This is a genomic window from Streptomyces sp. NPDC005752 (assembly GCF_040630715.1).
Classification (GTDB): Bacteria; Actinomycetota; Actinomycetes; order Streptomycetales; family Streptomycetaceae; genus Streptomyces.
The window spans coordinates 57,672-114,469 of sequence record NZ_JBEXYB010000018.1; the positions used below are offsets into that span (position 1 = coordinate 57,672).

Annotated in this window: 54 protein-coding genes (2 of these 54 cut by a window edge); 37 read left to right on the forward strand and 17 right to left on the reverse strand. The window is 70.5% G+C overall.

Annotated elements, in window-relative coordinates:
• The 4 genes from uvrB to ABZ441_RS17010 all read left to right on the forward strand — a co-directional run.
• A protein-coding gene (gene uvrB / locus ABZ441_RS16995; protein WP_358974047.1) for an excinuclease ABC subunit UvrB crosses the window boundary here: on the forward strand, positions 1-726 show its end. 1,395 nt of this gene lie to the left of the window's left edge; the window shows 726 of its 2,121 coding nt (coding positions 1,396-2,121); its start codon lies off the left edge, out of view; its stop codon occupies positions 724-726.
• A 131-nt stretch (positions 727-857) separates the two neighbouring features.
• Complete coding sequence (locus ABZ441_RS17000; RefSeq protein WP_358974050.1) at positions 858-1,436, forward strand: TerD family protein; 579 nt, start codon at positions 858-860, stop codon at positions 1,434-1,436.
• Positions 1,437-1,564: 128 nt separating this feature from the next.
• Positions 1,565-3,541 carry a TerD family protein gene (locus ABZ441_RS17005; RefSeq protein WP_358974273.1) on the forward strand — a complete coding sequence of 659 codons (1,977 nt, stop codon included), beginning with the start codon at positions 1,565-1,567 and terminating at the stop codon, positions 3,539-3,541.
• Positions 3,542-3,807: 266 nt separating this feature from the next.
• Positions 3,808-4,803, forward strand: a complete 996-nt coding sequence (locus tag ABZ441_RS17010) for a TerC family protein (RefSeq protein WP_358974053.1) — start codon at positions 3,808-3,810, stop codon at positions 4,801-4,803.
• A 66-nt stretch (positions 4,804-4,869) separates the two neighbouring features.
• On the opposite strand, the gene ABZ441_RS17015 is transcribed toward ABZ441_RS17010, so the two are convergent.
• Complete coding sequence (locus tag ABZ441_RS17015) at positions 4,870-5,526, reverse strand: MBL fold metallo-hydrolase (RefSeq protein ID WP_358974057.1); 657 nt, start codon at positions 5,524-5,526, stop codon at positions 4,870-4,872.
• Positions 5,527-5,536: 10 nt separating this feature from the next.
• Entirely contained in the window at positions 5,537-6,226 is a 690-nt protein-coding gene (locus tag ABZ441_RS17020) for a maleylpyruvate isomerase family mycothiol-dependent enzyme (protein ID WP_358974060.1), read from the reverse strand.
• Positions 6,227-6,401: 175 nt separating this feature from the next.
• Here ABZ441_RS17020 and uvrA point away from each other — a divergent pair, with 175 nt between their 5' ends.
• From uvrA to ABZ441_RS17090, 14 genes are all read left to right on the forward strand, one after another.
• Entirely contained in the window at positions 6,402-9,419 is a 3,018-nt protein-coding gene (uvrA, locus tag ABZ441_RS17025; protein ID WP_358974063.1) for an excinuclease ABC subunit UvrA, read from the forward strand.
• Between the two features lie 238 nt (positions 9,420-9,657).
• On the forward strand, positions 9,658-10,086 hold the full coding sequence (locus tag ABZ441_RS17030) for a Rieske (2Fe-2S) protein (protein WP_205019504.1): 429 nt from the start codon (positions 9,658-9,660) through the stop codon (positions 10,084-10,086).
• A gap of 78 nt (positions 10,087-10,164) precedes the next feature.
• Positions 10,165-12,444 carry an excinuclease ABC subunit UvrC gene (uvrC, locus tag ABZ441_RS17035; protein WP_358974067.1) on the forward strand — a complete coding sequence of 760 codons (2,280 nt, stop codon included), beginning with the start codon at positions 10,165-10,167 and terminating at the stop codon, positions 12,442-12,444.
• A complete protein-coding gene (gene rapZ, locus ABZ441_RS17040; RefSeq protein ID WP_358974070.1) occupies positions 12,441-13,406 on the forward strand; it encodes an RNase adapter RapZ in 966 nt (321 codons plus the stop codon). The genes uvrC and rapZ overlap by 4 nt, the downstream gene beginning before the upstream one ends.
• A complete protein-coding gene (gene yvcK, locus ABZ441_RS17045; protein ID WP_358974073.1) occupies positions 13,403-14,437 on the forward strand; it encodes a uridine diphosphate-N-acetylglucosamine-binding protein YvcK in 1,035 nt (344 codons plus the stop codon). The genes rapZ and yvcK overlap by 4 nt, the downstream gene beginning before the upstream one ends.
• Positions 14,428-15,417 carry a DNA-binding protein WhiA gene (whiA, locus tag ABZ441_RS17050; RefSeq protein WP_033303128.1) on the forward strand — a complete coding sequence of 330 codons (990 nt, stop codon included), beginning with the start codon at positions 14,428-14,430 and terminating at the stop codon, positions 15,415-15,417. The genes yvcK and whiA overlap by 10 nt, the downstream gene beginning before the upstream one ends.
• Before the next feature lie 648 nt (positions 15,418-16,065).
• Positions 16,066-17,076, forward strand: coding sequence for a type I glyceraldehyde-3-phosphate dehydrogenase (gene gap / locus ABZ441_RS17055; RefSeq protein ID WP_358974077.1), 1,011 nt, complete (start codon positions 16,066-16,068; stop codon positions 17,074-17,076).
• Between the two features lie 112 nt (positions 17,077-17,188).
• Positions 17,189-18,400: a phosphoglycerate kinase gene (locus ABZ441_RS17060; protein ID WP_358974079.1), complete on the forward strand. Its 1,212-nt coding sequence runs from the start codon at positions 17,189-17,191 to the stop codon at positions 18,398-18,400.
• Positions 18,401-18,406: 6 nt separating this feature from the next.
• Positions 18,407-19,183 carry a triose-phosphate isomerase gene (gene tpiA / locus ABZ441_RS17065; protein WP_358974081.1) on the forward strand — a complete coding sequence of 259 codons (777 nt, stop codon included), beginning with the start codon at positions 18,407-18,409 and terminating at the stop codon, positions 19,181-19,183.
• A 138-nt stretch (positions 19,184-19,321) separates the two neighbouring features.
• The gene (secG, locus tag ABZ441_RS17070) at positions 19,322-19,558 is read left to right on the forward strand and encodes a preprotein translocase subunit SecG (RefSeq protein ID WP_205019497.1); all 237 of its coding nucleotides are present in this window, start codon (positions 19,322-19,324) and stop codon (positions 19,556-19,558) included.
• A 109-nt stretch (positions 19,559-19,667) separates the two neighbouring features.
• A complete protein-coding gene (locus ABZ441_RS17075; protein WP_358974085.1) occupies positions 19,668-20,003 on the forward strand; it encodes an RNA polymerase-binding protein RbpA in 336 nt (111 codons plus the stop codon).
• Positions 20,004-20,159: 156 nt separating this feature from the next.
• Positions 20,160-21,812, forward strand: a complete 1,653-nt coding sequence (gene pgi / locus ABZ441_RS17080; protein ID WP_358974088.1) for a glucose-6-phosphate isomerase — start codon at positions 20,160-20,162, stop codon at positions 21,810-21,812.
• Between the two features lie 3 nt (positions 21,813-21,815).
• Positions 21,816-22,319 carry a PH domain-containing protein gene (locus ABZ441_RS17085; protein ID WP_358974090.1) on the forward strand — a complete coding sequence of 168 codons (504 nt, stop codon included), beginning with the start codon at positions 21,816-21,818 and terminating at the stop codon, positions 22,317-22,319.
• Positions 22,316-23,824 carry a PH domain-containing protein gene (locus ABZ441_RS17090; protein ID WP_358974093.1) on the forward strand — a complete coding sequence of 503 codons (1,509 nt, stop codon included), beginning with the start codon at positions 22,316-22,318 and terminating at the stop codon, positions 23,822-23,824. The genes ABZ441_RS17085 and ABZ441_RS17090 overlap by 4 nt, the downstream gene beginning before the upstream one ends.
• Before the next feature lie 89 nt (positions 23,825-23,913).
• Here ABZ441_RS17090 and pgl read toward each other — a convergent pair whose 3' ends face one another.
• From pgl to tkt, 5 genes are read right to left on the reverse strand one after another with little or no spacing between them, the layout of a single operon-like run.
• Complete coding sequence (gene pgl, locus ABZ441_RS17095) at positions 23,914-24,696, reverse strand: 6-phosphogluconolactonase (RefSeq protein ID WP_358974096.1); 783 nt, start codon at positions 24,694-24,696, stop codon at positions 23,914-23,916.
• Positions 24,693-25,724, reverse strand: a complete 1,032-nt coding sequence (gene opcA, locus ABZ441_RS17100; protein WP_358974098.1) for a glucose-6-phosphate dehydrogenase assembly protein OpcA — start codon at positions 25,722-25,724, stop codon at positions 24,693-24,695. Before opcA ends, pgl begins: the two co-directional genes overlap by 4 nt.
• Entirely contained in the window at positions 25,721-27,253 is a 1,533-nt protein-coding gene (gene zwf / locus ABZ441_RS17105) for a glucose-6-phosphate dehydrogenase (protein ID WP_358974101.1), read from the reverse strand. Before zwf ends, opcA begins: the two co-directional genes overlap by 4 nt.
• Positions 27,254-27,258: 5 nt before the next feature.
• Positions 27,259-28,377, reverse strand: a complete 1,119-nt coding sequence (gene tal, locus ABZ441_RS17110) for a transaldolase (protein ID WP_205019490.1) — start codon at positions 28,375-28,377, stop codon at positions 27,259-27,261.
• 34 nt (positions 28,378-28,411) lie between these two features.
• Positions 28,412-30,499, reverse strand: a complete 2,088-nt coding sequence (gene tkt / locus ABZ441_RS17115; protein ID WP_358974104.1) for a transketolase — start codon at positions 30,497-30,499, stop codon at positions 28,412-28,414.
• Positions 30,500-30,785: 286 nt separating this feature from the next.
• On the opposite strand from tkt, the gene ABZ441_RS17120 reads away from it, so the two are divergent.
• Together ABZ441_RS17120 and ABZ441_RS17125 are read left to right on the forward strand one after the other, a co-directional pair.
• Positions 30,786-31,739: a heme o synthase gene (locus tag ABZ441_RS17120; RefSeq protein WP_358974106.1), complete on the forward strand. Its 954-nt coding sequence runs from the start codon at positions 30,786-30,788 to the stop codon at positions 31,737-31,739.
• 100 nt (positions 31,740-31,839) lie between these two features.
• Positions 31,840-32,208, forward strand: coding sequence for a hypothetical protein (locus ABZ441_RS17125; protein WP_358974108.1), 369 nt, complete (start codon positions 31,840-31,842; stop codon positions 32,206-32,208).
• Between the two features lie 5 nt (positions 32,209-32,213).
• On the opposite strand, the gene ABZ441_RS17130 is transcribed toward ABZ441_RS17125, so the two are convergent.
• The 4 genes from ABZ441_RS17130 to ABZ441_RS17145 form a co-directional block, all read right to left on the reverse strand.
• Positions 32,214-32,714 (reverse strand): hypothetical protein, encoded by a 501-nt coding sequence (locus ABZ441_RS17130; protein WP_358974111.1) that lies wholly within the window; start codon positions 32,712-32,714, stop codon positions 32,214-32,216.
• 133 nt (positions 32,715-32,847) lie between these two features.
• Positions 32,848-33,828 (reverse strand): COX15/CtaA family protein, encoded by a 981-nt coding sequence (locus ABZ441_RS17135; RefSeq protein ID WP_358974276.1) that lies wholly within the window; start codon positions 33,826-33,828, stop codon positions 32,848-32,850.
• A gap of 79 nt (positions 33,829-33,907) precedes the next feature.
• Positions 33,908-34,675, reverse strand: a complete 768-nt coding sequence (locus tag ABZ441_RS17140) for an ABC transporter permease (RefSeq protein ID WP_358974113.1) — start codon at positions 34,673-34,675, stop codon at positions 33,908-33,910.
• A complete protein-coding gene (locus ABZ441_RS17145; RefSeq protein WP_358974116.1) occupies positions 34,672-35,598 on the reverse strand; it encodes an ABC transporter ATP-binding protein in 927 nt (308 codons plus the stop codon). Before ABZ441_RS17145 ends, ABZ441_RS17140 begins: the two co-directional genes overlap by 4 nt.
• A 245-nt stretch (positions 35,599-35,843) precedes the next feature.
• Between ABZ441_RS17145 and ABZ441_RS17150 the strand changes: the two genes are divergently transcribed.
• The 8 genes from ABZ441_RS17150 to ABZ441_RS17185 all read left to right on the forward strand — a co-directional run bounded on the left by ABZ441_RS17150 (position 35,844) and on the right by ABZ441_RS17185 (position 42,452).
• On the forward strand, positions 35,844-36,593 hold the full coding sequence (locus tag ABZ441_RS17150; protein WP_358974118.1) for a metalloregulator ArsR/SmtB family transcription factor: 750 nt from the start codon (positions 35,844-35,846) through the stop codon (positions 36,591-36,593).
• Positions 36,590-38,011: a Fe-S cluster assembly protein SufB gene (gene sufB / locus ABZ441_RS17155; RefSeq protein WP_358974121.1), complete on the forward strand. Its 1,422-nt coding sequence runs from the start codon at positions 36,590-36,592 to the stop codon at positions 38,009-38,011. Before ABZ441_RS17150 ends, sufB begins: the two co-directional genes overlap by 4 nt.
• 69 nt (positions 38,012-38,080) lie before the next feature.
• The gene (gene sufD, locus ABZ441_RS17160; protein ID WP_358974123.1) at positions 38,081-39,262 is read left to right on the forward strand and encodes a Fe-S cluster assembly protein SufD; all 1,182 of its coding nucleotides are present in this window, start codon (positions 38,081-38,083) and stop codon (positions 39,260-39,262) included.
• A 1-nt stretch (position 39,263) separates the two neighbouring features.
• A complete protein-coding gene (locus tag ABZ441_RS17165) occupies positions 39,264-39,581 on the forward strand; it encodes a bifunctional 3-phenylpropionate/cinnamic acid dioxygenase ferredoxin subunit (RefSeq protein ID WP_358974125.1) in 318 nt (105 codons plus the stop codon).
• A gap of 7 nt (positions 39,582-39,588) precedes the next feature.
• Positions 39,589-40,380 carry a Fe-S cluster assembly ATPase SufC gene (gene sufC, locus ABZ441_RS17170; protein WP_358974128.1) on the forward strand — a complete coding sequence of 264 codons (792 nt, stop codon included), beginning with the start codon at positions 39,589-39,591 and terminating at the stop codon, positions 40,378-40,380.
• Positions 40,377-41,645 (forward strand): cysteine desulfurase, encoded by a 1,269-nt coding sequence (locus ABZ441_RS17175; protein ID WP_358974130.1) that lies wholly within the window; start codon positions 40,377-40,379, stop codon positions 41,643-41,645. Before sufC ends, ABZ441_RS17175 begins: the two co-directional genes overlap by 4 nt.
• A 16-nt stretch (positions 41,646-41,661) precedes the next feature.
• Positions 41,662-42,117, forward strand: a complete 456-nt coding sequence (gene sufU, locus ABZ441_RS17180; RefSeq protein ID WP_358974133.1) for a Fe-S cluster assembly sulfur transfer protein SufU — start codon at positions 41,662-41,664, stop codon at positions 42,115-42,117.
• A complete protein-coding gene (locus tag ABZ441_RS17185) occupies positions 42,114-42,452 on the forward strand; it encodes a metal-sulfur cluster assembly factor (RefSeq protein ID WP_056783575.1) in 339 nt (112 codons plus the stop codon). The genes sufU and ABZ441_RS17185 overlap by 4 nt, the downstream gene beginning before the upstream one ends.
• Before the next feature lie 121 nt (positions 42,453-42,573).
• Here the strand turns inward: ABZ441_RS17185 and ABZ441_RS17190 are convergent, their stop codons facing one another.
• The gene (locus ABZ441_RS17190) at positions 42,574-43,740 is read right to left on the reverse strand and encodes a hypothetical protein (protein ID WP_358974138.1); all 1,167 of its coding nucleotides are present in this window, start codon (positions 43,738-43,740) and stop codon (positions 42,574-42,576) included.
• A gap of 155 nt (positions 43,741-43,895) precedes the next feature.
• On the opposite strand from ABZ441_RS17190, the gene ABZ441_RS17195 reads away from it, so the two are divergent.
• The 3 genes from ABZ441_RS17195 to dapD are packed head-to-tail and all read left to right on the forward strand — an operon-like array spanning position 43,896 to position 45,869.
• The gene (locus tag ABZ441_RS17195; protein WP_358974140.1) at positions 43,896-44,216 is read left to right on the forward strand and encodes a multidrug efflux SMR transporter; all 321 of its coding nucleotides are present in this window, start codon (positions 43,896-43,898) and stop codon (positions 44,214-44,216) included.
• Positions 44,216-44,827, forward strand: a complete 612-nt coding sequence (locus tag ABZ441_RS17200) for a TetR family transcriptional regulator (protein WP_358974143.1) — start codon at positions 44,216-44,218, stop codon at positions 44,825-44,827. Before ABZ441_RS17195 ends, ABZ441_RS17200 begins: the two co-directional genes overlap by 1 nt.
• Before the next feature lie 43 nt (positions 44,828-44,870).
• Positions 44,871-45,869, forward strand: coding sequence for a 2,3,4,5-tetrahydropyridine-2,6-dicarboxylate N-succinyltransferase (gene dapD, locus ABZ441_RS17205; RefSeq protein WP_358974146.1), 999 nt, complete (start codon positions 44,871-44,873; stop codon positions 45,867-45,869).
• Here dapD and dapA read toward each other — a convergent pair.
• Positions 45,866-46,753: a 4-hydroxy-tetrahydrodipicolinate synthase gene (gene dapA, locus ABZ441_RS17210; RefSeq protein WP_358974148.1), complete on the reverse strand. Its 888-nt coding sequence runs from the start codon at positions 46,751-46,753 to the stop codon at positions 45,866-45,868. The genes dapD and dapA overlap by 4 nt on opposite strands.
• Before the next feature lie 512 nt (positions 46,754-47,265).
• On the opposite strand from dapA, the gene ABZ441_RS17215 reads away from it, so the two are divergent.
• From ABZ441_RS17215 to ABZ441_RS17225, 3 genes are all read left to right on the forward strand, one after another.
• The gene (locus ABZ441_RS17215) at positions 47,266-48,744 is read left to right on the forward strand and encodes a hypothetical protein (RefSeq protein WP_358974150.1); all 1,479 of its coding nucleotides are present in this window, start codon (positions 47,266-47,268) and stop codon (positions 48,742-48,744) included.
• Between the two features lie 268 nt (positions 48,745-49,012).
• A complete protein-coding gene (locus ABZ441_RS17220) occupies positions 49,013-50,482 on the forward strand; it encodes an alkaline phosphatase PhoX (protein WP_358974281.1) in 1,470 nt (489 codons plus the stop codon).
• A gap of 240 nt (positions 50,483-50,722) precedes the next feature.
• Positions 50,723-50,953: a hypothetical protein gene (locus ABZ441_RS17225; RefSeq protein ID WP_014156926.1), complete on the forward strand. Its 231-nt coding sequence runs from the start codon at positions 50,723-50,725 to the stop codon at positions 50,951-50,953.
• Positions 50,954-51,063: 110 nt separating this feature from the next.
• Here the strand turns inward: ABZ441_RS17225 and ABZ441_RS17230 are convergent, their stop codons facing one another.
• Together ABZ441_RS17230 and ABZ441_RS17235 are read right to left on the reverse strand one after the other, a co-directional pair.
• Positions 51,064-52,296, reverse strand: coding sequence for a TerD family protein (locus tag ABZ441_RS17230; protein WP_358974155.1), 1,233 nt, complete (start codon positions 52,294-52,296; stop codon positions 51,064-51,066).
• 64 nt (positions 52,297-52,360) lie between these two features.
• Positions 52,361-52,594: a hypothetical protein gene (locus ABZ441_RS17235; RefSeq protein WP_358974157.1), complete on the reverse strand. Its 234-nt coding sequence runs from the start codon at positions 52,592-52,594 to the stop codon at positions 52,361-52,363.
• A gap of 244 nt (positions 52,595-52,838) precedes the next feature.
• Here ABZ441_RS17235 and ABZ441_RS17240 point away from each other — a divergent pair, with 244 nt between their 5' ends.
• Positions 52,839-53,564 carry a VOC family protein gene (locus tag ABZ441_RS17240; RefSeq protein WP_358974160.1) on the forward strand — a complete coding sequence of 242 codons (726 nt, stop codon included), beginning with the start codon at positions 52,839-52,841 and terminating at the stop codon, positions 53,562-53,564.
• A 310-nt stretch (positions 53,565-53,874) separates the two neighbouring features.
• Here ABZ441_RS17240 and ABZ441_RS17245 read toward each other — a convergent pair whose 3' ends face one another.
• Together ABZ441_RS17245 and ABZ441_RS17250 are read right to left on the reverse strand one after the other, a co-directional pair.
• Positions 53,875-54,399 carry an O-acetyl-ADP-ribose deacetylase gene (locus ABZ441_RS17245; protein WP_358974163.1) on the reverse strand — a complete coding sequence of 175 codons (525 nt, stop codon included), beginning with the start codon at positions 54,397-54,399 and terminating at the stop codon, positions 53,875-53,877.
• A gap of 129 nt (positions 54,400-54,528) precedes the next feature.
• Positions 54,529-55,338 carry an NAD(P)-dependent oxidoreductase gene (locus ABZ441_RS17250; RefSeq protein WP_358974166.1) on the reverse strand — a complete coding sequence of 270 codons (810 nt, stop codon included), beginning with the start codon at positions 55,336-55,338 and terminating at the stop codon, positions 54,529-54,531.
• A 344-nt stretch (positions 55,339-55,682) separates the two neighbouring features.
• Here ABZ441_RS17250 and ABZ441_RS17255 point away from each other — a divergent pair, with 344 nt between their 5' ends.
• Together ABZ441_RS17255 and ABZ441_RS17260 are read left to right on the forward strand one after the other, a co-directional pair.
• Positions 55,683-56,639, forward strand: coding sequence for a 5-dehydro-4-deoxyglucarate dehydratase (locus ABZ441_RS17255; protein ID WP_358974169.1), 957 nt, complete (start codon positions 55,683-55,685; stop codon positions 56,637-56,639).
• A protein-coding gene (locus ABZ441_RS17260) for a hypothetical protein (RefSeq protein WP_358974172.1) crosses the window boundary here: on the forward strand, positions 56,636-56,798 show its 5' end (the start). Its footprint extends 1,019 nt past the window's final position; the window shows 163 of its 1,182 coding nt (coding positions 1-163); it begins with the start codon at positions 56,636-56,638; its stop codon lies beyond the right edge, outside the window. The genes ABZ441_RS17255 and ABZ441_RS17260 overlap by 4 nt, the downstream gene beginning before the upstream one ends.

Here is a 56,798-nt window from a genome sequence, read left to right on the forward strand (position 1 = left end):
TCCGAGGACCTCACGGACTACTTCCTGGAGCTGGGCATCCAGGTCCGCTACCTCCACAGCGACGTCGACACCCTGCGCCGCATCGAACTGCTGCGCGAGCTGCGCTCCGGTGAGTACGACGTCCTGGTCGGAATCAACCTCCTGCGCGAGGGCCTCGACCTGCCCGAGGTGTCGCTGGTCGCCATCCTCGACGCGGACAAGCAGGGCTTCCTGCGGTCCGGCACGTCGCTGATCCAGACCATCGGACGTGCCGCCCGTAACGTCTCGGGCCAGGTCCACATGTACGCCGACAAGATCACCCCCGCCATGGCGCAGGCCATCGACGAGACCAACCGGCGTCGTGAGAAGCAGATCGCCTACAACACCGAGCGCGGGGTGGACCCGCAGCCGCTCCGCAAGAAGATCAACGACATCGTCGCGTCCATCGCCCGCGAGGAGGTCGACACCGAGCAGCTCCTCGGAACCGGTTACCGGCAGGCCAAGGACACCAAGGCCCCGGTCCCCTCGCTCGGGGGCAAGGCCGCTGCGGGAGGCAAGGCGAAGAAGGACGGCGCGGTGGTCACCGACCGGCCCGCCGCGGAGCTCGCGGGGATCATCGAGGAGATGACGGACCGCATGCGGGCGGCGGCCGCCGACCTGCAGTTCGAGGTGGCCGCCCGGCTGCGCGACGAGGTGGGGGAGCTCAAGAAGGAGCTGCGCCAGATGAGGGAGGCGGGGCTGGCCTGACCGGTGGGGCCCGCAGTGTTGCAGGACCGACACAAAAACGGCCTACCACTGCTTCTCGCCCCCGCGTACTGCGTAGGGTGCGGGGACACCGCACACCGATGGTTGCGGGGCAAGCGGAGAGGGGACAGCGCGTGACGGTCAACATGACCAAGGGCCAGGCCATCAGCCTGCAGAAGAGCGACGGGGGGACCCTGACCGCGGTACGGATGGGGCTCGGCTGGCAGGCGGCGCCGCGCCGCGGACTGTTCGGTTCGCGCACCCGGGAGATCGACCTGGACGCCTCCGCGGTGCTCTTCGCCGACAAGCAGCCCGTGGACGTCGTGTTCTTCCGTCACCTCGTCAGCGACGACGGCTCGGTCAAGCACACCGGTGACAACCTCGTCGGCGGTGCCGGCTCGGGCGGCGACGACGAGGCGATCCTGGTCGACCTGCAGCGGATTCCGGTCCACATCGACCAGATCGTCTTCACGGTGAACTCGTTCACCGGCCAGACGTTCCAGGAGGTTCAGAACGCCTTCTGTCGCATCGTCGACGAGACCAACGGCCAGGAGCTCGCCCGTTACACGCTGGACGGCGGCGGCCAGTACACGGCGCAGATCATGGCGAAGGTGCACCGCGCGGGCAGCGGCTGGCAGATGACCGCCCTCGGCAACCCGGCCAACGGCCGGACGTTCCAGGACCTGATGCCGGCGATCCTGCCGCACCTGTAGGCACGACGGGGGGCACGGGGGCGACACCCGGCCCACGGATCCGTACGAGCAGCTCCCGGAGGCACCCGCCGCCGGGAGCTGCGCCCATGGCAGGGCACCACACACCGAACGTCGAGGGGACAAGGGCGATGACGGCCGAGCTGGTCCGGGGGCAGAACCACACCTTGCCCCAGACCCGTCTGGAGATCAGGGTGTCGGCGGGCTCACCCGTCGTGGCCGGTGCCACGCTCGGGGACGAGCGGGGGACGGTCCGGGGTGCCGAGTGGATCGCCCACCCCGCGTCACCCCGGGTGCCCGGACTGGAAGTGTCCAGGCAGGCCGCGGCCGACCACCGGCTGGCCGTGGACCTGGACGCCCTGCCCGACGCGGTGCACCGCGTCACCGTGCTTCTCGCCCTGCCCGTGGGAGCCGGACGGCCGGGCAGTTTCGGTGAGGTCGCCGCACCGTTCGTCGCCGTCACCGGACTGGACGGCACCGAGATAGCCACCTTCACCCTCACCGGCCTGGACACCGAGTCCGCCGTGTCGGCCCTGGAGCTCTACCGGCGCCAAGGCGTCTGGAAGGTCCGCGCCGTCGGCCAGGGGTACGCCGCGGGGCTCGCGGAGATGCTTGCCGACCAGGGGGTGGCAGGGGCGGCGGAGCTGGCCGCATCCATCCAGGACGCCGTCGCCTCCGGCCTTGCCCGCGCCGTCACGCCGTCGCCCCGCGCCCCCGAGGGGGAACGCGTGAGCCACTCCGCGGGGCCCGCCTCCCCCGCAGGCGGCGGAGGCACCGGAGCCCCGCCCGCCCCGATGCAGCCCCCCGCCCCGCCGGCACCGGAGCCGGCGCACGCCTCCCAGTCCCTGAGCGACTCCACGACCCCGCACGCGGGCACTCCGGGCGGCCCCATCGACTACGCGCACCCACGGCGTCAGACCTCGGCGCCGCCCCCGCCACCCCCGACGGCCCCGCCCGCCGCCCCCGGCCGGCCCGCGCAGCCCGTCGCCGGCGACGCCACCGGCTGGTCCATGGACGAGCGTCTCTACAACCAGATCTGGGGCATGTTCGAGGACCTGGCACGTGCAGTCGCCGCCTACCGCAGTGCCGTCGACTTCGCGGCGTCCCGGATGGACCAGGAACTCGACCGGACCCTTTCCGATCCGCGCAGCCGCATCGGCGGGGCGGGCGACCGCGCTCGTGCGCAGGCCCGGGCCAAGCACGACGAACTCACCGGCCGGGCCCGCGAGGCCCTCGACCGTGATCTCGCCCAGCTCGCCGCGGAGTCCGCCGTCGTCGAGCCTGCCCTCCCCGCCGCCTACGCGGGCTGGGACAACCCCGTCTGGCACGGCTACCGGGTACCGATGGAGATCCCTATGGCTCTGCGCATCGGCGACGTCCGTCTGCCCGAGGCGGCGGACCTGCGTATCCCTCTGCTGGTGCGGCTTCCCCTGGAGCGCGGCATCTGGGTCGACAGCGGACGCACGGCCTCCGAGGCGGCCGCCGCGACCTCCGGGGACCGGTTGCGACGCCTGGCCATGGAGACGGCCGTCGCCCTGGCCGCTCGGCTGCTCGCCGTCTACCCGACGGACGAATTCTCCGTGCACGTCATCGATCCGGCCGGTTCCGCGGCCGGTCCCCTCGCACCCCTGGCCCGCTCCGGCGTCCTCGCCGGGCCGCCCGCCGCCGGGGCGGAGGGCGTGTCCTCGGTCCTCGCCCACCTCACCCGTCGCGTCGATCTCCTGCAGATGGCGATGAGGGCGGGCGCTGCGGACGCGCTACCCCCGGACATCGACACGGGGGAGCATCTGCTGATCGTCAACGACTTCCCGCACGGCTTCGACGACAGGGCCGTCACCCAGTTGCGCTATCTGGCCGACGAGGGTCCCTCGGTGGGCGTGCACCTGCTGATGGTGGCCGACCGCGAGGACGCCCACGCGTACGGCCCGGTGCTCGACCCCCTGTGGCGGTCCCTGCTGCGGATCACGCCCGTCGGCGACGACCACCTCGCCGATCCCTGGGTGGGTCATGCCTGGACGTACGAACCGTCCAGAGCGCCCCAGGGCAGTCGCGTCCTGGAGCAGGTGCTCGCCCTGGTGGCCGCAGCGAGGCGCGCGGACTACCGCTGAGCGTGGTGACGGTGGGTCAAGTACCTTCATCAAGCCCCTGACCTGGCTTTTTGATCGCACCTTGGCACGGACTTTACCTTTTCTTGGTGCTTCGTGTACTGTTCTTTGTGCGGAGGGGAGTACTCCCGATCGCGGCGTTCCCGTCAGTACGGACTGTGACCGGTCCCGGGGCGTCGGCCCGGCGCGCATCCCGCGCTCCCGGGTGGAAGAGACCTCCGGCAGCGACGACGCTGATCCATAGCCCGTAGCGAACTGCCGGAGGCGCAGTGGACGTTTCATGGACCCTCTGGGCGCTGACCATCTTTGGTCTGTGCGCCCTCATCGCCGTCGACTTCTTCATCGGGCGCAAGCCTCATGACGTGTCGACCAAGGAAGCCGGAATCTGGACCATCGTCTGGATCGCCCTGGCCGTACTCTTCGGACTCGGACTGCTGGTCTTCGGGGAGAGTCAGGCCTCGGGCGAATTCTTCGCCGGCTTCATCACCGAGAAGTCGCTCAGTGTCGACAATCTCTTCGTCTTCATCCTGATCATGGCGAAGTTCTCGGTGCCCTCCCACCTGCAGCAGCGCGTGCTGCTCATCGGTGTGCTGATCGCCCTGGTGCTGCGTGCGATCTTCATCGCAGCCGGTGCCGCGGTCATCGCCAACTTCTCGTGGGTCTTCTACATCTTCGGCGCGTTCCTGATCTACACCGCCTGGAAGCTGGTCCAGGAGGCGCGGGCCGATGACGACGAGGAGGAGTGGGAGGAGAACCGGCTCCTGAAGTCGATCGAGCACCGCTTCGGTGTCGCCGACAGGTACCACGGGACCAAGCTCTTCATCCAGAAGAACGGCAAGCGCGTCATGACCCCGCTCATGGTGGTCATGCTCGCCATCGGCACGACGGATGTGCTGTTCGCGCTGGACTCCATCCCGGCGATCTTCGGGCTGACCCAGGACCCGTACATCGTCTTCACCGCCAACGCCTTCGCCCTGATGGGCCTGCGTCAGCTGTACTTCCTCATCGGCGGTCTGCTGAAGAAGCTGGTCCACCTCAGCTACGGGCTCTCGGTGATCCTCGGGTTCATCGGCGTCAAGCTGGTGCTGCACGCCCTGCACGAGTCCGGGGTGCACGTCCCGGAGATCTCCATCGCGTTCTCCCTCGCCGTCATCGGCGGCGTCCTGGTGATCACCACGATCACCAGCCTCATCGCCAACAAGAAGCAGGCGGCGCTGGAGGCCGAGCAGAAGGGCGACAGCGAGAACGTCGGCGTGGAGAAGTAGCGCCGCGCGGACACACCGACGGCCGGGGCCCCGTGAGGGGCACCCGGCCGTCGGCCGTTCACCGGGTCACCAGCCGCGCTCGCGCCACTCCGGCAGATGCGGGCGCTCGGCACCGAGCGTGGTGTCGTGACCGTGGCCCGGATAGACCCAGGTCTCGTCCGGCAGGCAGTCGAAGAGCTTGGTCTCCACGTCGTGGATCAGGCTCGCGAACGCCGCCGGGTCCTCGTGCGTGTTGCCCACGCCGCCGGGGAACAGGCAGTCCCCGGTGAACACGTGCGGGGCCCCGTGCGGGTCGTCGTAGACCAGGGCGACGGACCCCGGCGTGTGCCCGGTCAGGTGCCTGGCGGTCAGCCGGACCCTGCCCACCCGGATCGTGCCGCCGTCCTCGACGGGCTCGTCCGTGGGGACCGGGATGCCCTCGGCGTCGTACCGGCCGGCGTACGTCCGTGCCCCGGTGGCCGCCACCACCTCGCCGAGTGCCTGCCAGTGGTCACCGTGCCGGTGCGTCGTGACGACGGACGCGATGCCGTCGTCGCCGATCAGCCGCAGCAGGGTTCCGGCCTCGGCGGCCGCGTCGATCAGGAGCTGCTCGCCGGTGGCCCTGCAGCGCAGCAGGTACGCGTTGTTGTTCATCGGGCCGACCGCGACCTTGGAGATCATCAGATCCGTCAGCTCGTGCACGTCCGCAGGTCCGCCGACCTTGACCGTTCCGCTGTACGTCATGTGACGCAGCCTATAGCGGGGGCAGCGCGGGAAGGCTGCCGCCTTCCACGGTGAGCGCGGAGCCGTCACGGCGTCCGCAGAGCCAGCCCAGGATGTCGGGTGCCGTACCCCGGACGGTGACGGGAGTGCCGTCGGCCCCACCGCCCGTGGTCCACAGCCGGCCGTCGGCGGTGACCGCCGTCGTGGGGACGACGTCGGGATGCCCGGCGAAGCGTTCGGCGAGGAAGTCGTTCTCCCGGATCACGAACTCCTCCGGCAGATCCTCCAGCTCGTACCCCACCCCCAGGTCGACGTGGTGCAGCTCCACCTCGACCCAGCGGCGGAAGGGGATGCGGGACGCCGAATCCGTCACACCGTTGCGCATCGTGACCGTGCGCGACCAGTCGGCCGGCGCCTCGGCCGCGGCCAGCACGGCCGCTCCGCTCTCGCGCAGGTCAGCGAGGTGTTCGGCCAGGGGCCGGGGCGCGTCGCGTTCGATGTCGGCGTCCCGGGTTTCGCTGTTCGCGTACATCGGGCGCCCCTGGAGAACATTTATGAGCGCGTCGGCGTTACGTGACAGGTGGGCAAGAACATGGCCGCGGCTCCAGCCCGGCAGACGCGACGGCTCGGCAACGGCGCCGTCGTCCAGCTTGCCCGCGGCTTCGAGCAGCCGTTCGGTCGCTTCACGGACGGCAACCAGGTCGTGCACATGATCAGTCATGAGTCGAGCGTAGCCCCCACCACTCATTCGGGTGATGGAGTCCTCGCTCGACCGTAAATCGAATGCGCGTGCTATACGCTCGGAGTTGAAAGCTTCGTACATCGCTGAGGCGCCCCCCATACCCTGGGGTGGGGGCCCAGTTCCCCCATTTCTCTCCAGAAAGGTGCGGACCGGCGTGGCCGACCGTCTCATCGTCCGTGGCGCGCGCGAGCACAACCTGAAGAACGTCTCGCTCGATCTCCCCCGTGACTCCCTCATCGTCTTCACCGGGCTCTCCGGATCGGGCAAGTCCTCGCTCGCGTTCGACACGATCTTCGCCGAGGGCCAGCGGCGCTACGTGGAGTCGCTCTCCTCGTACGCCCGCCAGTTCCTCGGCCAGATGGACAAGCCGGACGTGGACTTCATCGAAGGCCTCTCGCCCGCCGTCTCCATCGACCAGAAGTCGACCTCGCGCAACCCGCGCTCGACGGTCGGCACCATCACCGAGGTCTACGACTACCTCAGGCTCCTCTTCGCGAGGATCGGCAAGCCGCACTGTCCCGAGTGCGCCAGGCCCATCGCGCGGCAGTCGCCGCAGGCCATCGTCGACAAGGTGCTCGGCCTGCCCGAGGGCAGCCGTTTCCAGGTCCTCTCCCCGCTGGTGCGTGAGCGCAAGGGAGAATTCGTCGACCTCTTCGGCGACCTGCAGACCAAGGGCTACAGCAGGGCCCGGGTCGACGGCGAGACCATCCAGCTGTCCGAGCCGCCGAAGCTGAAGAAGCAGGAGAAGCACACCATCGAGGTGGTCATCGACCGCCTCACGGTGAAGGACAGCGCCAAGCGCCGGCTGACCGACTCCGTCGAGACGGCTCTGGGCCTCTCCGGGGGCATGGTCGTGCTCGACTTCGTCGACCTCGACGCGGACGACCCCGAGCGTGAGCGGATGTACTCCGAGCACCTCTACTGCCCGTACGACGACCTCTCCTTCGAGGAGCTGGAGCCCCGCTCCTTCTCCTTCAACAGCCCCTTCGGCGCCTGCCCCGACTGCACCGGTATCGGTACGCGCATGGAGGTCGACCCTGACCTGATCGTCCCGGACGAGGAGAAGTCCCTGGACGAGGGCGCGATCCACCCCTGGTCCCACGGCCACACCAAGGAGTACTTCGGGCGTCAGATCACCGCTCTGTCCGAGGCGCTCGGATTCCGCACGGACATCCCCTGGGCGGGACTGCCGCAGCGCGCCAAGAAGGCGCTGCTCCACGGTCACAAGATCCAGACCGAGGTGCGCTACCGCAACAGGTACGGGCGCGAGCGCGCCTACACCACGCCCCGCTTCGAGGGCGCGGTCCAGTACGTCAAGCGGCGCCACTCCGAGGCCGAGAGCGACTCCAGCAGGGAGCGCTTCGAGGGCTACATGCGCGAGGTCGCCTGCCCGACCTGTGAGGGCACCCGGCTCAAGCCGCTCGTCCTCGCGGTGACGGTGATGGAGAAGTCCATCGCCGAGGTCGCCGCGATGTCGATCAGCGAGTGCGCCGAATTCCTCGGCCGCCTCAAGCTGAACGCCCGCGACAAGAAGATCGCCGAGAGGGTCCTCAAGGAGGTCAACGAGCGGCTGAAGTTCCTCGTCGACGTCGGCCTCGACTACCTCTCGCTGAACCGTGCAGCGGGAACCCTCTCGGGCGGCGAGGCCCAGCGCATCCGGCTCGCCACCCAGATCGGCTCCGGGCTCGTCGGCGTGCTGTACGTGCTGGACGAGCCGTCCATCGGCCTGCACCAGCGCGACAACCACCGGTTGATCGAGACCCTGGTCCGGCTCCGGGACATGGGTAACACGCTCATCGTCGTCGAGCACGACGAGGACACCATCAAGGTCGCCGACTGGGTCGTCGACATCGGCCCCGGCGCCGGCGAGCACGGCGGCAAGGTCGTCCACTCCGGCTCGCTCAAGGAACTGCTGGCCAACAAGGAGTCGATCACCGGGCAGTACCTCTCGGGCAAGAGGGCGATCGAGATGCCGGACATCCGGCGTCCCGTCGACCCCGGGCGCCGGCTCACAGTGCACGGCGCCCGGGAGAACAACCTCCAGGACATCGACGTCTCCTTCCCCCTGGGCGTACTGACGGCCGTCACCGGAGTCTCCGGATCGGGCAAGTCGACCCTGGTCAACGACATCCTCTACACGCACCTGGCACGCGAGCTCAACGGCGCCAAGTCCGTCCCGGGACGGCACACCCGGGTCGACGGCGACGACCTCGTCGACAAGGTCGTCCACGTCGACCAGTCGCCGATCGGCCGTACACCCCGGTCCAACCCGGCGACGTACACCGGAGTCTTCGACCATGTCCGCAGGCTGTTCGCCGAGACGATGGAGGCGAAGGTGCGCGGCTATCTGCCGGGCCGCTTCTCCTTCAACGTCAAGGGCGGCCGCTGCGAGAACTGCTCCGGCGACGGCACGATCAAGATCGAGATGAACTTCCTGCCCGACGTATACGTCCCGTGCGAGGTCTGCCACGGCGCGCGCTACAACCGGGAGACACTGGAGGTCCACTACAAGGGCAAGTCCATCGCCGAGGTGCTGGACATGCCGATCGAGGAGGGCCTGGAGTTCTTCGAGGCGGTCCCGACGATCGCCCGCCACCTCCGGACCCTCAACGAGGTCGGACTCGGATACGTCAGGCTCGGCCAGTCCGCGCCGACGCTGTCCGGCGGCGAGGCGCAGCGGGTGAAGCTGGCGAGCGAACTGCAGAAGCGCTCCACCGGCCGCACGGTCTACGTCCTGGACGAGCCGACGACCGGTCTGCACTTCGAGGACATCAGCAAGCTCATCTCTGTGCTGTCGGGCCTGGTCGACAAGGGCAACACGGTGATCGTCATCGAGCACAACCTCGATGTGATCAAGACCGCCGACTGGGTCGTGGACATGGGCCCCGAGGGAGGCAACGGCGGAGGTCTGGTCGTCGCCGAGGGCACTCCGGAGCAGGTCGCCTCGGTGCCGGCCAGCCACACCGGGAAGTTCCTCCAGGAGGTCCTGGGCGCGGACCGGATCGGTGAGGCCGCGGTGCCCGCTGCGCGCAGGGCCCGTAAGGCCCCCGCGAAGAAGGCCGTCGCGGCAAAGGCGTCCACGGGCCGCAGGACGGCCACGGCCAGGGCAGCCGGGAAGGCGCCGGCCGAGCAGCCCGCGCCGAAGAAGGCGGCCCGCGCGCGGAAGGCCTGACACCGGCGGGCACCGGGCGGCACCCCTGCACGAGGGGGCCTTCCGGTGCCCGCCGTGCCTCCCGCCTCCCCGTCCCGACGCCCGGCGTTCTCCGGGGCCGGTCGAAGGGCCTGCGTTCTCTGTCGGTATCGTCGGGTCTGTCGCCCATGCCTTCAGGCGCGGCCCGTGCCGGTTCATCCGGCACCCGGTGCCCCGGACGGTGACGGCGGCTTCTGTCCCCCCGACCAGTGGAGACCGCATGTCCGGCCTGCCCGCAGCCCGCCGTACCGTACTGAAGGGCGCCGCGCTCGCCGGTGCCGCCGGGCTGGGAGCGGCCGCCTGTTCCACCGATTCGAAGCTCGGTCACGCGCAGACCCCCACGCCCACCGCGCCCGTGGAGCTCGGTGCCGCGGACGAGGTCCCGGTCGGCGGCGCCAAGCTCTACCGGGAGCAGCGGGTCGTCGTGAGCTGTCCGGCCGCCGGCCAGTACAAGGCCTTCAGCGCGCAGTGCACGCACGCGGGCTGCCTCCTGGACAAGGTCGAGGGCAACGAGGGCAACTGTCCCTGCCACGGCAGCCGCTTCGACATGACCACGGGCAAGGCGCTGCAGGGGCCAGCCACGGTGCCGCTGCCCTCAGTGCCGCTGAAGCTCGAGGGCGGAAAGCTCGTCGCGGGCCCCGGGGCCTGACCGGTCACGGAGGCCGTCGCAGACCCCCGGGGCCTCGGAGATGCCGCTCTGTCACTGCCCGCAAGTAGGGTGTGAGACATGGCAGACCCCTCCAGCTACCGCCCCAAGCCGGGACAGATCCCCGACTCCCCGGGGGTCTACAAGTTCCGCGACGAGCACCGCCGGGTGATCTACGTCGGGAAGGCGAAGAACCTGCGCCAGCGCCTGGCCAACTACTTCCAGGACTTGGCCGGCCTGCACCCGCGCACCCGCACGATGGTCACCACGGCTGCCTCCGTGGAGTGGACCGTGGTCTCCACCGAGGTCGAGGCGCTTCAGCTGGAGTACTCCTGGATCAAGGAGTTCGACCCCCGGTTCAACGTCAAGTACCGCGACGACAAGAGCTACCCCTACCTCGCGGTCACGCTCAACGAGGAGTTCCCGCGCGTCCAGGTCATGCGCGGCGCCAAGAAGAAGGGCGTGCGCTACTTCGGACCGTACGGCCATGCCTGGGCGATCCGCGAGACCGTGGACCTGATGCTCCGGGTCTTCCCCGTGCGCACCTGCTCCGCCGGCGTCTTCAAGAACGCGGAGCGGACCGGCCGGCCCTGCCTCCTCGGCTACATCGGCAAGTGCTCCGCCCCGTGCGTCGGACGGGTCACCCCGGAGGAACACCGGGACCTGGCCGAGGAGTTCTGCGATTTCATGGCAGGCCGCACCGGGACGTACATCCGCCGCCTGGAGAAGGACATGATGCAGGCGGCCGAGGAGATGGAGTACGAGCGGGCGGCCCGGCTGCGTGACGACGCGGGAGCGCTGAAGCGGGCCATGGAGAAGAGCGCCGTGGTCCTCGCCGACGCCACCGACGCGGACCTGATCGCCGTCGCCGAGGACGAGCTCGAAGCGGCGGTGCAGATCTTCCACGTCCGTGGCGGACGGGTCCGGGGCCAGCGCGGCTGGGTGACCGACAAGGTCGAGGCCGTCGACACGTCGGGACTGGTGGAACACGCGCTCCAGCAGCTTTACGGGGAGGAGTCGGGTGACTCCGTGCCCAAGGAGGTGCTCGTCCCGGCGCTCCCCGAGGACCCCGACGCCGTGTCCCAGTGGCTCGCCGACCGCCGCGGGTCCCAGGTCAGCCTGCGCATCCCGCAGCGCGGCGACAAGAAGGACCTGATGGGCACGGTCCAGCGCAATGCCCAGCAGGCGCTGGGGCTGCACAAGACCAAGCGCGCGTCCGACCTCACGACGCGCTCCCGCGCCCTGGAGGAGATCGCCGAGGCACTCGGTCTCGACACCGCGCCTCTCCGCGTCGAGTGCTTCGACATCTCGCACCTCCAGGGTGACGACGTGGTCGCGTCCATGGTGGTCTTCGAGGACGGCCTCGCGCGCAAGAGCGAGTACCGCCGCTTCCAGATCAAGGGCTTCGAGGGCCAGGACGATGTCCGGTCCATGCACGAGGTCATCGGGCGCCGCTTCAAGCGCTACCTCCAGGAGAAGGAGCGGACGGGGGAGTGGGAGGAGACCCCGGCCCCCACCGGCCCCGTCCCCGCCGATCCGGCCGTCCCGGGCCCGGTGCCCGCGGCCCCGGTCCCCGCAGGCCCGGTGCTCGCGGCTCCCGTCCCCGCAGGCCCTGCGCCCGCACCGGGTGACGCGGCGCACGGCGAAACCGCGTCCGGTGAACCGGCCCCGGCGGGGCCCGCCCCCGGTCAGCCCACCCCCGATGCGCCCGCCCCCGATGCGTCCGCCCTCGGAGCGGCGGCCCCCGCTCAGCCCACCCCCGAAGCGCCCGCCCCCGGAGCGGCGGCCCCGGTGACGCCCGCTCCCGTCCGGGAGGAGCCCCGCGAGGACGACGGCCGCCCCAAGCGCTTCGCCTACCCCCCGCAGCTCGTCGTCGTCGACGGGGGGCAGCCCCAGGTCGCCGCCGCCAAGCGGGCCCTGGACGAGCTCGGCATCGACGACATCGCCGTCTGCGGTCTTGCCAAGCGCCTCGAAGAGGTCTGGCTGCCCGATGACGACGACCCGGTGGTCCTGCCCCGCTCCAGCGAGGGCCTCTACCTCCTCCAGCGCATTCGGGACGAGGCCCACCGCTTCGCCATCACCTACCAGCGGGCCAAGCGGGCCAAGCGCATCCGCAGCAGCCCCCTGGACGACGTCCCGGGCCTCGGCGAGACCCGGAAACAGGCGTTGATCAAGCATTTCGGCTCCGTCAGGAAGCTCAGGCAGGCGACAATCGACGAGATCTGCGAGGTGCCGGGGATAGGGCGCAGGACGGCGGAGTCGGTGGCCGTCGCCTTCGCGGCGGCCGCTCCGGCCGCGCCCGCCGTGAACACCGCCACAGGAGAGATCATTGAAGAGGACGACGGGGGCAGCAGGACATGACCGACGACGCGCATGAACACCAGAACGAACGCGAGCGAGCAGACGGAGCAGCACACGTGAGTACGGGAAGCACCACGGAGAAGGCCGAGGCCACGCCGCCCGCCATCCCCGAGCTGGTGATCATCTCCGGAATGTCGGGCGCCGGGCGCAGCACCGCCGCCAAGTGTCTGGAGGACCTCGGCTGGTTCGTCGTCGACAACCTGCCGCCCGCGCTGATCCCCACGATGGTGGAGCTCGGTGCCCGGTCCCAGGGCAACGTCGCGCGCATCGCCGTCGTCGTCGACGTGCGGGGCCGCCGTTTCTTCGACAACCTCCGGGAGTCCCTCGCCGATCTGGCGGCCAAGCACGTCACCCGGCGGATCGTCTTCCTCGAGTCCTCCGACGACGCCCTCGTACGCCGTTTCGAATCGGTCCGCCGTCCGCATCCGCTCCAGGGCGACGGCAGGATCGTGGACGGCATCGCGGCCGAGCGTGACCTGCTGCGTGAGCTGCGCGGCGACGCCGACCTCGTCATCGACACCTCCAGCCTCAACGTGCACGAGCTGCGGGCCAAGATGGACGCCCAGTTCGCCGGCGACGAGGAGCCGGAGCTGCGGGCGACGGTGATGTCGTTCGGCTTCAAGTACGGGCTGCCGGTCGACGCCGACCTCGTCGTCGACTGCCGCTTCCTGCCCAACCCGCACTGGGTGCCGGAGCTCCGCCCGTTCACCGGACTCAACGAGGAGGTGTCCGACTACGTCTTCGACCAGCCGGGCGCCAAGGAGTTCCTCAACCAGTACACCGAGCTGCTGCAGCTCATCGCCGCCGGCTACCGCCGCGAAGGCAAGCGCTACGTCACCATCGCCGTCGGGTGCACGGGCGGGAAGCACCGTTCCGTCGCGATGTCGGAGAAGCTGGCGGCCCGGCTGGCCACCGAAGGTGTCGAGACCGTCCTCGTCCATCGGGACATGGGGCGAGAGTGACGAGTCGTAATCTGCGTCTGCGCCGGCTGAGCAGGGCCACGGCCGCGCTCTCCGGCCGTAAGCGCGGCTCACAGCCCAAGGTCGTCGCCCTGGGCGGCGGCATGGGGCTGTCGGCCTCGCTCACGGCGCTGCGCCGGATCACCGGCGACCTCACGGCCGTGGTGACCGTTGCCGACGACGGCGGCTCCAGCGGCCGGCTCCGCGAGGAGCTCGGCGTCCTCCCGCCGGGCGACCTGCGCAAGGCGCTCGCCGCGCTCTGCGGGGACGACGAATGGGGCCAGACCTGGGCCCGGGTCATCCAGCACCGCTTCGAGTCCAGGGGCGACCTGCACGAGCACGCGGTGGGCAACCTGCTCATCGTCGCCCTCTGGGAACAGCTGGGCGACCATGTCCAGGCCCTCGACCTGGTCGGCAAGCTGCTCGGAGCACACGGCAGGGTGCTGCCCATGTCCGCGGTCCCCCTGGAGCTCCAGGCGCTGGTCAGGGGTCACCACCCGGAGCGCCCCGAGGACACGGTCACCGTGCGCGGGCAGGCGACCGTGGCGCTGACCCCCGGCGAGGTGCAGTCCGTCCACGTCGTCCCGGCCGACCCGCCGGCGGTCCCCGAGGCGGTCGCCGCGGTGCTCGACGCGGACTGGGTCGTCCTCGGCCCGGGGTCCTGGTTCTCCTCCGTGATTCCGCATCTGCTGGTGCCCGAACTCCTCGACGCGCTGGTGACCACGAAGGCCCGCAAGGTCCTCTCGCTGAACCTCGCACCGCAGCCCGGCGAAACAGAAGGCTTCTCACCGCAGCGTCATTTGGAGGTTTTGGGACGACACGCCCCTAAACTCGCCATGGACGTGGTGCTGGCCGACGAGGCCGCCGTGCCCGACCGCGAGTCCCTCGCCGACGCCGCCCAGCGGCTCGGAGCCGCGGTCGAGCTGGCCCCCGTGGCCTCACCCGACGGCGTTCCGATTCATGATCCGGAGCTGTTGGCCGCCGCGTACGACCGTATTTTTCGGATGCATGGAAGGATCGGCCCATGGCGATGACGCCAGCGGTGAAGGACGAAGTCTCCCGGCTTCCCGTTACCCGGACGTGCTGCAGAAAGGCAGAGGTCTCGGCGATTCTTCGCTTCGCGGGCGGGCTGCACCTCGTGAGCGGCCGGATCGTGATCGAGGCCGAGCTGGACACGGCGATGGCGGCCCGGCGGCTCAAGCGGGACATCCTCGAGATCTTCGGGCACAGCTCGGAGCTGATCGTGATGGCCCCCGGCGGACTCCGCCGCGGCTCCCGCTACGTCGTGCGCGTGGTGGCGGGCGGCGACCAGCTGGCCCGCCAGACCGGACTGGTGGACGGCCGCGGCCGTCCCATCCGCGGCCTGCCCCCGCAGGTGGTCTCGGGGGCCACCTGCGACGCCGAGGCAGCATGGCGCGGGGCCTTCCTGGCCCACGGCTCGCTCACCGAGCCGGGCCGCTCCTCGTCGCTCGAGGTGACCTGCCCCGGCCCGGAGGCCGCGCTCGCCCTGGTCGGCGCCGCGCGCAGGCTCTCCATCGCGGCCAAGGCCCGGGAGGTGCGCGGGGTCGACCGTGTGGTCGTCCGCGACGGTGACGCGATCGGCGCCCTGCTGACCCGTCTCGGCGCCCATGAGGCGGTGCTCGCCTGGGAGGAACGCCGCATGCGGCGCGAGGTCCGCGCCACGGCCAACAGGCTGGCCAACTTCGACGACGCCAACCTCCGCCGATCCGCCCGCGCCGCGGTCGCCGCAGGCGCCCGGGTGGGGCGCGCCCTGGAGATCCTGGGCGAGGAGGTTCCCGAGCACCTCGCGGCGGCCGGACGGCTGCGTATGGAGCACAAGCAGGCCTCTCTGGAGGAGCTGGGAGCGCTCGCCGATCCGCCGCTGACCAAGGACGCCGTCGCGGGCCGGATCAGGCGCCTGCTGGCCATGGCCGACAAGCGTGCCCAGGACCTCGGTATCCCGGGCACGGAATCGACCCTCAGCGAGGAACTGGCCGACGGCCTCGTGGGCTGAGCGCCGCAGGACGGCCTCCGGCCACCACCTTCCGGGCCTGCCCAGGCACCCGGAAGGCGGTGGCCGGAGGCATTTCCCGGCCTGCCGGAGATCACAGCCATTCCCCCTTATGAGGCGGACCGCATTCCCGAAATGGCCGGGAGCGGTCCCGCGGGATTGAGCGGGGGATCGCGCAGTTCAAGCGCCCGGGTACGCCGAAAGCGTGCGAGAGCCCGGCGCGTTTATCGATTGAGTGCCATGCCGCACAATTGAGCGTGCGGCCGGTGGTTCATCCGGCGTGTTCCGGAAGTGCGCCGGAGTCGTTCGCCATGGCCGCCTGCCGGGGAGCGGACAGGGGCGGCAGAGCCCCTGCCGGTGACTCCCGGTGACAATGCGACGACGGAATCCGCCACCCGTCGCGATGCCACAAGGGGCCGGGTTCCCAGGGGTGTTGACGTTCGGTGACCACGGGGCGGGCGGTAGCGCTCCTTCCTCCTTCCCTCGGCCGGAATCCCGCACTTCTACTCGGCAGTAAGGGGATCTCTCTTCATACCGCCGCTCTCGATGTCACTCCGGAGCCTTCGGAGAGGTAGGGTCGGAAGCGGTCGGGGACATCCCTAATAAACTCGCCGGCATCGAAACCGGCGTTCCTAACGAGGAGATCGGTTCGTGACGATCCGCGTAGGCATCAACGGCTTTGGCCGCATCGGTCGTAACTACTTCCGCGCGCTGCTGGAGCAGGGTGCGGACATCGAGATCGTGGCTGTCAACGACCTGGGTGACACTGCGACCACGGCTCACCTGCTGAAGTACGACACCATTCTGGGTCGTCTCAAGGCAGAGGTCAGCCACACCGCCGACACCATCACCGTCGACGGCCACACCATCAAGGTGCTCTCCGAGCGCAACCCGGCCGACATCCCCTGGGGTCAGCTGGGCGTCGACGTCGTCATCGAGTCGACCGGCATCTTCACCAAGAAAGCCGACGCCGAGAAGCACATCGCCGGTGGCGCCAAGAAGGTCCTCATCTCGGCTCCGGCCAAGGACGAGGACATCACCATCGTGATGGGCGTCAACCAGGACAAGTACGACGCGGCCAACCACCACGTCATCTCCAACGCCTCCTGCACCACCAACTGTGTGGCGCCGATGGCCAAGGTTCTCGACGAGAACTTCGGCATCGTCAAGGGCCTGATGACGACGGTCCACGCGTACACGAACGACCAGCGCATCCTGGACTTCCCGCACTCGGACCTGCGTCGTGCGCGCGCCGCCGCGGAGAACATCATCCCGACCACGACGGGCGCCGCCAAGGCGACCGCCCTGGTCCTCCCGCAGCTCAAGGGCAAGCTCGACGGCATCGCGATGCGCGTCCCGGTCCCGACCGGCTCCGCCACCGACCTGGTCGTGACCCTGCAGCGCGAGGTCACCAAGGACGAGGTCAACGCCGCGTTCAAGAAGGCGTCCGACGACGGCGACCTCAAGGGCTTCCTGACCTACACCGAGGACCCGATCGTGTCCTCGGACATCGTCGGTGACCCGTCCTCCTGTACCTTCGACTCCTCCCTGACCATGGTCCAGGAGGGCAACTCGGTGAAGATCCTCGGTTGGTACGACAACGAGTGGGGTTACTCCAACCGCCTCGTCGACCTGACCGTCTTCGTCGGCGACCAGCTCTGATCCTAGGATCGGCAGGCAGCCAGGTGTGATGTAAGGGGCTCGGACGGCGCGACGTGGCGCCGTTCGAGCCCCCTTGCATGCTCATCCGTCCTTCCAAGGAGTATGGGAACAGATGAAGACCATCGACGAACTTCTCGCCGAAGGGGTCGCGGGTAAGCGGGTATTCGTCCGCGCCGACCTCAACGTGCCGCTCGACGGCACCACGATCACCGACGACGGCCGCATCCGCGCCGTCCTGCCGACGATCGCCGAGCTGGCCGCGGCCGGCGCGCGCGTCGTCGTCGCCTCGCACCTCGGCCGCCCCAAGGGCGCCCCGGACCCCGCCTTCTCGCTGGCCCCCGCCGCGGTGCGCCTGGGCGAGCTGCTCGACGCCGACGTCGCTTTCGCGACCGACACCGTGGGCGAGTCCGCCCGGGCGACGGTCGACGCGCTCACCGACGGCCGCGTCGCCGTCCTGGAGAACCTCCGCTTCAACGCCGGTGAGACGTCGAAGGACGACGCCGAGCGCGGCGCCTTCGCCGACCGGCTCGCCGAACTCGCCGACGTGTACGTGGGTGACGGCTTCGGCGCCGTTCACCGCAAGCACGCCTCGGTCTTCGACCTCCCGGCCCGGCTGCCGCACGCGGCCGGTGGCCTCATCGCCACCGAGGTCGGCGTTCTGAAGAAGCTCACCGAGCACGTCACGCGTCCCTACGTCGTGGTCCTCGGCGGCTCCAAGGTCTCCGACAAGCTCGGCGTGATCGACCACCTGCTGGAGAAGGCCGACCGCATCCTCATCGGTGGCGGAATGGCGTACACCTTCCTCAAGGCCCAGGGCCACGAGGTCGGCAGCTCCCTCCTCCAGGAGGACCAGATCCCGGCGGTGCTCGGATACCTCAAGCGTGCCGAGGAGAAGGGCGTGGAGTTCGTACTCCCCGTCGACGTCGTCGTCGCGGCGCAGTTCCCGGACCTCAAGGCCAGGACCCCCGGCAACCCCACGACCGTCGCCGCCGACGCCATTCCGGCCGGTGTGATGGGCCTGGACAACGGCCCGGAGACCAACAAGCTGTACGCCTCGAAGCTCGCCGACGCGGCCACCGTCTTCTGGAACGGTCCGATGGGCGTCTTCGAGCACCCCGACTACGCCGAGGGCACCAAGGCGGTCGCCCAGGCCCTCGTCGACTCCCAGGCGTTCACCGTCGTCGGCGGCGGGGACTCCGCAGCCGCCGTCCGTATCCTGGGCTTCGACGAGAACGCATTCGGCCACATCTCGACCGGTGGCGGCGCCAGCCTCGAATACCTCGAAGGCAAGACGCTTCCCGGACTCGCCGCACTGGAGGACTGACCCTCAATGACCACCCGCACCCCGCTCATGGCGGGCAACTGGAAGATGAACCTCAACCACCTCGAGGCCATCGCGCACGTCCAGAAGCTCGCCTTCGCCCTGGCCGACAAGGACTACGACGCGGTCGAGGTCGCCGTCCTGCCGCCCTTCACCGACCTGCGCTCCGTGCAGACGCTGGTCGACGGCGACAAGCTGAAGATCAAGTACGGCGCCCAGGACATCTCGGCGCAGGACTCCGGTGCGTACACCGGCGAGATCTCCGGCCCGATGCTCGCCAAGCTGAAGTGCACCTTCGTGGCCGTCGGCCACAGCGAGCGCCGCCAGTACCACGCCGAGAACGACGAGATCTGCAACGCCAAGGTGAAGGCCGCCTACAAGCACGGCCTGACCCCGATCCTCTGCGTCGGCGAGGGCCTGGACATCCGCAAGGCCGGTGACCAGGTGTCCTACACGCTGGCGCAGCTCGACGGTGCGCTGAAGGACATCCCGGCCGAGCAGGCCGAGTCCATCGTGATCGCCTACGAGCCGGTCTGGGCCATCGGAACCGGTGAGGTCGCCACCCCCGAGGACGCGCAGGAGGTCTGCGGCGCGATCCGCCGCCGCCTCGCGGATCTGTACTCGCAGGAGCTGGCCGACGCCGTCCGCATCCAGTACGGCGGCTCGGTGAAGTCCGGCAATGTCGCGGCCATCATGGCTCAGCCCGATGTGGACGGTGCCCTGATCGGCGGCGCGGCGCTCGACGCCGAGGAGTTCGTCAAGATCGTCCGCTTCCGCGACCAGTAGGTTCGTCCGCCTCCGCGACCGGTGAGTATGCGGCGGCGCGGATCCGTCGTACCCTTGCGGGGGCCGAGGGGGGTCCACCCCCTGGCCCCCGCTGTTCGTACATGCAGTCCTAGGAATTCCGGAAAGTAGGGACCAGCCGTGGTTTTGGCGTTCGAGATCGCCCTGATCGTCTTCAGCCTGCTGCTGATGCTGCTGGTGCTGATGCACAAGGGGAAGGGCGGCGGCCTCTCCGACATGTTCGGTGGCGGAATGCAGTCCTCAGTCGGTGGCTCGTCGGTTGCCGAGCGGAACCTCGACCGCATCACCGTCGTGGTCGGTCTGGCCTGGTTCGCATGCATTGTCGTTCTTGCTCTGCTCATCAAGCTGGACGGCTGACCCGGCGTCGTCGAATCCCGGTGACGGTGTAACTCCTTTCACTGGACGCGCGTTGGGCCTTACGTAGACTGGGGCATCTTCGAGCACCATCACGCAGGGAGTTACGACCGTGGCAAGTGGCAACGCGATCCGGGGAAGCCGGGTCGGAGCGGGGCCGATGGGGGAGGCCGAGCGAGGCGAGTCCGCGCCGCGCCTCCGCATCTCCTTCTGGTGCTCGAACGGGCACGAGACGCAGCCGAGCTTCGCCCATGACGCGCAGGTACCGGAGATTTGGGACTGCCCGCGCTGCGGCTTCCCGGCCGGACAGGACCGGGACAGCCCGCCGGCTCCGCCGCGCACCGAGCCGTACAAGACGCACCTGGCGTACGTGCGCGAGCGGCGCAGTGACGCGGACGGCGAAGCCATCCTCGCCGAAGCCCTCGCCAAACTCCGCGGCGAGATCTAGAGAGTTGTTCACCGGCCGGTCACCCCCTGGGTGCCCGGCCGGCGCCCGTATGCCGCCCCGTAGCCCGCCGTTGCCCCGTCGCACCCTCCAGATCAATTAGGTTGGAGGGGCAGCGGGGAAGGTTGCAGGTACGAGAAGAAGTGGGCGATTTCCGGGATGAACGCACAAAGCCGAACCAGGCTCAACCAGCTGCCCGAATGGGCGGCCCTCGGCAAGCACCGTGAGGAGCTCGGCGACACCCATCTGCGCCGGCTGTTCGCGGACGCGCCGGACCGCGGAGCCGCGTACACCCTCCGGGTCGGCGACCTCCACATCGACTACTCCAAGCACCTGGTCACCGACGAGACGCTCCGTCTGCTGCGTGACCTCGCCGGCGCCGCGGGCGTGGCCGGGCTGCGCGACGCGATGTTCCGCGGCGAGAAGATCAACACCACCGAGGACCGCGCGGTCCTGCACACCGCGCTCCGCGCTCCGCGGGGCGCCGTGATCGAGGTCGACGGCGAGAACGTCGTGCCGGCCGTGCACGACGTCCTCGACAGGATGGCGGCCTTCTCCGACCGGGTCAGGGCCGGGGAGTGGACCGGTCACACCGGCAAGCCGGTGAAGAACATCGTCAACATCGGCATCGGCGGCTCCGACCTCGGGCCGGCCATGGCCTACGAGGTGCTGCGTTCCTTCACGGACCGCTCGCTGACCGTCCGCTTCGTGTCGAACGTCGACGGCGCCGACCTCCACGAGGCCGTCCGGGACCTGGACCCCGCCGAGACGCTGTTCATCGTGGCGTCCAAGACCTTCACGACGATCGAGACCATCACCAACGCCACCTCCGCGCGCGACTGGCTGCTCACCGGGCTGAGGGCGGGTCAGGAAGCCGTCGCCAAGCACTTCGTGGCGCTCTCGACCAACGCGGACAAGGTCACGGACTTCGGCATCGACACGGCCAACATGTTCGAGTTCTGGGACTGGGTCGGCGGCCGTTACTCCTTCGACTCGGCGATCGGCCTCTCGCTGATGATCGCCATCGGCCCGGACCGGTTCCGCGAGATGCTCGACGGCTTCCACCTCGTCGACGAGCACTTCCGCACCGCCCCCGCCGAGGAGAACGCCCCGCTGCTGCTGGGCCTGCTGGGTGTCTGGTACGGCGCCTTCTTCGACGCGCAGTCGCACGCTGTCCTGCCCTACAGCCACTACCTGTCCAAGTTCACCGCCTACCTGCAGCAGCTGGACATGGAGTCCAACGGCAAGTCCGTGGACCGGGACGGCAATCCGGTCGACTGGCAGACCGGCCCGGTCGTCTGGGGCACCCCCGGCACCAACGGGCAGCACGCCTACTACCAGCTGATCCACCAGGGCACGAAGGTCATCCCGGCCGACTTCATCGGCTTCGCCTCTCCGGTCCAGGACCTGCTGCCCGGCCTGATCGCCCAGCACGACCTGCTGATGGCGAACTTCTTCGCCCAGACGCAGGCCCTCGCCTTCGGCAGGACGCCCGACGAGGTACGCGCGGAAGGTGTGGCGGAGGAGCTCGTCCCGCACAAGACGTTCCGCGGCAACCACCCGACGACGACGATCCTCGCCGACCGGCTCACCCCGTCGGTGCTCGGCCAGCTGATCGCGCTGTACGAGCACAAGGTCTTCGTCCAGGGCGCGGTCTGGAACATCGACTCCTTCGACCAGTGGGGCGTCGAGCTGGGCAAGGTCCTCGCCAAGAAGATCGAGCCCGTCCTGACCGAGGGCACCGGCGGCGAACAGCTGGACAGCTCCACCGCCGCGCTCGTGGCGGCGTACCGCACGCTGCGGGGCCGCTGAGCGATGACCACGGGGGAGGGGACGATACGGCTCAGGCCACCGCGCAACACGCTGGATCCCAGGGCCGTCGGCTGGTGGCGGGCCCAGTGGCTGCTGCTGACCGCGGGACCGGTCTCGGTCCTGGGCATCCTGGGCGCGCTCATAGCCCCGGCCAGATTCTGGCTGCTGACGCCCGCCGCGGTGCTGGCGGGCGTCGGCCTGCTGTGTGCCGTCCTCTTCCCCCTGTGGTGGTTCCGCACCCACCGCTGGGAGGTCACCGACGAGGCGGTGTACGTGAGCACCGGGGTCCTCCTGCGGGAATGGCGGATCGCGCCGATGTCCCGCATCCAGACCGTGGACACCGTGCGGGGGCCCCTGGAACAGCTCTTCGGACTGGCCACGGTCACCGTGACCACGGCCTCCGCGAAGGGCGCCGTACGGATCGAGGGGCTGACCCACGAGGTCGCCGCCGGGCTCGCCGAGCGGCTGACCCGCATCACCCAGGGCACCCCCGGGGACGCCACATGAGCACCGCCGCCGACAGCGGCCCGGGCTGGCGGCGGCTCCATCCCCGAACGGTGCTCGTCACGGCGCTGGTCACGGTGGGAGTCGCCGTGGGTGCCGCCGTGCCCGTCACGATCGCGTTGTCCGGCCGTCTCGGGTACGCGACCGCCATCGGCTGGGCCCTGGCGGGGACGGCCCTGCTGGCGGGCTGCGCCACCGCCGGCGACTACGTACGCTGGCGGCGCACCCGCTACCGGGTCGGCGGTGAGCGCGTCGATCTGCACACCGGGCTCCTCCTGGCGAAGCGCCGCTCGCTGGCCCGCGAACGGATCCGCAGCGTCGACCTCACCGCCCACCCGCTGCTGCGGATCCTGGGGCTGGTCACGGTCCGCATAGGCACCGGCGAGCACACGGGCGGCGACTCCACGCTGGAACTCGATGCCGTCGCGCGCGCCGAGGGCGAGCGGCTGCGCCGCGAACTCCTCGACCGCGCGGCCCCCGAGACCGTCGGAAAGCACCGCGAGGGCGAACTCGTCACGCTCGATCCGCGCTGGCTCCGCTACGCACCCGTCTCCTTCGCCGCGCCCATGCTCGGTGGCGCGGCCGCCGGCGGTGTGATGCAGATCAGCGAGTGGGCCGGCGTGCAGGGCGAGGTGATCGGCTGGGTCGCCGATCGTCTCCGGGACACCCCCCTGGTCTGGGCGATCGTCGTCCTGGTCGTCGTGGCGCTGGCCGCCGGCGTCGTCGGAGCGCTGGGGCTGTGGATCGAGATGTGGTGGAACTACCGTCTGGAGCGCGAACCGGGCGGCACCCTGCGGGTGAGACGCGGGCTGTTCACCTCGCGTTCCCTGTCCGTCGAGGAGCGGCGGCTGCGCGGGGTGGACCTGGTCGAGCCCCTGGGGGTGCGGCTGCTGGGCGCCGCCCGGGTGGACGCGATCACGACCGGGCTGACCCGGGACGAGGAGTCGCGGAGCGCCGACCACAACACCCTGCTGCCGGCCGTGCCGCGGGCGCTGGCCGACTCGCTCGCCGCCGAGGTCCTGCGCGAGTCCGTCACCCCGACCGGTGCCCCGCTCACCGGGCACCCCCGGGCGGCCCTCGCACGGCGGCTCCGCCGTGCCCTGGCCGTGGCCCTGGTGCCCGTCCTCGTCCAGGTCCTGTTGGGCCTCCTGCTGACGCCCGTACTGCTGTGGACCGCGCTCGCCTGCGCGGTGGTGTCCGTGCCCGTCGCGGTCCTGCTGGCCGTCGACGCGTACAGGTCGCTGGGGCACACGCTCAGCGGCGGGTACCTGGTGACACGATCCGGCACCGTGCGGCGCTCCACAGCGGCGCTGCGGCGGACCGGTGTGATCGGCTGGACGCTGAAGCAGTCCTGCTTCCAGCGCCGGGCCGGGCTGCTGAGCCTCACCGCCACGACGGCCGCCGGGAACGGCGCCTACACGGCGCACGACACCGACGCGTCCGAGGGCCTCGCCTTCGCCGCCGACGCCGTCCCGGGGCTCCTGGAGCCCTTCCTGGAGCGCGACTGACGCGGACCTGCCGCCGATACGCGCAGGCGGACGTACGACAGAGGCCCGACCCGCCCGTGCAGGGCGGACCGGGCCTCCGTGACGCGCCCCTACGCCGAGGCGGGCGGGTACAGCGCGCGCGGCAGCTTCGAGGCCGCCGCGGCGTCCAGCAGCCACAGGGTGCGGCTGCGGCCGTATGCCCCCGCCGCCGGTGCCTGGATCTCCCCGGCCCCGGACAGCGCGATCTCCGCGGCCTCCGCCTTGTCCTCACCCGCGGCCAGCAACCACACCTCACGCGCCGCCCGGATTGCGGGCAGCGTGAGCGAGACACGGGTGGGCGGCGGCTTGGGAGCGCCGTGCACACCGACGACGGTGCGCTCGGTCTCCCGCACCGCGGGCAGCTCCGGGAAGAGCGACGCGACGTGGGTGTCCGGGCCGACGCCCAGCATCAGCACGTCGAACGTCGGCACCGGCCCGTGATCCTCCGGGCCCGCCGCCGCGGCGAGCTCCGCCGCGTAACCGGCGGCGGCCGCGTCGGCGTCCCCGGCGTACGGCCCGTCCGACGCGGGCATCGCGTGGACCCGGGACGGGTCCAGCGCCACCTTGTCCAGCAGGGCCTCACGGGCCTGCGTGACATTGCGCTCCGGGTCGCCCTCGGGCAGGAACCGTTCGTCGCCCCACCACAGGTCGAGCCGCGACCAGTCGATCGCGTCCCGGGCGGGCGAGCCGGCGAGTGCCGCCAGCAGGCCGTTGCCGTTGCGCCCGCCGGTGAGGACCACCGAGGCGTGACCGCGGGCCGCCTGGGCGTCCACGATCCTCGTGATGAGCCTCGCCGCCGCGGCCTGGGCCATCAGCTCCTTGTCGCGGTGCACGACGAGCTGCGGAGCACTCACTTCGACGCCGCCTTCTTGGCCGCCGCCTTCTTCGCGGCCGGTGCGGCGGAACCCGTCGGCTCCGGCCGCTTCTGCCCCGAACCGACGGACGAAGGCTCCGTGGGCCCGCCGAGGCGCTCCACGCCGAACTTCACCGTGGCCTCGTAGATGTTGTCCGGGTCCAGACGGCGCAGCTCCTCCGCGAGGAGTTCGGCGGTCTCCCGCCGCTTCAGCGCGACGGCACGGTCCGGCTGGCCGGCCATGGACAGCGTGGCCAGCGAGCCGTCGGGCCGGTCCAGAACGATCACGCCGTTCTTGGTCTCCAGCCGCACGGCCGTCAGACCGGGACCACCGGAGAGTGTGCGCTCCACCGGGACCCCGAGCCGGTCCGCGAGCCACATGGCCAGCAGTTCACAGCTCGGGTTGTCGGACTCGCCCTCGACCGTCGCCGAGATGACCTGGGCGGGCTGCTGGTCGAGCGCGGCCGCCAGCATCGAGCGCCACGGGGTGATGCGGGTCCAGGCCAGGTCCGTGTCCCCGGGCCGGTAGGTCGCCGCACGCACCGACAACTCGTCGAGCGGGTGCTCGGCGGAGTAGGTGTCGGTGATACGACGCTGGGCGAGCGCGCCCAACGGGTCCCTGGCCGGGTCCGCCGGAGCGTCCTCGGGCCACCACACGACGACCGGGGCGTCCGGCAGCAGCAGCGGCAGGACGACCGACTGGGCGTGGTTGGCCAGCTCACCGTGGAGACGCAGCACGACGGTCTCGCCCGAGCCCGCGTCGGAGCCGACCCGGATCTCGGCGTCGAGCCGCGCGTCGCGCCGCGCACGCGGCGACTTGCTGACCCGCTTGATCACCGCGATGATCCGCGACGGGTGCTCGCGGGAGGAGTCGCTCGCCGCCCGGAGCGCGTCGTAGGCGTTCTCCTCGTCCGTGACGACGACGAGGGTCAGCACCATGCCGATCGCCGGGGTGCCGATGGAACGGCGCGCCGAGACGAGCGCCTGGTTGATCCTGCTGGACGTGGTTTCCGTGAGATCGATCTTCATGGCCGGCGCCAGCTCCGTCCGTCGCGTGCGAGCATCTCGTCGGCCTCGGCCGGACCCCAGGTGCCGGCCGCGTACTGGGCGGGCTTGCCGTGCTTGTCCCAGTACTCCTCGATCGGGTCGAGGATGTTCCAGGAGAGCTCGACCTCCTGGTGGCGCGGGAAGAGGTTGGCGTCGCCGAGCAGGACATCGAGGATGAGCCGCTCGTACGCCTCCGGGCTGGACTCCGTGAAGGACTCGCCGTAGGCGAAGTCCATCGTGACGTCCCGCACCTCCATGGAGGTGCCCGGCACCTTGGAGCCGAACCGGACCGTGACCCCCTCGTCCGGCTGGACCCGGATGACCAGGGCGTTGCCGCCGAGCTCCTCCGTCGCACCGGACTCGAAGGGCAGGTACGGGGCGCGCTTGAAGACGACCGCGATCTCGGTGACACGGCGGCCGAGGCGCTTGCCGGTACGGAGGTAGAACGGCACGCCCGCCCAGCGGCGGTTGTTGATCGTCAGCTTGATCGCGGCGAAGGTGTCGGTCTTCGACTTGGGGTCGATACCGTCCTCCTCCAGATAGCCGAGCGCTTCCTCGCCACCCTGCCAGGCGTGCGCGTACTGCCCGCGCACCGTGTGCTTGCCCAGGTCCTCGGGCAGCTCCACCGCCGTCAGCACCTTCAGCTTCTCGGCCACCAGTGCCTTCGGGTGGAAGGAGCCGGGCTCCTCCATCGCCGTCAGCGCGAGCAGTTGGAGCAGGTGGTTCTGGATGACGTCACGGGCCGCGCCGATGCCGTCGTAGTAACCGGCCCGGCCGCCGATGCCGATGTCCTCGGCCATCGTGATCTGGACGTGGTCGACGTACGACCTGTTCCAGATCGGCTCCCACATCGTGTTGGCGAAGCGCAGCGCCAGGATGTTCTGGACCGTCTCCTTGCCGAGGTAGTGGTCGATGCGGAAGACCTCGTTCGGCGGGAAGACGTCGTGCACGAGGTGGTTGAGCTCCTGAGCGCTCTCCAGGTCGTGACCGAACGGCTTCTCGATGACGGCCCGTCGCCAGCTGCCTTCCTTCTGGTCGGCCAGCCCGTGCTTCTTGAGCTGCTGGACCACCTTGGGGAAGAACTTCGGCGGCACGGAGAGGTAGAAGGCGAAGTTGCCGCCCGTGCCCTGTGCCTTGTCGAGCTCCTCGATCGTGGCCCTGAGGGTCTCGAACGCGTCGTCGTCGTCGAAGTTGCCCTGGACGAAGCGCATGCCCTGGCTGAGCTGCTGCCAGACCTCTTCGCGGAACGGGGTGCGGGAGTGCTCTTTCACGGCGTCGTGGACGACCTGGGCGAAGTCCTCGTCCTCCCAGTCGCGGCGCGCGAAGCCGATGAGCGAGAAGCCCGGCGGCAGCAGGCCGCGATTGGCCAGGTCGTAGACAGCGGGCATCAGCTTTTTACGGGACAAATCGCCCGTGACGCCAAAGATAACCAGGCCCGACGGCCCCGCGATACGCGGGAGCCGTCGGTCCTGGGCGTCACGGAGCGGGTTGGCTCCGGGAACACCAGACAAGGTGGTCAGCCCTCCGAAGGAGCGAGGCGCTTGAGCTCGGCCTCGGTGGAGTTGAGCAGGTCGACCCAGGCGGCTTCGAACTTCTCGACGCCCTCGTCCTCCAGCAGCTGGACGACTTCGTCGTAGCTGACCCCGAGGTTCTTGATCGCGTCGAGGTCGGCACGTGCCTGGTCGTAACGGCCGGCGACGGTGTTGCCGGAGATCTCCCCATGGTCGGCCACGGCGTCCAGCGTCGCCTCCGGCATGGTGTTGACCGTGTTCGGCGCGACCAGGTCGTCGACGTACAGGGTGTCCTTGAGGGACGGGTCCTTCACGCCGGTCGAGGCCCACAGCGGGCGCTGCTTGTTGGCCTGCGCCTTGTCCAGGGCGGCCCAGCGGTCGCCCGCGAAGACCTCCTCGTACGCCTCGTAGGCCAGACGGGCGTTGGCGAGGGCGGACTTGCCCTTCGCGGCCTTCGCCTCGTCGCTGCCCACCGCGTCCAGGCGCTTGTCGATCTCGGTGTCCACACGGGACACGAAGAAGGACGCCACGGAGTGGATCTTGGAGAGGTCGAGGCCCGCGGCCTTCGCCTTCTCCAGGCCCGCCAGGTAGGCGTCCATGACCTCGCGGTAGCGCTCCAGCGAGAAGATCAGCGTGACGTTGACGCTGATGCCCTTGCCGATGACCTCGGTGATCGCCGGCAGGCCGGCCTTGGTCGCCGGGATCTTGATGAGCGTGTTCGGCCGGTCCACGAGCCAGGCCAGCTGCTTGGCCTCGGCGACGGTGGCCCCGGTGTGGTGGGCCAGGCGCGGGTCGACCTCGATGGAGACCCGGCCGTCCTGGCCGCCGGTGGCGTCGAAGACGGGGCGCAGGATGTCGGCGGCGTCACGGACGTCGGCCGTCGTGATCATGCGGATGGCCTCGTCGACCGTGACCTTGCGGGTGGCGAGGTCCGTGAGCTGCTGGTCGTAACCGTGGCCCTGGGAGATCGCCTTCTGGAAGATCGACGGGTTGGTCGTGACACCCACGACGTGACTCTGGTCGATCAGCTCGGCGAGGTTGCCGGAGGTGATCCGTGTGCGGGACAGGTCGTCGAGCCAGATCGCCACGCCCTCGTCGGAGAGGCGCTTGAGTGCGTCTGTCATGAGAATTGCATCTCCTACTAGTCGTATAACCGCGTCAGCGCGCAGCGGCGGCGAGAGATTCCCGGGCGGCTTCCGCCACGTGCGCGGCGGTGAAGCCGAACTCGCGGAAGAGGACCTTGGCGTCGGCCGACGCGCCGAAGTGCTCCAGCGAGACGATCCGGCCCGCGTCGCCCACGTACCGGTGCCAGGTGAGGCCGATGCCCGCCTCGACGGCGACCCGTGCCTTCACGGACGGCGGCAGCACGCTGTCCTTGTAACCCTTGTCCTGCTCCTCGAACCACTCGACACACGGCATCGAGACCACACGGGTCGGCACGCCGGCCGCCTGGAGCTCGTCGCGGGCCTCGACGGCCAGCTGGACCTCGGAACCCGTGGCGATCAGAACGGCCTGCGCCTCGCCGCCCTCGGCGTCGAAGAGCACGTAACCGCCCTTGGCGGCGTTCTCGTTCGCCGGGTAGGTGGGCAGGCCCTGGCGGGACAGCGCCAGACCGTGCGGCGCGCTCGTGCCGTAGTCCTTCTTGCCCCGCTCGAGGATCTCGCGCCAGGCGATGGCCGTCTCGTTGGCGTCGCCCGGACGGACGACGTTGAGGCCCGGGATGGCGCGCAGCGAGGCCAGGTGCTCGACCGGCTGGTGCGTCGGGCCGTCCTCGCCGAGGCCGACCGAGTCGTGCGTCCACACGTACGTCACCGGCAGGTGCATCAGTGCGGAGAGCCGGACGGCGTTGCGCATGTAGTCGGAGAACACCAGGAAGGTGCCGCCGTAGACGCGGGTGTTGCCGTGCAGTGCGATGCCGTTCATGGCCGCGGCCATGGCGTGCTCGCGGATGCCGAAGTGGATCGTCCGGCCGTACGGGTCGGCCTCGGGCAGCGGGTTTCCGGCCGGGAGGAACGACGACGTCTTGTCGATCGTGGTGTTGTTCGAGCCCGCGAGGTCGGCGGAGCCGCCCCACAGCTCGGGGATGACACCACCGAGTGCCTGCAGGACCTTGCCGGAGGCGGCACGGGTGGCGACGGCGTGACCGGCCTCGAAGACGGGGAGCTCGTCCTCCCAGCCCGCGGGCAGCTCACCGGCGGCGATCCGGTCGAAGTCGGCGGCGCGCTCCGGGTTGGCGGTGCGCCACGCGGCGAAGCTCTTCTCCCACTCGGCCTTGGCCTCACGGCCGCGGTCCAGTGCCTCACGGGTGTGGGAGATGACCTCGTCGGAGACCTCGAAGGTCTTCTCGGGGTCGAAGCCGAGCACCCGCTTGGTGGCGGCGATCTCGTCGTCACCGAGTGCCGAGCCGTGCGCGGCCTCGGTGTTCTGGGCGTTCGGGGCGGGCCAGGCGATGATCGAGCGGGCCGCGATGAACGACGGGCGCTCCGTCTCGGCCTTGGCGGCCAGCAGCGCACGGTGGAGACCCTCGGGGTCCAGGTCGCCGCTGGGCAGCTGGTCCACACGCTGGACGTGCCAGCCGTAGGACTCGTAGCGCTTCAGGGTGTCCTCGGAGACCGCGGTCTCCGTGTCGCCCTCGATCGAGATGTGGTTGTCGTCCCACAGCAGCACCAGGTTGCCGAGCTTCTGGTGGCCGGCGAGCGAGGACGCCTCGGCCGAGATGCCCTCCTGGAGGCAGCCGTCACCGGCGACGACCCAGACGGTGTGGTCGAACGGGGAGGTGCCGGGGGCCGCCTGCGGGTCGAAGAGACCGCGCTCGTAGCGGGAGGCCATGGCCATGCCCACGGCGTTGGCGACACCCTGGCCCAGCGGGCCGGTCGTCGTCTCGACACCGGTGGTGTGGCCGTACTCCGGGTGACCGGGCGTCTTGGAGCCCCAGGTGCGGAACGCCTTCAGGTCGTCCAGCTCCAGGCCGTATCCGGCGAGGTAGAGCTGGATGTACAGCGTCAGGCTGGAGTGGCCGGCGGACAGCACGAACCGGTCGCGTCCGGTCCACTCCGCGTCCGCCGGGTCGTGCCGCATCACCTTCTGGAAAAGGGTGTACGCGGCGGGAGCGAGGCTCATCGCCGTACCCGGGTGGCCGTTTCCGACCTTCTGTACGGCGTCCGCGGCGAGGACACGGACGGTGTCCACGGCCCGCTGGTCCAATTCGGTCCACTGGAGGTCTGTGGTGGTCGGCTTGGTGCTCACCCTGAGTCAGGGCTCCTCTCCACTGTTCGTAAACCGGTGACTGGCTACCGCACCGGGCATTGTCGAGCCTACCCCCGTCGCAAGGCCGTACTTCTGCCCTTTCCACAGTGCGGGCGACCTGCGGAGTTCGCCTCCCGTATGAGCGCCGTCGTTCACTTCTGCGCCACCCCAACACGACCCCACCCCCGCGAAGGGCGGCGTATGCCCAACGTCTACAGTGGTCTGGTTCGCGCAAGTCTTTACCGGGCCTTCATGCCCGGAGCTTGCTGGGATTTCTCTGTCAGGGGTGTGCGTGACGGCCGTCGAGTCCCGACCCGCAGGGGTCGCCTTGACTCCGAGCCCGGTGGGCCAACGCCCGTTCGGGGCCCGCATCAAGGCATTCGTGGCTCTTACCAAGCCGCGCATCATCGAGTTGCTGCTGATCACCACCGTTCCGGTGATGTTCCTCGCGGCTCAGGGCGTGCCTGATCTCTGGCTCGTGGTCACCACCACCATCGGCGGATTCCTCTCCGCGGGCGGTGCCAATGCGCTCAACATGTATATCGACCGTGACATCGACGCGCTGATGGACCGCACGTCACAGCGTCCGCTGGTCACCGGGATGGTGAGCCCCCGGGAGTGCCTCGCCTTCGGAATCACCCTCGCGGTGATTTCCACGGTCTGGTTCGGACTCTTCGTCAACTGGCTCTCGGCCGCGCTCTCGCTCGGCGCGCTTCTGTTCTACGTGGTCGTCTACACCATGCTGCTGAAGCGCCGCACCTCACAGAACATCGTCTGGGGCGGAATCGCGGGCTGTATGCCGGTGCTCATCGGCTGGTCCGCGGTGACCAATTCGATGAGCTGGGCCGCGGTCATTCTTTTCGCCGTCATCTTCTTCTGGACGCCGCCGCACTACTGGCCGCTGTCGATGAAGGTCAAGGAGGACTACGCCCGGGTCGGCGTCCCGATGCTCCCGGTCGTCGCCTCCAACAAGGTGGTCGCCCGCCAGATCGTCGTCTACAGCTGGGTGATGGTCGGCGTATCGCTGCTGCTGACCCCACTGGGTTACACCGGCTGGTTCTACACACTGGTGGCGGTCCTCACCGGCGGCTTCTGGCTCTGGGAGGCGCACGGTCTGCAGAACCGGGCGAAGTCCGGTGTCACCGGCACCAAGCTCAAGGAGATGCGGCTGTTCCACTGGTCCATCACCTATGTCTCGCTCCTCTTCGTCGCCGTCGCGGTGGACCCCTTCCTGAGGTAGTCCCGCACGCACCTGGAGTCCGCCGACGGGCGGGGGACGTGGCCGATGCCACGCACCCCGCCCGTCGCCGGTTGGTCTACCCGTCGGTAGCATCCTGCTCATGGCAGAGACGGCAGAGCCTCAGACCCAGCAGACGGACGACAGCAAGCAGGCGGCCCGCGCGGAGCGCAGGGCCGCGAAGCTCGCCAAGCAGATCGGCGCCTTCGCCAAGGCGCACGGCGGCGCCGAGGGGCAGCTCGCCCACCTCGGGCAGACGGGCACCCGCATCGTGCTGGTCGGCGAGGACGGCGGCTGGGGCGACCTGGTCGCGCCCTCCTACGCCGTCGCCGAGAGCGCCGCGCGGAAGGCGGGCATCACGGTCCACGAGGACTTCGACGGCGAGTTCGCGGCCAAGGTCCGCACCGGCCCGTACGAGTGGTCCCGGATGGCGGGCATCCAGGTCGGCGGCCCGTCCAACGACAACGCCTAGGACTTCTAGGGTCCCTGCTCGACGGGCCGGGGGGCCGGTGCCAGTTCTGCGCCACCCCGGCGGGCCCAGGCCGCCCAGCCGTCGGCGTCGGTGGGGGAGGAGTAGTCGGCCGGGGAGTCGGTGTCCTTGTCGCGTACGAGGACACGCGTGCAGCCGGAGCAGTGCCGGATGTCGGCGCCCGACCGGCCGCTGCCCGCGGGCGCGTACGTGCGGTCGGCGAACTTCGCCGCCTTCTCGAGGGCCACGAGCCTTCCGCGTACGCGCCGGCGTGCCAGCAGGACGAGGACGGGGACGAGCAGCAGTTCGAGTCCGGCCAGCTTCCAGGAGAAGCCGGCCACCAGGAGCAGCACCGCGGCGACCACGATCAGCACCGGCGCACGGGTCGGGACCGTGGGGAGCTCGTCGCGGCGCAGGGGCTGGGCGCGGTCCGGGAAGGCGGCCACGGGCCAGCTCTTCTCGTTGAAGCAGTTCATGCGGTGTTCGCCGGAGCACGAGCCCGATCCCATGGCCTCACCCTCCCCCGGACGGACGCGCGGTCGGTGACCGGGACCAGGATGGAGGGCGGGGCGGCGCCGGTCCAGGGGCGCGGTCCCGTATGGCCGAAACGCCGGGTGAACCGAGCCGGGAAGGCGCTCTTGCTCAGCGGACGGTGGCGTGCTCCGGCAGGTCGCCGGCCGTCGGCGCGGGAATGCCGGCCGGGGCCACCGGTCGCTCGCGCAGCGACAGCAGCAGGCGCAGCACCGCGATCCACAGCAGGGCCGAGCCGAACATGTGGATGCCGACCAGGACCTCGGGTACGTCGCTGAAGTACTGCACGTATCCGACGGCGCCCTGCGCCAGCAGCACGATCAGCAGGTCACGGGCGCGGGCCCGGGTGTCGGCGGGGGCGTCGACGACGCGCAGGGCGAACCACATCGCGACGGCCAGGGCGCAGACGACCCATGCGGCGATGGCGTGGACGTGGGCGGCGGCGCTCCAGTCCCACGGCATGCGGGGGACGTCGCTGCTGTCGCCGGCGTGCTTGCCGGAGCCGGTCACGGTGGTGCCGAGCACGATCAGGACGACCGTGGTGGCCACGACGGCCCAGGCGAGCTGCCGCACCGGGCGCGGGGCACGCGGGCGGGCCGCGCCGTCGCCCTCGCCGATCCGCACCCAGGTGAGCACCGCCACCGTGAGCAGGCAGTTGGCGAGCAGGAAGTGCCCCGCCACCGACCACGGGTTGAGGCCGGCCCAGACCGTGATCCCGCCGATGACCGCGTTCCCCATCACCAGCCAGAACTGCGACCAGGCCAGGCGGGTGAGACCGCGCCGCCGGGGTTTCACGGAGCGCGCCGCGATGATCGCCCAGCCGACCGCGGCCGACAGGACGTAGGTGAGCATCCGGTTGCCGAACTCGATGGCGCCGTGCAGCCCCTGCTCGGGCGTAGCGAAGAGGCTGTCGTCGGTGCACTTCGGCCAGGTGTCGCAGCCGAGACCGGAACCGGTCAGCCGGACCGCGCCGCCGGTGACGATGATGAACACGGTCATCGCGACCGCGGTGAGCGCGGCGCGCCTGGCCGTCTTCACCGACGGAGTCCAGCGCTGGGCGATGTAGGAGATGGGGGTTTCCACGCGCCCTATCGTAGGGAACAGCTTGTGCATGATTTCACGAGGGGTGGGCATTACGGCCGACCCCGGACATCCCGCGGTGGATCGCCGCTCACTCCCAGCGGAAGAACCGGCCCGCGGCGCCCAGCCCGAGCAGCGACCACACGCCCAGGACCGCCGCGTCGCCCCAGGGCATCGCCGTGCCGTGCTGGAGGACGTCCCGCAGTCCGCCCGAGAGCGCGGAGATCGGCAGCAGACCCAGCACCGACTGCACGGCGTCCGGGAACCTGTCCAGCGGCACCATGACCCCGCCCCCGACCAGCAGCAGCAGGAAGACCAGGTTCGCGGCCGCCAGCGTCGCCTCGGCCTTCAGCGTTCCCGCCATCAGCAGCCCGAGCCCGGAGAAGGCCACGGTGCCCAGCACCAGGAGCAGCAGCACGGGGAACGGGCCGCCCTGCGGCGACCAGCCCAGCGCGAAGGCGATCACCGTCAGCAGGACGATCTGCAGCACCTCCGTGACCAGCACGGAGAGGGTCTTCGCCGCCATCAGGCCCCAGCGGGGCAGGGGCGAGGCGCCCAGCCGCTTGAGCACTCCGTAGCGCCGCTCGAAACCCGTCGCGATGGCCTGGCCCGTGAAGGCCGTCGACATCACCGCGAGCGCGAGGACACCGGGTGTCAGGAAGTCGACCGGCTCACCGGCGCCCGTGTCGACGATGTCGACGGCGCTGAACAGCACGAGCAGCAGCGTCGGGATGACCACCGTCAGCAGCAGCTGCTCGCCGTTGCGCAGCAGCATCCGCGTCTCCAGCGCGGCCTGCGCGGCGATCATGCGGGACAGCGGTGCGGCGCCGGGGCGCGGGGTGTACGTGCCGGCGCTCATGCGCGCAGCTCCTTGCCGGTGAGTTCCAGGAAGACGTCCTCCAGAGTGTGCCGCTCGACCGCGATGCCGTCCGGCATCACGCCGTGCTGGGCGCACCAGGAGGTGACGGTCGCGAGCAACTCCGGGTCGATCCGCCCGGTGATGCGGTAGGCGCCTGTGGTCAGCTCGGCCGCCTCGGTGCCGTCGGGCAGCGCCTTCAGCAGCGAGGCGAGGTCCAGTCCGGGACGGCCCGTGAAGCGCAGGGTGTTCTCGGCGCCGCCGCGTCGCAGCCGCTCCGGGCTGCCCTGGGCGACGACCCGCCCGGCGTCGATCACGGCCACGTCGTCGGCGAGTTCCTCGGCCTCGTCCATGAAGTGCGTGGTGAGGACGACGGACACCCCGTCGGTCCGCAGTTCCCGGATCAGGTCCCAGGTCGCCCGGCGGGCCTGCGGGTCGAGACCCGCCGTCGGCTCGTCCAGGAAGACCAGCTCGGGGCGGCCGACGACCGCCATGGCCAGCGCGAGGCGCTGCTGCTGCCCGCCGGAGAGCCGCCGGTAGGTGGTCCGGCCGCAGCTGCCGAGTCCGAGACGTTCGACGAGCGCGCCGACGTCCAGCGGGTGGGCGTGGAGCTTCGCCGTGTGGCGCAGCATCTCGTCGGCGCGGGCACCCGGGTACACACCACCGGACTGCAGCATCACGCCGATACGCGGGCGGAGCGCCGTCGCGTCGGCTACGGGGTCGAGGCCGAGGACCCGCACGGTCCCGCCGTCCGGCCGCCGGTAACCCTCGCACGTCTCGATCGTGGTGGTCTTCCCGGCGCCGTTCGGTCCGAGGACCGCGGTCACCGCGCCCGCCGAGACCTCCAGGTCGAGGCCGTCCACCGCCGTCTTCGTGCCGTACCGCTTGACCAGGCCCCTGGCCTGTACGACGGGCTCACTGCTCATGGCGGGCAAGTCTAGGCGGGCGGGAGAAGGGTCCGACGCGCCGGGTTCCCCACGTCGTCCGGCACGTCCTCGCGGTGTTCGCGGGGCTCCGGCCGCCGGCCGGGCCGGAGAGCGCCCACCTGCGGTTGCCTCCGGTGACCGTCTGTTTCCGCAGGTCAATTTAGGTTTACCTAAGTGATGAAGGGCACCGGGCCCGGCTCCGAGGCGGGTTGTCACGCCCGGAGGAATTACGCAACAATGGCGTTGTGAAATACGTGGGCGAGGCTCCCCAGGAGGAACTCGCGACCGGTGAGCGTTCGACGCGCAACCGGGTCGCGCGCTCCATCCTGGACCACGGCCCCTCCACCGCCGCCGATCTGGCCAAGCGCGTCGGCCTGACTCAGGCCGCCGTGCGCCGGCACCTCGACACCCTCATGTCCGACGACGTGGTCGAGGCCCGCGAACAGCGGGTGTACGGAGCGCGGACCCGTGGCCGTCCGGCCAAGGTCTTCGCCCTCACCGACTGCGGCCGGGACGCGTTCGACCAGTCCTACGACACGCTCGCCGCCGACGCACTGCGCTGGATCGCCGAGTCGGCGGGGGACGAGGCGCTCGTCGCCTTCGCCCGCGCCAGGATGGCCGCGCAGTCGGAGAAGTACCGGGCGGTGATCGAGTCCGCGGACCCCGAGGCCCGCACCGAGGCCTTGGCCAAGGCCTTGTCCGCCGACGGGTACGCTGCTACGGCGCGTAGCGCTCCGGGCGCTCAGCAGGGCGAGCAGCTCTGCCAGCACCACTGCCCGGTCGCGCACGTAGCCGAGCAGTTCCCGCAGCTGTGCGAGGCGGAGACGGAATTCTTCTCCAGCCTGCTCGGGACCCATGTGCAGCGTCTCGCCACCCTCGCCCACGGCGACGGTGTGTGCACGACGTTCGTTCCGCGCAGCAGCCCCACAGCACCACAGGCTTCACAGACCACTCATTCAGCATCTGCAAGTACGGCCGGGAGGAACCCCGCATGACGCTCCCTACGGAGACTGCCCACCCTGAGCTCGATGGCCTGGGCACGTACGAATTCGGCTGGGCCGACTCCGACGCGGCAGGCGCGGCGGCGAAGCGCGGCCTGTCCGAAGCTGTCGTCCGCGACATCTCGGAGAAGAAGAACGAGCCGGAGTGGATGCTGAAGCTCCGGCTCAAGGGCCTCAAGCTCTTCGGCAAGAAGCCCATGCCGAACTGGGGCTCCGACCTCTCGGGCATCGACTTCGACAACATCAAGTACTTCGTGCGGTCCACCGAGAAGCAGGCGGAGTCCTGGGAGGACCTGCCCGAGGACATCAAGAACACGTACGACAAGCTCGGCATCCCGGAGGCGGAGAAGCAGCGCCTGGTCGCCGGTGTCGCCGCGCAGTACGAGTCCGAGGTCGTCTACCACCAGATCAACGAGGAGCTGGAGGCGCAGGGTGTCATCTTCATGGACACCGACACCGCGCTCAAGGAGCACCCGGAGCTCTTCAGGGAGTACTTCGGCACCGTCATCCCCGTCGGTGACAACAAGTTCGCCTCGCTGAACTCCGCGGTGTGGTCCGGCGGCTCCTTCATCTACGTGCCGAAGGGCGTGCACGTCGAGATCCCGCTCCAGGCCTACTTCCGTATCAACACGGAGAACATGGGCCAGTTCGAGCGGACGCTGATCATCGTCGACGAGGACGCCTACGTCCACTACGTCGAGGGCTGCACCGCGCCGATCTACTCCTCGGACTCGCTGCACTCCGCGGTCGTCGAGATCATCGTGAAGAAGGGCGGCCGCTGCCGCTACACGACCATCCAGAACTGGTCGAACAACGTCTACAACCTCGTCACCAAGCGCGCCGTGGCGTACGAGGGCGCGACCATGGAATGGGTCGACGGCAACATCGGCTCCAAGGTCACCATGAAGTACCCGGCCGTCTACCTGATGGGCGAGCACGCCAAGGGCGAGACCCTGTCCATCGCCTTCGCGGGCGAGGGCCAGCACCAGGACGCCGGCGCCAAGATGGTCCACATGGCACCGAACACCTCCTCCAACATCGTCTCCAAGTCGGTGGCGCGAGGCGGCGGACGCACCTCCTACCGCGGTCTCATCGAGATCGGCGAGGGCGCGCCGGGCGCCAAGTCCAACGTGCTGTGCGACGCGCTGCTCGTGGACACGATCTCCCGCTCCGACACCTATCCCTACGTCGACGTCCGCGAGGACGACGTGTCGATGGGCCACGAGGCGACGGTCTCCAAGGTCTCCGAGGACCAGCTCTTCTACCTGATGAGCCGTGGGATGACCGAGTTCGAGGCCATGGCGATGATCGTGCGCGGCTTCGTCGAGCCGATCGCCAAGGAGCTGCCGATGGAGTACGCCCTGGAGCTCAACCGGCTGATCGAGCTGCAGATGGAGGGTTCGGTCGGCTAGTACGGCCACGCGCCGTCCGCCGATCGACCCGAGAGTTCCTTGACTGAGAAAGCGAGCACCACGACAGCCATGGCTGAGGCTTTGAACATCCCTGCGGGCTCCACCACCGCCGGGTCCGTCGCGGTGGCGGCCGAGTCCACCGTCGCCACGCGCATGAGCGCCCCCCCGTCCTTCGACGTCGCGGACTTCCCGGTCCCGCACGGCCGCGAGGAGGAGTGGCGGTTCACCCCGCTGGAGCGGCTGCGCGGCCTGCACAACGGCACCGCCGTCGCCACCGGTGACGGGGTCAAGGTCGTCGTCGAGGCGCCCTCCGGCGTCACGGTCGAGACCGTCGGCCGCGACGACGCGCGGCTCGGCAGGGCCGGAACGCCGGTCGACCGGGTCGCCGCCCAGGCGTACTCGTCCTTCCAGCACGCCTCGGTCGTCACGGTCGCCAAGGAGGCCGTGCTCACCGAGCCGGTCCGGATCGCGGTGCACGGTGAGGGCGGCGTGGCCTACGGCCACCAGGTCATCGAGCTGGGTGCCTTCGCCGAGGCCGTCGTCGTCATCGACCACACCGGTGACGCCGTGCTCGCCGCCAACGTCGACTACGTCCTGGGCGACGGCGCCAAGCTGACCGTCGTCTCCGTCCAGGACTGGGACGACACGGCCGTCCACGTCGGCCAGCACAACGCGCTGGTCGGCCGGGACGCCTCGTTCAAGTCGGTCGTCGTGACGTTCGGCGGGGACCTCGTCCGTCTGCACCCGCGGGTCGCCTACGCCGCCACCGGCGGCGAGGCCGAGCTCTTCGGCCTGTACTTCACCGACAAGGGCCAGCACCAGGAGCACCGCCTCCTGGTCGACCACAACACCCCGCACTGCAAGTCCAACGCGGTGTACAAGGGCGCCCTCCAGGGCGACGACGCCCACGCCGTGTGGATCGGTGACGTGCTCATCCAGGCCGCCGCCGAAGGCACCGACACCTACGAGATGAACCGCAACCTGGTCCTCACCGACGGTGCCCGTGTCGACTCCGTGCCGAACCTGGAGATCGAGACCGGCGAGATCGTCGGAGCCGGCCACGCCTCGGCGACCGGCCGCTTCGACGACGAGCAGCTGTTCTACCTCCAGTCCCGCGGTATCCCCTCCGAGGAGGCCCGCCGGCTCGTCGTGCGCGGCTTCTTCGCCGAGCTGGTCCAGCAGATCGGCCTGCCGGACGTCGAGGCCCGGCTCCTCGACAAGATCGAGGCCGAGCTGAAGGCGTCGGTCTGAGATGGCCTTCGTCAAAGCCTGTGCGCTGAGCGAGCTGGAGGACGACACCCCCAAGAGGGTGGAGCTCGACGGCACGCCGGTCTCCGTCGTCCGCACCGAGGGCGAGGTGTTCGCGATCAACGACATCTGCTCGCACGCGAACGTCTCGCTGTCGGAGGGCGAGGTGGAGGACTGCGCGATCGAGTGTTGGCTGCACGGATCGAGCTTCGACCTCCGCACCGGCAAGCCGTCCGCTCTTCCCGCGACGCGCCCCGTCCCCGTATACCCCGTAAAGATCGAAGGGGACGATGTGCTCGTCTCCGTCACCCAGGAGTCCTGAGTCACCCATGGCAACGCTTGAAATCCGCGACCTGCACGTCTCCGTCGAGGCCGACAACGCCACGAAGGAGATCCTCAAGGGCGTCGACCTGACCGTGAAGCAGGGCGAGACGCACGCCATCATGGGCCCGAACGGGTCCGGCAAGTCCACCCTCGCCTACTCGCTCGCGGGTCACCCCAAGTACACGATCACGAGTGGCACGGTGACCCTGGACGGCGAGGACGTCCTGGAGATGTCCGTCGACGAGCGGGCCCGCGCCGGCCTGTTCCTCGCCATGCAGTACCCGGTGGAGATCCCCGGTGTCTCGGTCTCCAACTTCCTGCGCACCTCCGCCACCGCCGTCCGCGGCGAGGCCCCCAAGCTGCGGACGTGGGTGAAGGAGGTCAAGGAGACGATGGCCGGGCTCCAGATGGACCCCGCCTTCGCCGAGCGCAACGTCAACGAGGGCTTCTCCGGCGGCGAGAAGAAGCGCCACGAGATCCTCCAGCTGGAGCTCCTCAAGCCGAAGATCGCGATCCTCGACGAGACCGACTCCGGCCTCGACGTCGACGCGCTGAAGACGGTCTCCGAGGGCGTCAACCGGGTGCGCGAGGCCGGTGAGGTCGGCACCCTGCTGATCACCCACTACACACGCATCCTCAAGTACATCAAGCCCGACTACGTGCACGTCTTCGCCAACGGCCGGATCGCCGCCTCCGGCGGTGCCGAGCTGGCCGACCAGCTGGAGAACGAGGGCTACGAGGCCTACACGAAGGGTGGCCCCGTGAGCGGAGCGAACTCAGGAGGTACGGTCGCGTGACTGACGCCCGACAGGGGCTCTCCGGCCTCCTCGACACCGAGGCGATCCGCAAGGACTTCCCGATCCTGGACCGCACGGTCCACGACGGCAAGAAGATCGTGTACCTGGACAGTGCGGCGACCTCGCAGAAGCCGCGGCAGGTGCTCGACGCTCTCAGTGAGTACTACGAGCGGCACAACGCCAACGTCCACCGCGGTGTGTACACCATCGCGGAGGAGGCCACCGCGCTGTACGAAGGCGCTCGTGACAAGGTCGCGGCCTTCATCAACGCACCCAGCCGCAACGAGGTGATCTTCACCAAGAACGCCTCGGAGTCGCTCAACCTCGTCGCCAACATGCTCGGCTGGGCGGATGAGCCCTACCGGGTCGACAGCGACACCGAGATCGTCACCACGGAGATGGAGCACCACTCCAACATCGTGCCGTGGCAGCTGCTCTCGCAGCGCACCGGCGCGAAGCTGAAGTGGTTCGGCATCACCGACGACGGCCGGCTCGACCTGTCCAACATCGACGAGATCATCACGGAGAAGACGAAGATCGTCTCCTTCACGCTGGTCTCCAACATCATGGGCACGATCAACCCGGTCGAGACGATCGTCCGGCGTGCCCAGCAGGTCGGCGCGCTGGTCTGCATCGACGCCTCGCAGGCCGCCCCGCACATGGTGCTCGACGTGCAGGCGCTGCAGGCCGACTTCGTCGCCTTCACCGGACACAAGATGGTCGGCCCGACCGGCATCGGCGTGCTCTGGGGACGGCAGGAGCTCCTGGAGGACCTGCCCCCGTTCCTCGGCGGCGGCGAGATGATCGAGACCGTGTCGATGCACTCGTCGACGTACGCCCCCGCGCCGCACAAGTTCGAGGCGGGAACGCCCCCGATCGCGCAGGCCGTCGGCCTCGGCGCGGCCGTGGACTACCTCTCGGCCATCGGCATGGAGAACATCCACCGCCATGAGCAGGCGATCACCGAGTACGCGGTGCGCAGGCTCCTGGAGGTCCCGGACCTCCGGATCATCGGCCCGTCCACGGCCGAGGACCGGGGCGCGACGATCTCCTTCACGCTCGGCGACATCCACCCGCACGACGTGGGTCAGGTGCTCGACGAGCAGGGCATCGCGGTCCGGGTCGGACACCACTGTGCCCGGCCGGTGTGCCTGCGGTACGGAATTCCTGCGACCACGCGGGCGTCGTTCTATCTGTACTCCACGCCCGCCGAGGTCGACGCCCTGGTGGACGGCCTGGAGCACGTGCGGAACTTTTTCGGTTAAGGGCGAGGGTTGACTGGTGAAGCTTGACTCCATGTACCAGGAAGTGATCCTGGACCACTACAAGCACCCCCACGGGCGTGGCCTGCGGGAGGGCGACGCCGAGGTGCACCACGTCAACCCGACGTGCGGCGACGAGATCACGCTCCGCGTGAAGTACGACGGCGAGACCATCGCCGACGTCAGTTACGAGGGCCAGGGCTGCTCCATCAGCCAGGCCAGCGCCTCCGTGCTCAACGAGTTGCTGGTGGGCAAACAGCTCGGCGAGGCGCGGAAGATCCAGGAGACCTTCCTGGAACTGATGCAGTCCAAGGGTCAGCTGGAGCCGGACGACACGATGGAGGAGGTGCTGGAGGACGCGGTCGCGTTCGCCGGCGTCTCCAAGTACCCGGCCCGGGTCAAGTGCGCGCTGCTGAGTTGGATGGCGTGGAAGGACGCGACGGCGCAGGCGCTGTCCGAAGGGAAGACGGCATGAGCGACAACGAGACTCTCACCACCAAGCCGGCCTCCGAGGAGGAGGTCCGCGAGGCCCTGTACGACGTGGTCGACCCCGAGCTGGGCATCGACGTCGTCAACCTCGGCCTGATCTACGGCATTCACGTCGACGACGCCAACATCGCCACCCTCGACATGACCCTGACGTCCGCGGCCTGTCCGCTGACCGATGTCATCGAGGACCAGGCGAAGTCCGCGACGGACGGCATCGTCAACGAGCTGCGGATCAACTGGGTCTGGATGCCGCCGTGGGGCCCGGACAAGATCACCGACGACGGCCGTGAGCAGCTCCGCGCGCTCGGCTTCAACGTCTGATCCACGCCTTCACGCGACGGCTCCCGGCACTGTTGCCGGGAGCCGTCACGCGTGTCCCCCAGTGCCTTCCCGGCGGCTCCGCGACGGGCCCCAAGGCGTCACCGGGCGGTGACCGGTCCGGTCACCACTGCGGGGCGCCGCCCCCGTACGGCGGTGGCGGGTAGGGGCCCTGGGCGGGGACGCCGGCGGCCTCGGCCAGGGCCGGGCCCAGGTTCTCCGTCCGGATCCGCCGGTCGACGTAGAGCAGGCCGGTCACCAGCTGCGGGAACGTCGCCGAGATGATCTGGCTCACCAGCCCGCCCAGCAGTGACGCGATCAGATAGCCGCTCATCGCGACCACGACCGCCGCCGGGCTCGGGTCGTCCCCCAGTGACCCGCTCCCGATCATGCCGGGGAACACGCCGAGCACCGAGAACGGTATCTGGACGACGTAGCCGGCCACGGCGGCCATCAGACCGGCCAGCAGGATGATGCCGAAGATCCGCCACCAGTCGCCGCGCACCAGCTGGGCCGAGCGGCGCAGCGCGCCGACGGGCCCCTGGCCCTCGAAGACCACGGCGGCCGGTGCCAGGCAGACCTTCACCCAGAGCCAGACCGCCAGCGGACCGGTGATCAGGGCCCCGATGAAGCCCAGGCTGATGGCGATGGCCGGGCCGCCACCGCCGGCCATGGTGATGAGACTGACGATCGCCGTGACGAGGGCCACCGTGAGGAGCAGCACGGGCACCATCGCGACCAGGCCGGTGAGGATCAGGGCGCCGATCACGGGGAACACGCGGGCCCAGGCCCTGCGCCACACCGTGGCGACGGTGACCGTGCGGCCCAGGACCGCCTCCTGCAGCACGGTGGGGACCGCGGCGTACACCAGGCCGGAGACGATCGCCATGGTGCCGATGCCCAGAAGCACCAGGACACCGCCCGCGATCACGAGCGGAGCGACGTCCGCGGACGACGCCTCCTCGGCGTAGTCGAGCGAGACGACCCGCTCCAGGCGTTCGGAGACGGCGGAGTAGGCGACGGCCACGGCCGCCGCCATCAGGAGCGCGGCACCGCCGTAGAGGGCGGCGGCCAGGCCGAGCACCTGCTTCCAGTACCTGCCCATCGTCGAGAACGCCCCGCCCAGCAGGTCCCCCAGCCCCAGCGGGGCGAGGGGTATCACCCCCGGCTTGGGAGGCGGCGCCCAGCCGCCCCATCCCGGCGGCCCACCGTACGGACCTCCGCCGTACGGCCCCCCGCCGTTCGGCGCGCCCCCGTAGGCGCCCCCGCCCCACCCTGCGTCCTGCGCCACCACTGCTCCGTTGTTCGTACGGTCTGTTCGTCAGCCGGTCCTACCGGTGCGGACACCGTAGCGCCCGGGACACCGCGGACCCCGCCCCGGGCGCCGGGGCGGGGGCGCACCTGCGGTGTGTACAGCTGTACGCAACGCTGTGTACGCTCGTACGCATGGGATACGGACTGCTGGCCGCGGCCATCGCGGCGGAGGTGGCCGGCACGACGGCCATGAAGTACAGCGAGGGATTCACCCGGCTGTGGCCATCGGTCGTCAGCGTCGTGGGCTATGTGCTGGCCTTCGCGCTGCTCGCCCAGACCCTCAAGACGCTCTCGATCGGCACCGCCTATGCCATCTGGGCCGGGGCGGGTACCGCGGCGGTCGCCGCCATCGGCATGCTCTGGATGGGTGAACCGACGGGCCTCGCCAAGCTCGCCGGTATCGCGCTGGTCATCGCGGGGGTCGTCGTCCTCAACCTCGGAGGAGCGCACTGATGGTCCGGCGGTACGACCCCGAGCGGCGTGAGCGCATCATCGACGCGGCGATCCGTGTCGTCGCGAACCGGGGCATCGGGGGACTCAGCCATCGCACGGTCGCCGCCGAGGCCGACGTCCCGCTCGGTTCGACGACGTACCACTTCGCCTCGCTCGACGAGCTGCTGGTCGCCGCCCTTCGCCGGTGCAACGAGAGCTTCGCCAGGACGGTGCGGGAGAGCCCGTACTTCGCCGATCCGGCGGTCCCGCTCGCCGACGAGCTCACCCGACTGCTGGGGGAGTGGTTCTCGGCGGGGCGCGGTCCGCTCGCGTTGGAGTACGAGCTGTATCTCGCGGCCCTGCGCCGGCCCGCCCTGCAGCCGGTCGCCGCCGAGTGGGCCGACGCCCTGGCCGTGCTGATCGGCGATCGCACCGACCCCGCCACCGCACGGGCGCTCACGGCCCTGCTGGACGGGATCAGCCTCCAGGTGCTGCTCACCGGGGGCGACTTCGACCCGGAGTACACCCGGGAGATGCTGGCCAGGGTCGTGGACGGGGCGGGCCGCCGGTACCCGTCGGGCGCTGTGGCGCGACCGGGCCCGCCGGACGCGGGGGCGGCCTCCGTCAGCTGAGACCGGTTCGCCCGCGCGGGGTTCGGACGGTTAGGTTCTGTTCATGACCGACACGACTTCCCAGGGCTCCGCCCGCACCACCGGCGCCGTCGCCGCCGGCCTCGCCACCATCGCCGGTGACGGCACCGTCCTCGACACCTGGTTCCCGGCCCCCGAGCTCGTCGCCGACCCCGGACCGGCGGGGACGCAGCGCCTCGGCGCCGACGAGGCGGTGAACCGCCTCGGCGAGGGGGCGGCCAAGGCCATCGGTGTGGACGCGCGACGCGGGGTGGAGGTCGTCGCCGTGTCCACGGTCATCTCCTCGCTGGACGACAAGCCGCTCGACGCCCACGACACCTATCTGCGGCTTCACCTGCTCTCGCACCGTCTCGTCCAGCCCCACGGGCAGAACCTCGACGGCATCTTCGGCTTCCTCGCGAACGTCGCCTGGACCTCGCTCGGCCCGGTGGCCGTCGACGACCTGGAGAAGGTCCGGCTCAACGCACGCGCCGAGGGCCTCCACCTCCAGGTCACCTCGGTGGACAAGTTCCCCCGGATGACGGACTACGTCGCGCCCAAGGGCGTGCGGATCGCCGACGCCGACCGGGTCAGGCTCGGGGCACACCTGGCCTCGGGTACGACCGTGATGCACGAGGGCTTCGTCAACTTCAACGCGGGCACGCTGGGCACCTCCATGGTCGAGGGCCGCATCTCCGCGGGCGTCGTCGTCGGCGACGGCTCCGACATCGGCGGCGGCGCGTCCACCATGGGCATGCTGTCCGGCGGCGGCAAGGAGCGCATCGTCATCGGACAGCGCTGCCTGATCGGCGCCGAGGCCGGTATCGGGATCGCTCTCGGCGACGAGTGCGTCGTCGAGGCCGGGCTGTACGTCACCGCCGGCACGCGGGTCACGCTGCCGGACGGGCAGGTCGTCAAGGCGCGGGAGCTGTCCGGCGCCTCGAACATCCTCTTCCGCCGCAACTCGGTCACCGGAGCCGTCGAGGCCCGCCCGAACAACGCGGTGTGGGACGGGCTCAACGACGTACTGCACAGCCACAACTAGTCGGTAGCGGCGAGGAGTTCCCCGAACACCCCACGCAGCCCGTCGGTCGCCTCGCGGCCGGCGGGCTGCAGCGGTTCACGGACCGGGCCCGCGTCCAGGAGCGCCTTCGCCGTGACCGTACCGGGCAGGCCGGCGGCCATCATCGCCTCGACCAGAGGGGCGGTGAGCCCGTTGAGACGGGCGGCCTCCGCGGTGTCGCCGGAGTCGAACGCGTCCAGCACCGCCCGCATCTGACGCGGGGCCACATTGGCGACCGTACTGACGTAGCCGGCGCCGCCCAGCGCGTACATCGGGAGGTTCAGCTCCTCGCAGCCCGAGTAGTACGCCAGCGAGGTCCGTGCCAGCACCCCGGTGGCCGCGAGCAGGTCGTACGAGCAGTCCTTGACCGCCACGACGCGCGGGTGTCCCGCCAGACGCAGCAGCGTCGCGGGTTCGATCCTCGTGCCGGTGCGGCCCGGGATGTCGTACAGCATCAGCCCGATGCCGGTCGCCTCCGCGACCCGGAGGAAGTGCGCCTCCACGGCTGCCTGCGGCGGACGGCTGTAGTACGGGGTCACCACCAGCAGCCCGTCGGCGCCCGCCGCCTCGGCCTCCTGCGCGAGCCGGACCGTGTGCCGTGTGTCTGAACTGCCGACGCCGGCGATCAGCGGGACCGTGCCGCCGACGGCCTCCCGTACGGCCCGCAGCAGCGCGGTCTTCTCCTCGTCCGTCGTGGTCGGTGACTCGCCGGTGGTGCCGCTGAGCACGAGACCGTCGCAGCCGTCCGCGACGAGACGGGCGGCGTGACGGCGGGCGGCGTCCAGATCCAGGTCACCCGTGGCGGTGAACGGCGTGATCATGGCGCAGAGGGCGCGGCCGAAGGGTCTGGCCGTGTGGGATGTCATCTCCGCAGTCTCGGCGCCCGGTCCGTACAGGTCCACTTAGATCTGCTTGGGGTGAGGGGCAAGAGACGCTGAACGGTGGAAGACCTTCTCCCTGAATCGAACAGAGTGGCGACGGACCGTTCCAGGGGTGGGATGCACGGCATGCGCGTACGCAGGACGATCTCGGCGGCCGGGCTCACGGGCGCTGTGCCGGCGCTCTCCGGCTGCGCCGGATTCCTCGTCCCCGCGGGTGAGGGGGAGCCGGAAGCGACGCCTGTCCCACCACCTCCTCACAGGCCCGGAAGAGAGTCGCCCGATCCCCTTCGCGCCGGGCAACCACCGTCCGGGCCAAGCCCGTTGCGACGTGGGCGTCGTCAAGGCGGGCCGACGGGAAGCCGGTCCCCGGTGGGGTGGTGGCAGAACCGGGCGGGACGGGACGAAATGCGTCTACGCTGGGGCCGCGGCCGAGGACCCGTACGCACAGGGCCGGCCCCTTCGCACACAGCCCGCGCATGCCCCGAGGAGACCCCCTGATGTCCGCAGAGCGCCCCTCCCTGCCGCCGGTGCGGCTGCACACCGAGGCCGAACTGGCACGGGACGCGCTGGCCGCCCCGCTGCTCGCCCGCGCCGTCCGCCTCGCCCGCTGGGCGGGCCCGGCGACCAGGGTGGGCGCCGGTGGCGAACTCGTCGAGGCGCAGTTGCCCGCGGCCGCCGAGCACCTCGGGCTCGGAGACGACGAGGACGGTGCCGCGTACGCCAGCGAGGCATGGCGCCTCGCCGTCGACACGGGGCTCGTCGACGTCGAGGATCCGCAGGACGAGGCCGCGGGCGACGAAGCGGGGGGCGAGGCGGAGGGCACCGTCACGGTCGGCGGGAATCTGGCCCTGCTGACCTCCGGGTCGCCGGGGGACGTCCTCGCCATCTGGCTCGACGGCCTGGAGGCCGTGCACGCGGATGCCACCGCCCCCGCCTTCGACGACTTCGCCGACCTCATCGGTGAGGACGGCAGCGTCGACTTCGACGCCCTCGACTGGGACCCGGAGGAGGAGGCCGACTTCCTCGACGGGGTGCTCACCAACCTCTACCTGCTGACCCTCTCGGAGGCAGGGCCCGCCGACGGCCCCGTGCCGCTGCCCGCCCTCGCCGCGTCCATGGTGGTGCCCGAGGACATGAGCGAGCCCACCGACGACGTCCTGGAACGGGTCTCCGAGGCCATGATGCGGCTGGACGACCAGTTCCGGGTCCTCGAACCCATCGGGATCGTCGCCTACACACCGGTGGACGAGGCGCTGCTGGCCGAGGAGGGCGAGGAGGCGACACCGCCCGCCGACGACGAGGACGTCACCCGCTACGGCATGGTGAGGCTGACCCCGCTCGGCCTCTACGGCATCCGCGAGCGGATGCTGGAGGCCGGTGTGGACGCGCCGGCCGTCGGTGACCTCGCCGACAGGGGGGCCGACATCCTCCTCGACGGGATCGCGTACTACCCGGAGGAGGCCGCACGTACCGAGATCGGTCTCTGGCTCGCCCGGCACGGGGAGCAGGGCGCGGAATCCGCCGCGGCCGAACTCCTGGGCGCTGCGCGCGGCGCAGACGGGCGCGCCCCGCTGCGCAGGCTCCACTGCCAGCAGGCCCTCGCCCTGGTCGGGCCGGAGGCCGAACCCGCGGTGCGCGCGGTGCTCGGCGATCCCGAGCTCGGCGGACTGGCGCGGGTCTGGCTCGCGGAGCGCGGTGCGGCCGACGTGCCGGCGCCCCCGGAGCCGATGATCTTCTGGCTCGCCGTGGACACGATCGCCGCGCAGCTGGACGCCGACGGCGACCTTGACGAGCTCCAGGAGCTGGTCGAGGGACTCTCCGGCCAGCACAGCGGCTTCTTCGACCAGGCCTGGCGGGTGGAGCACCCCGCGACGGCGGAGGTGCTCGAGGCGGTGGGGCGGCTGCACCGCGACCGGAAGATCGCGAAGGACGCCCGCAAGGCCGCCTTCAAGGCCCGCTCGCGCGCGAAGGGCTGAGCCGCGGGGGACGGAGGGCTCGGCGCAGGAGGACGACGGGCGCTGACCGCCGGGAGTGCCGAGCCGCAGGAGGTACGGGGGCCGGCGGAGGCTTTTCGGCCAGGTGCGGCCGATCGGCTCGGCGCACGGTGACCCGCTTTGTCACCAAACGCCGAACGGCTTGACGCGCAGGCCCGCTCCACGTCGTTCGTCGTTCAACTCCTGTTGGTGAGGGAGAGGGAGCGTGATCGCGCCAACCCACCCGGCCACGCACCATCAGGAGTCCTCGATGTCGATCACGCGCAGGGAATTCAGCAGACAGTCCGCCCTCACCGGTGCCGGTATAGCGCTGACCGGCACCGTCGGCGCACTCGCCACGGCCCCCGGCGCCCTGGCCGCCGAGGACGCGCGGCACGGGCAGGGGCACGGGCACGGCGACGACAAGGGCCACGGGCACGGCAAGGAGCTGGGTTACGGGCCGCTGATCGACGACCCGAAGGGCATCCTCGCGCTGCCCGCCGGCTTCTCCTACCGCGTCATCACCCACAGTGGTGTCACCAAGCTGGAGACCGGCGAGCCGACCCCCTCCAACCACGACGGCACCGCCGCGTTCGAGGGCGCCCGCGGCGTCACCCTGCTCGTCAACAACCACGAGCTGAGCGGCACCCGCGCCGGCTGGAAGTACCCGGTCCCGCTCACCGAGGGCCTGGTCTACGACCCGGTGGCCGCCGGCGGCTGCACCGTCGTGGAGACCCGCCGCGACGGCCGCACCGCCGAGTGGGTGGGCATCGCCGGCACGTCGACGAACTGCGCCGGCGGCAGCACCGCGTGGGGGACCTGGCTCACCTGCGAGGAGACCGAGGACAAGGCCGGCAAGAACGGCCTGCTCAAGGACCACGGCTACGTCTTCGAGGTCGACCCCTCCGACAAGCGCGCCAACCGCGACCCGCGCCCGATCAAGGCCTTCGGCCGGTACGCCCACGAGGCCGTCGTCATCGACCCGAAGCTCGGCCACGCCTACCTGACCGAGGACGCGTCCGGTCCCAACGGGCTGCTCTACCGATGGGTCCCGCCGCACGGTTTCAAGCACGGCCGCGGCAAGCTGCGCACCCTCGCCGACGACGCCGGTGTCCTCCAGGCCACGAAGTGCTTCGACAGGAAGGGCGCCTTCGTCGACGACCTGTCCCGGGCCACGGAGATCGGCACCGTCTACGGCGTGGACTGGGTCGACGTGCCCGACCGCGACGCGAAGACCGTCTCCGTCCGCAAGCAGTTCGACGACACCCAGGTGACCCGCGCCCGCAAGCTCGAGGGCATGTGGTGGGGCGACGGCGGCGCCTACATCGTGTCGTCGTTCGCGCGTGACGAGAGTCCGGTCGCGCACGACGGCCAGGTCTGGTTCTACGACCCCAAGCGCCGCACGCTGACCCTGAAGGTGCTCCTCGGCGTCAACGCCGACCCCTCCAAGGACGGCGCCTTCGACGGCCCGGACAACATCACCGTCTCTCCCTACGGTGGCATCGTCATCTCCGAGGACGGCGACGGTGTCCAGCACCTCTTCGGCGCCACGGACAGCGGCCGCACGTACCCGATCGCACGCAACGACCTGAACGGCGGGACGGAGGAGGACCCCTCCTACAGCGAGATGACCGGAGTCACCTTCTCGCCGGACGGGAAGACCCTGTTCGCCAACATCCAGACCCCCGGCATCATGCTCGCCATCACCGGCCCCTGGAAGCGCCAGCCCGACAAGCGCTGACACCCGGTCGCGGGCGGCGCGTACGCACTGCGCGCGCCCGCCCGGACGTGTCGTCGGAAAGCGAGAACCGCCACACCTTCGGGGGGCCTTTCGGCGTGGCTTTTCGTGCTCTGCCCTTGCCGGAAGCGGGCAGGAGCGCCGCCCGGCCCCGGAATCGCTGATTACGAATCCGGCACTACTGCCCGCTCCGGAGCGGTCGGGCATGGCGTCGGGCGCTTACAGGGCGCATACTCGACCGTAATGAAACAGTCAGCCGGTTCCCGGCGTCACCTGCCTTCCAGTCCCTTCAACCGCCCGGCCCAGGCGGCCCCACCGGTCGAATGCTTCGATGTGGGCGACAGGGTGTCGCACGACCAGTTCGGACTCGGCCGAGTCCTTGCTGTCGAGGGCGACAACGACGCAGTGCTCATCGACTTCTCGGGGCGACAGGGGAGGATCCTGAGCCCGTATTCCAAGCTGACCAAGCTCTGAGAGGGCGGACGAGCACGCACCGCGTCCCACCGGAAACCCTCCGGATCCGGGGCACCTGAGGGGGATACCCGTCGGGTGCCCCGGAAGCCGTTCCGGGGCCGACGTCGGTGCTACAGGGCCTTGGCGGCGGGCTTGACCATGCCGCGCACGGTCCGTGACTTCACGAATTCGCCCATTCCGGTCATCTCCCACTCGCCCGAGAACTGCTTGATCAGCTTGGCCATCATCACGCCGGTCTGCGGCTCCGCCCCCGTCAGGTCGAAGCGGACCAGTTCCTCGCCGGTGGCCGCGTCGATCAGTCGGCAGTAGGCCTTGGCCACCTCGGTGAACTTCTGCCCGGTGAACGAGTTGACCGTGAAGACCAGCCCCGTCGCGTCGGCGGGGATACGGCCGAGGTCCACGACGATCACCTCGTCGTCGCCCGCGCCCTCGCCCGTGAGGTTGTCGCCGGAGTGCTTGATCGCGCCGTTGAGGATGGAGAGCTTGCCGAAGTAGCAGCTGTCCAGGTGATTGCGGTTGGGACCGAAGGCGATCACCGAGGCGTCGAGGTCGATGTCCTTGCCGCGGAACGCGGGCTCCCAGCCGAGGCCCATCTTCACCTGCGAGAGCAGCGGCTTGCCCCCCTTGACCAGGGACACCGTCTGGTTCTTCTGGAGGCTGATCCGCCCCTTGTCGAGGTTGACCTTGCCGGAGCCCGCGGGGGCCGGCGGCGCGGGCGGCGCCGCGGGGGCCTGCGGGGCGATCCGGGGGTCGACGGGCGTGGCTGCCGGTGCCGGGGGAGCGGCGGGCGCCGGGGGAGCGACGGGTGCCGCCGCCGGGGCGGGTGCCGCGGCCGCGGCGGGCTCCTCCACCGAGACGCCGAAGTCCGTGGCGATGCCCGCCAGCCCGTTCGCGTAGCCCTGGCCGACCGCGCGCGCCTTCCAGGCGCCGTTGCGCAGGTAGATCTCGATGACCACCAGTGCCGTCTCGCCGCCCAGCTGCGGCGGGGTGAAGGTCGCGAGCGCGCTGCCGTCGTCCGCGTTGCGCACGGTGGCGGTGGGCTCGACGCCCTGGAAGGTCTGGCCTGCGGCGTCGGGGCTCGCCGTGACCACGATCTTCTCGATGCCCGCGGGGACGGCCGTGGTGTCCACCACGATCGCGTCGGGTGCGGACCCGCCGCCGGAGCGGTAGGTCACTCCGGGGCCCGCGGGCTGGTTGTAGAAGATGAAGTCGTCGTCGGAGCGCACCTTGCCGTCGGCGGTGAGCAGCAGGCCCGAGACGTCGAGCCGCACCGGGGCGGCGACGTCCACCGCCACGCGGGCGGCGGAGAGAGGGATGTTCGAGCCGGGGGTCATTGCGGTCATGCACGGGGTAACGAACGACCCGGCTTTGCCGTTCCCTTACCTTCGCGGGCTTGCACCATAAGGCTCAACGCCTGCCGCGCGCCCGGTTGCGCGGGTGGTCACGGGCGGCGCGCTCGTTGCCGTGCCGGTACGCGCCCGTCCAGCGCGCCATCACGAGCTGGGCGTCGCCGGACGTCACCTCGGCCAGGAACTTCGCCGCCCGGTCGCCGCGCAGGGTTCCCGCGTGGCGGCCGTGGTGGGTGACGGTGACGCTCGTGTCACCCTGCTGCTCGTACTGGAATCCGGATGGTTCGGGCATGGTCGTATGATGCCGCCCGCGCGGACCGCGAGCACGGGAATTTCGGCTCCACGAGGCGTCCCGGGGAAGCCCGGGCGCGCCGGACCCGGCAGTGTGAACTCCGCCGTCCGTTCCTGCCGGCGTCCCGGTGGGGCGCCTGCCCGAGAGAAAACCGGATGCGGCCGCCGCGCGGCGGCCCTAGGCTGCGCCCGCGCGGCGGGCGAGGCGCCGTACCGACCGTCGACGTATCGGAGATGCACCGGACATGGCCAGTGAACTGTTCGCGATCTGCTTCAACGCGACCCGGCCGTCGGGCCTGGCGCGGTTCTGGTCCGGGGTTCTCGGCTGGGAGCCGGCGGACGGCCCGGACGGCGACTTCGCGATCCTGCCTCCTGACACCACCGGCTTCCGCATCCGTTTCCTGCCGGGACGGGAGTCGAAGACCGGTCAGAACAGGGCGCACTTCGACCTGACGAGCACCTCCCCGGAGGATCAGCGGCAGACGGTGGCCAGGGCGCTGGAGCTCGGCGGGATCCACATCGACGTGGGCCAGCTCCCGGAAGAGGGGCATGTGGTGCTCGCCGACCCGGACGGCAACGAGTTCTGTGTCATCGAGGCGGGCAACCAGTTCCTCGCCGACACCGGTGTCATCGGAGCGCTGGCCTGCGACGGCACTCAGGAGGTCGGCTACTTCTGGAGCAGGGCGCTGCGGTGGCCGCTGGTCTGGGACCAGGACCAGGAGACCGCGATCCAGTCGCCGGACGGCGGTACGAAGATCACGTGGGGCGGGCCCCCGGTGGCACCGAAGGCGGGTACGAACAGGCTGCACTTCGAGCTCGCGCTCCCCGCCGGCACCGACCGGGACACGGAGGTCGGCCGGCTGGTCTCACTCGGCGCGACGCTCACCGGCGAGGGCGAGGGCGGCAAAGTGCTGATGCTCGACCCCGACGGCAACGAGTTCTCCATGAGTAGGCCCCCGCGGCGCGGCTGAAGGTGTGTGTCCGCCGGCGCCGGGCGTCACGGCGGGGCGCCACGGACGCGGCCCTCCATCGCGACCGCAGCGGGTGCGGCGTCGTCAAGGGCGCCAGCTGGAGCGGTCGGGCGGTCGGCCTGGCCCGCCTCGCCGCCGCCTGACCCACTTGAGAGCGGTCGCCCGCGCAATCCACATCCCGGCGGCGACCTGGGTGACCGGGTGGCCGGACGCGACACGCTCGACCGGCAGACGTCTCGTCGAAGACCGCCGGCCGGGCATCACGGTGGAACACGAAGGCCTCCATGTCGACACGGCTCGTGATCTGCACCTAGGCCGTCAGCACCTCGTCGAAGCGGGCGTACGCCTCCTCGCCGAAGAGTACGAAGCGGACCTCGGTGATCGGAGGTTCCGCTGCCTCGCGGACCGTACGCACGGCGATCCGGGCCCCGTCGTCGAGCGGCCAGCCGTAGATGCCCGTCGAGATCGCCGGAAAAGCGACCGTCCGGGCGCCCAGCTCAGCTGCCACCCGCAGGGACTCCCGGTAGCAGGAGGCCAGCAACGCCGAACGGTCCTCGGTGCGCGACCAGACCGGACCCACCGTGTGGACGACGTGCTCCGCGTGCAGCCGGCCGGCCGTCGTCGCCACTGCCTGCCCGGTGGCAAGCCCTTTGCCGTAGTGCGAGGCCCGCAGGTCGCGGCAGGCGGCCAGGATCTCGGGCCCGCCGCGGCGATGGATCGCGCCGTCCACCCCACCGCCGCCGAGAAGCGAGGAGTTGGCGGCGTTGACCAGGACGTCGGCGTGCTGCTCGGTGATGTCACCGCGTACGAGGGTGATCGCCGGTTCTGTCGTCATGCGGCCATTCTGCCGTCGCCCGCCCACTGCCCGCCACGACCTGCGCACCGTCGGCACACCCGGCCCCGCAGAGCGACGGCCGGAGAAACCGACGCCCCCACGTCCACGGCGCGCAGGCTGAAGACCGGGCTAGTAGGGCCAGATCGGCGGGTCCGTCACGAAGTGGCCGCCGAGGTGGGCGTGGTCGGGATTCTCCGGGTCCAGTTCGCCGTGTTCGGCGACGAGCTTGTCCGCGTACTGCTCGGAGTCGTCCTGCGGTTCGTATCCGAGGGAGCGGGCCGTCGACAGGTCCCACCAGAGGCGGGTGTTGTCGGAGGAGCCGTACACCACGGTGTGGCGCACGTCCTCGGCGGTGAGGGCCGCGTGGAGGAGGCGCGCTCCGTCGCCGGGGCTCATCCAGACGGAGAGCATCCGTACGGACGTCGGCTCCATGAAGCAGGATCCGATGCGCACGGACACGGTCTCCATGCCGTGCTTGTCCCAGTAGAACTGCGCGAGGTCCTCGCCGAAGGACTTCGACAGGCCGTAGAAGGTGTCGGGGCGCCGGGGCGTGTCGACGGGGATCAGCGGGTCACCGGCGAGGGGGCGCGGGGTGTAGCCGATGGCGTGGTTGGAGGACGCGAACACGATGCGTCCGACGCCCTCCTCGCGCGCGGCCTCGTAGAGGTTGTAGGTGCCCTCGATGTTGGAGCGCAGGATCTTGTCGAACGGGGCTTCCAGGGAGATGCCCGCGAGGTGGATGACCGCGTCGACCCCCCGCACGGCCTCCCGCAGCGCGTCCTTGTCGCCGAGGTCGGCGGTGACGGCGTCCGGTTCGCCCTCGATGGGGGTGAGGTCGAAGAGCCGGAGGTCGTAGCCGTACGCGGGGAGCAGCCCCCGCATCAGGGTGCCGAGGCCGCCGGCGGCGCCGGTGAGCAGGACGGTGCGGGGAGCGGGCATACGGAGATCTCCTCGGTGCGGGCGCAGGGCTCGGGGCGCGCACGCGGTGTGCGCGGACGGTGCTGTGCTGCGCGGGGCCGGATGTGCGGACAGCGCGATACGCGTGGCACGCAGATGTCGCGCAACCGCCCGGTGCGGCAAACGCGTGGTCGGCATTCACATGCGTGGACAAGCTAAGAACTCGTGGCGGGCTCCGTCAAGTGTCGCTCCATGGGGGCCGGTCCGTCTCGGGGTTGGCTGTTCGTGTCTTGACCGGCGCCGCAAGACTGGCTTAGCGTGGCAGCGTTCAGAAATATGGACACCGATCATAATTGTGCACGCCTGGACCTGCTCAGGGAGCGCCCGTGACCTCAGCCCCGCTTGCCGCCCGACTCACCGATGTCGCCGGGCCGCTCTTCTTCCCCGTCACCGCCTACGGGCCGGACGGCGCCGTCGACCCCGACGTCTTCCGCGCGCACGTGCGCAAGGGCATCGACGCCGGTGCGGCAGCCGTCTTCGCCTGCTGCGGCACCGGCGAGTTCCACGCCCTGGCCCCGGACGAGTTCCGGACCGTCGTCCGGGCGGCCGTCGAGGAGGCCGAGGGGCAGGTGCCCGTCGTCGCCGGTGCCGGCTACGGCACCGCGCTCGCGGTCCAGTACGCGAAGATCGCCGAGGAGGCGGGAGCGGACGGCCTCCTCGCCATGCCGCCCTACCTCGTCGTCGCCGGCCAGGAGGGGCTGCTGGCCCACTACGCCGCCCTCGCCGCCGCCACCTCGCTGGAGACCATCGTCTACCAGCGCGACAACGTGCTCTTCACCCCGGAGACCGTCGTCGCCCTGGCCCGGACCCCCGGGATCATCGGGCTCAAGGACGGCCACGGCGACCTCGACCGGATGCAGCGCATCGTCAGCGCCGTGCGCACCGCGCTGCCCGGCGAGGACTTCCTCTACTTCAACGGGCTGCCCACCGCCGAGCTCACCGGGCTCGCCTACCGGGGCATCGGCGTCACGCTCTACTCCTCCGCCGTCTTCGCCTTCGCCCCCGACATCGCCCTCGCCTTCTACCGGGCTCTGGAGTCGGGCGACGACGGCCTGGTCAACGCGCTGCTCGACCACTTCTACCGGCCGCTCGTCGAACTGAGGGACAGGGGCCGCGGCTACGCGGTGTCGCTCGTCAAGGCGGCCGTCCGGCTCGAAGGCCTGGACGTCGGCCCGGTGCGCACCCCGCTCACCGAGCCGTCGGCGGCGCACATCGAGGAGCTGACCGCGATCATCGCCGCAGGACGCACGCTGCTGGAGAAGCACGCGGAGAATGCAAGGTGAAGACCTCCGCATTCCTCTACCCCTGGGACGTCGTGGGGGACCCGGCCGCCGCCGGCCGCCTCGCGGATCTCGGCGTCCAGCAGGTGACGCTGGCCTCCGCCTACCACTCCACCCGAGCCCTCACCCCGCGCCACCCCGGCCGCCGGATCGTCACCGCCG

Bases quoted from the DNA above. Each gene is read 5' to 3' on its own strand.
- ABZ441_RS17235 (WP_358974157.1), bottom strand. From the start codon at position 52,594: ATGCCCGAACCATCCGGATTCCAGTACGAGCAGCAGGGTGACACGAGC.
- dapA (WP_358974148.1), bottom strand. From the start codon at position 46,753: ATGACATCCCACACGGCCAGACCCTTCGGCCGCGCCCTCTGCGCCATG.
- ABZ441_RS17085 (WP_358974090.1), top strand. From the start codon at position 21,816: ATGACCACGGGGGAGGGGACGATACGGCTCAGGCCACCGCGCAACACG.
- ABZ441_RS17020 (WP_358974060.1), bottom strand. From the start codon at position 6,226: ATGACTGATCATGTGCACGACCTGGTTGCCGTCCGTGAAGCGACCGAA.
- ABZ441_RS17215 (WP_358974150.1), top strand. From the start codon at position 47,266: ATGTCCGCAGAGCGCCCCTCCCTGCCGCCGGTGCGGCTGCACACCGAG.
- ABZ441_RS17250 (WP_358974166.1), bottom strand. From the start codon at position 55,338: ATGCCCGCTCCCCGCACCGTCCTGCTCACCGGCGCCGCCGGCGGCCTC.
- ABZ441_RS17230 (WP_358974155.1), bottom strand. From the start codon at position 52,296: ATGACCGCAATGACCCCCGGCTCGAACATCCCTCTCTCCGCCGCCCGC.
- whiA (WP_033303128.1), top strand. From the start codon at position 14,428: ATGGCGATGACGCCAGCGGTGAAGGACGAAGTCTCCCGGCTTCCCGTT.
- ABZ441_RS17015 (WP_358974057.1), bottom strand. From the start codon at position 5,526: ATGACGTACAGCGGAACGGTCAAGGTCGGCGGACCTGCGGACGTGCAC.
- ABZ441_RS17090 (WP_358974093.1), top strand. From the start codon at position 22,316: ATGAGCACCGCCGCCGACAGCGGCCCGGGCTGGCGGCGGCTCCATCCC.
- ABZ441_RS17200 (WP_358974143.1), top strand. From the start codon at position 44,216: ATGGTCCGGCGGTACGACCCCGAGCGGCGTGAGCGCATCATCGACGCG.
- ABZ441_RS17005 (WP_358974273.1), top strand. From the start codon at position 1,565: ATGACGGCCGAGCTGGTCCGGGGGCAGAACCACACCTTGCCCCAGACC.
- rapZ (WP_358974070.1), top strand. From the start codon at position 12,441: ATGACCGACGACGCGCATGAACACCAGAACGAACGCGAGCGAGCAGAC.
- ABZ441_RS17185 (WP_056783575.1), top strand. From the start codon at position 42,114: ATGAGCGACAACGAGACTCTCACCACCAAGCCGGCCTCCGAGGAGGAG.
- ABZ441_RS17195 (WP_358974140.1), top strand. From the start codon at position 43,896: ATGGGATACGGACTGCTGGCCGCGGCCATCGCGGCGGAGGTGGCCGGC.
- ABZ441_RS17125 (WP_358974108.1), top strand. From the start codon at position 31,840: ATGGCAGAGACGGCAGAGCCTCAGACCCAGCAGACGGACGACAGCAAG.
- ABZ441_RS17060 (WP_358974079.1), top strand. From the start codon at position 17,189: ATGAAGACCATCGACGAACTTCTCGCCGAAGGGGTCGCGGGTAAGCGG.
- uvrC (WP_358974067.1), top strand. From the start codon at position 10,165: ATGGCAGACCCCTCCAGCTACCGCCCCAAGCCGGGACAGATCCCCGAC.
- sufC (WP_358974128.1), top strand. From the start codon at position 39,589: ATGGCAACGCTTGAAATCCGCGACCTGCACGTCTCCGTCGAGGCCGAC.
- opcA (WP_358974098.1), bottom strand. From the start codon at position 25,724: ATGAAGATCGATCTCACGGAAACCACGTCCAGCAGGATCAACCAGGCG.
- ABZ441_RS17245 (WP_358974163.1), bottom strand. From the start codon at position 54,399: ATGACGACAGAACCGGCGATCACCCTCGTACGCGGTGACATCACCGAG.
- tal (WP_205019490.1), bottom strand. From the start codon at position 28,377: ATGACAGACGCACTCAAGCGCCTCTCCGACGAGGGCGTGGCGATCTGG.
- ABZ441_RS17140 (WP_358974113.1), bottom strand. From the start codon at position 34,675: ATGAGCGCCGGCACGTACACCCCGCGCCCCGGCGCCGCACCGCTGTCC.
- ABZ441_RS17240 (WP_358974160.1), top strand. From the start codon at position 52,839: ATGGCCAGTGAACTGTTCGCGATCTGCTTCAACGCGACCCGGCCGTCG.
- sufB (WP_358974121.1), top strand. From the start codon at position 36,590: ATGACGCTCCCTACGGAGACTGCCCACCCTGAGCTCGATGGCCTGGGC.
- sufD (WP_358974123.1), top strand. From the start codon at position 38,081: ATGGCTGAGGCTTTGAACATCCCTGCGGGCTCCACCACCGCCGGGTCC.
- ABZ441_RS17165 (WP_358974125.1), top strand. From the start codon at position 39,264: ATGGCCTTCGTCAAAGCCTGTGCGCTGAGCGAGCTGGAGGACGACACC.
- ABZ441_RS17130 (WP_358974111.1), bottom strand. From the start codon at position 32,714: ATGGGATCGGGCTCGTGCTCCGGCGAACACCGCATGAACTGCTTCAAC.
- tpiA (WP_358974081.1), top strand. From the start codon at position 18,407: ATGACCACCCGCACCCCGCTCATGGCGGGCAACTGGAAGATGAACCTC.
- ABZ441_RS17030 (WP_205019504.1), top strand. From the start codon at position 9,658: ATGTCCGGCCTGCCCGCAGCCCGCCGTACCGTACTGAAGGGCGCCGCG.
- pgi (WP_358974088.1), top strand. From the start codon at position 20,160: ATGAACGCACAAAGCCGAACCAGGCTCAACCAGCTGCCCGAATGGGCG.
- ABZ441_RS17225 (WP_014156926.1), top strand. From the start codon at position 50,723: ATGAAACAGTCAGCCGGTTCCCGGCGTCACCTGCCTTCCAGTCCCTTC.
- ABZ441_RS17145 (WP_358974116.1), bottom strand. From the start codon at position 35,598: ATGAGCAGTGAGCCCGTCGTACAGGCCAGGGGCCTGGTCAAGCGGTAC.
- dapD (WP_358974146.1), top strand. From the start codon at position 44,871: ATGACCGACACGACTTCCCAGGGCTCCGCCCGCACCACCGGCGCCGTC.
- ABZ441_RS17220 (WP_358974281.1), top strand. From the start codon at position 49,013: ATGTCGATCACGCGCAGGGAATTCAGCAGACAGTCCGCCCTCACCGGT.